This is a genomic window from Paenibacillus nanensis (genome assembly GCF_003583765.1).
In the GTDB taxonomy this organism is placed as follows: domain Bacteria; phylum Bacillota; class Bacilli; order Paenibacillales; family Paenibacillaceae; genus Pristimantibacillus; species Pristimantibacillus nanensis.
Genome location: NZ_QXQA01000017.1, coordinates 56,510 through 112,908, shown reverse-complemented (window position 1 = coordinate 112,908; position 56,399 = coordinate 56,510). Strand labels below are relative to the sequence as shown.

At 52.2% G+C, this 56,399-nt stretch carries 58 protein-coding genes (2 of these 58 running past the window's edge); 40 read left to right on the top strand and 18 right to left on the bottom strand.

Annotation, left to right across the window (positions count from 1 at the left end; all coding sequences use genetic code 11):
- The 5 genes from D3P08_RS22275 to D3P08_RS22255 all read left to right on the top strand — a co-directional run.
- A protein-coding gene (locus tag D3P08_RS22275) for an ABC transporter substrate-binding protein (protein ID WP_119602328.1) crosses the window boundary here: on the top strand, positions 1–726 show its 3' portion. It extends 327 nt beyond the left edge of the window; the window shows 726 of its 1,053 coding nt (coding positions 328–1,053); its start codon lies beyond the left edge, outside the window; its stop codon occupies positions 724–726.
- 75 nt (positions 727–801) lie between these two features.
- On the top strand, positions 802–2,319 hold the full coding sequence (locus tag D3P08_RS22270; protein WP_119602327.1) for a sugar ABC transporter ATP-binding protein: 1,518 nt from the start codon (positions 802–804) through the stop codon (positions 2,317–2,319).
- Positions 2,316–3,341, top strand: coding sequence for an ABC transporter permease (locus tag D3P08_RS22265; protein ID WP_119602326.1), 1,026 nt, complete (start codon positions 2,316–2,318; stop codon positions 3,339–3,341). The genes D3P08_RS22270 and D3P08_RS22265 overlap by 4 nt, the downstream gene beginning before the upstream one ends.
- Entirely contained in the window at positions 3,334–4,302 is a 969-nt protein-coding gene (gene yjfF / locus D3P08_RS22260) for a galactofuranose ABC transporter, permease protein YjfF (RefSeq protein ID WP_119602325.1), read from the top strand. Before D3P08_RS22265 ends, yjfF begins: the two co-directional genes overlap by 8 nt.
- A gap of 74 nt (positions 4,303–4,376) precedes the next feature.
- Positions 4,377–5,444, top strand: a complete 1,068-nt coding sequence (locus D3P08_RS22255) for an ABC transporter substrate-binding protein (RefSeq protein WP_119602324.1) — start codon at positions 4,377–4,379, stop codon at positions 5,442–5,444.
- Between the two features lie 47 nt (positions 5,445–5,491).
- Here the strand turns inward: D3P08_RS22255 and D3P08_RS22250 are convergent, their stop codons facing one another.
- The gene (locus D3P08_RS22250) at positions 5,492–7,564 is read right to left on the bottom strand and encodes a class I SAM-dependent methyltransferase (RefSeq protein ID WP_119602323.1); all 2,073 of its coding nucleotides are present in this window, start codon (positions 7,562–7,564) and stop codon (positions 5,492–5,494) included.
- A gap of 183 nt (positions 7,565–7,747) precedes the next feature.
- Between D3P08_RS22250 and D3P08_RS22245 the strand changes: the two genes are divergently transcribed.
- From D3P08_RS22245 to D3P08_RS22235, 3 genes are all read left to right on the top strand, one after another.
- Positions 7,748–8,197, top strand: coding sequence for a hypothetical protein (locus D3P08_RS22245; RefSeq protein ID WP_119602322.1), 450 nt, complete (start codon positions 7,748–7,750; stop codon positions 8,195–8,197).
- 139 nt (positions 8,198–8,336) lie between these two features.
- Positions 8,337–8,912 carry a sigma-70 family RNA polymerase sigma factor gene (locus D3P08_RS22240; protein ID WP_338068737.1) on the top strand — a complete coding sequence of 192 codons (576 nt, stop codon included), beginning with the start codon at positions 8,337–8,339 and terminating at the stop codon, positions 8,910–8,912.
- The gene (locus D3P08_RS22235; RefSeq protein WP_119602321.1) at positions 8,905–9,837 is read left to right on the top strand and encodes a DUF4871 domain-containing protein; all 933 of its coding nucleotides are present in this window, start codon (positions 8,905–8,907) and stop codon (positions 9,835–9,837) included. The genes D3P08_RS22240 and D3P08_RS22235 overlap by 8 nt, the downstream gene beginning before the upstream one ends.
- Before the next feature lie 37 nt (positions 9,838–9,874).
- Here D3P08_RS22235 and D3P08_RS22230 read toward each other — a convergent pair whose 3' ends face one another.
- Complete coding sequence (locus tag D3P08_RS22230; protein ID WP_119602320.1) at positions 9,875–10,285, bottom strand: DUF6157 family protein; 411 nt, start codon at positions 10,283–10,285, stop codon at positions 9,875–9,877.
- Positions 10,286–10,525: 240 nt separating this feature from the next.
- Here D3P08_RS22230 and D3P08_RS22225 point away from each other — a divergent pair, with 240 nt between their 5' ends.
- Complete coding sequence (locus tag D3P08_RS22225; RefSeq protein WP_119602319.1) at positions 10,526–11,401, top strand: aminoglycoside phosphotransferase family protein; 876 nt, start codon at positions 10,526–10,528, stop codon at positions 11,399–11,401.
- Positions 11,402–11,477: 76 nt separating this feature from the next.
- On the opposite strand, the gene D3P08_RS22220 is transcribed toward D3P08_RS22225, so the two are convergent.
- On the bottom strand, positions 11,478–11,783 hold the full coding sequence (locus D3P08_RS22220) for a hypothetical protein (protein ID WP_119602318.1): 306 nt from the start codon (positions 11,781–11,783) through the stop codon (positions 11,478–11,480).
- Between the two features lie 172 nt (positions 11,784–11,955).
- Here D3P08_RS22220 and D3P08_RS22215 point away from each other — a divergent pair, with 172 nt between their 5' ends.
- Entirely contained in the window at positions 11,956–12,567 is a 612-nt protein-coding gene (locus D3P08_RS22215; RefSeq protein ID WP_119602317.1) for a LysE/ArgO family amino acid transporter, read from the top strand.
- A 138-nt stretch (positions 12,568–12,705) separates the two neighbouring features.
- The gene (locus tag D3P08_RS22210; RefSeq protein ID WP_119602316.1) at positions 12,706–12,912 is read left to right on the top strand and encodes a hypothetical protein; all 207 of its coding nucleotides are present in this window, start codon (positions 12,706–12,708) and stop codon (positions 12,910–12,912) included.
- Positions 12,913–12,934: 22 nt separating this feature from the next.
- On the opposite strand, the gene D3P08_RS22205 is transcribed toward D3P08_RS22210, so the two are convergent.
- The gene (locus tag D3P08_RS22205; RefSeq protein ID WP_119602315.1) at positions 12,935–13,126 is read right to left on the bottom strand and encodes a DUF2524 domain-containing protein; all 192 of its coding nucleotides are present in this window, start codon (positions 13,124–13,126) and stop codon (positions 12,935–12,937) included.
- 154 nt (positions 13,127–13,280) lie between these two features.
- Between D3P08_RS22205 and D3P08_RS27420 the strand changes: the two genes are divergently transcribed.
- Positions 13,281–13,430 (top strand): hypothetical protein, encoded by a 150-nt coding sequence (locus D3P08_RS27420; protein ID WP_162848569.1) that lies wholly within the window; start codon positions 13,281–13,283, stop codon positions 13,428–13,430.
- 72 nt (positions 13,431–13,502) lie between these two features.
- Positions 13,503–13,787, top strand: a complete 285-nt coding sequence (locus D3P08_RS22200; protein ID WP_119602314.1) for a DUF3892 domain-containing protein — start codon at positions 13,503–13,505, stop codon at positions 13,785–13,787.
- Between the two features lie 59 nt (positions 13,788–13,846).
- On the opposite strand, the gene D3P08_RS22195 is transcribed toward D3P08_RS22200, so the two are convergent.
- Entirely contained in the window at positions 13,847–14,572 is a 726-nt protein-coding gene (locus D3P08_RS22195) for an MBL fold metallo-hydrolase (protein WP_119602313.1), read from the bottom strand.
- A gap of 143 nt (positions 14,573–14,715) precedes the next feature.
- On the opposite strand from D3P08_RS22195, the gene D3P08_RS22190 reads away from it, so the two are divergent.
- The 3 genes from D3P08_RS22190 to D3P08_RS22180 all read left to right on the top strand — a co-directional run bounded on the left by D3P08_RS22190 (position 14,716) and on the right by D3P08_RS22180 (position 16,117).
- Positions 14,716–14,931, top strand: a complete 216-nt coding sequence (locus D3P08_RS22190) for a hypothetical protein (protein ID WP_119602312.1) — start codon at positions 14,716–14,718, stop codon at positions 14,929–14,931.
- A gap of 171 nt (positions 14,932–15,102) precedes the next feature.
- A complete protein-coding gene (locus tag D3P08_RS22185; RefSeq protein WP_119602311.1) occupies positions 15,103–15,681 on the top strand; it encodes a stalk domain-containing protein in 579 nt (192 codons plus the stop codon).
- A gap of 118 nt (positions 15,682–15,799) precedes the next feature.
- A complete protein-coding gene (locus D3P08_RS22180) occupies positions 15,800–16,117 on the top strand; it encodes a DUF1292 domain-containing protein (RefSeq protein ID WP_119602310.1) in 318 nt (105 codons plus the stop codon).
- Positions 16,118–16,187: 70 nt separating this feature from the next.
- Here the strand turns inward: D3P08_RS22180 and D3P08_RS22175 are convergent, their stop codons facing one another.
- Complete coding sequence (locus D3P08_RS22175) at positions 16,188–16,604, bottom strand: DUF1885 family protein (protein WP_119602309.1); 417 nt, start codon at positions 16,602–16,604, stop codon at positions 16,188–16,190.
- Between the two features lie 63 nt (positions 16,605–16,667).
- A complete protein-coding gene (locus D3P08_RS22170; RefSeq protein WP_119602308.1) occupies positions 16,668–18,137 on the bottom strand; it encodes an aminotransferase class I/II-fold pyridoxal phosphate-dependent enzyme in 1,470 nt (489 codons plus the stop codon).
- 186 nt (positions 18,138–18,323) lie between these two features.
- Between D3P08_RS22170 and D3P08_RS22165 the strand changes: the two genes are divergently transcribed.
- Positions 18,324–19,517, top strand: coding sequence for an MFS transporter (locus tag D3P08_RS22165; protein ID WP_119602307.1), 1,194 nt, complete (start codon positions 18,324–18,326; stop codon positions 19,515–19,517).
- A 35-nt stretch (positions 19,518–19,552) separates the two neighbouring features.
- Here D3P08_RS22165 and D3P08_RS22160 read toward each other — a convergent pair whose 3' ends face one another.
- On the bottom strand, positions 19,553–20,119 hold the full coding sequence (locus D3P08_RS22160; RefSeq protein WP_119602306.1) for a GNAT family N-acetyltransferase: 567 nt from the start codon (positions 20,117–20,119) through the stop codon (positions 19,553–19,555).
- 224 nt (positions 20,120–20,343) lie between these two features.
- Here D3P08_RS22160 and D3P08_RS22155 point away from each other — a divergent pair, with 224 nt between their 5' ends.
- Entirely contained in the window at positions 20,344–23,370 is a 3,027-nt protein-coding gene (locus D3P08_RS22155; protein ID WP_119602305.1) for an efflux RND transporter permease subunit, read from the top strand.
- 58 nt (positions 23,371–23,428) lie between these two features.
- On the opposite strand, the gene D3P08_RS22150 is transcribed toward D3P08_RS22155, so the two are convergent.
- Positions 23,429–24,082, bottom strand: coding sequence for a DUF1054 domain-containing protein (locus D3P08_RS22150; protein ID WP_119602304.1), 654 nt, complete (start codon positions 24,080–24,082; stop codon positions 23,429–23,431).
- Between the two features lie 234 nt (positions 24,083–24,316).
- Between D3P08_RS22150 and D3P08_RS22145 the strand changes: the two genes are divergently transcribed.
- Together D3P08_RS22145 and gndA are read left to right on the top strand one after the other, a co-directional pair.
- Positions 24,317–24,913 (top strand): hypothetical protein, encoded by a 597-nt coding sequence (locus D3P08_RS22145; protein WP_119602303.1) that lies wholly within the window; start codon positions 24,317–24,319, stop codon positions 24,911–24,913.
- A 242-nt stretch (positions 24,914–25,155) separates the two neighbouring features.
- Positions 25,156–26,568, top strand: a complete 1,413-nt coding sequence (gene gndA / locus D3P08_RS22140; RefSeq protein WP_119602302.1) for an NADP-dependent phosphogluconate dehydrogenase — start codon at positions 25,156–25,158, stop codon at positions 26,566–26,568.
- A 9-nt stretch (positions 26,569–26,577) separates the two neighbouring features.
- Here gndA and D3P08_RS22135 read toward each other — a convergent pair whose 3' ends face one another.
- Complete coding sequence (locus D3P08_RS22135) at positions 26,578–26,883, bottom strand: hypothetical protein (RefSeq protein WP_119602301.1); 306 nt, start codon at positions 26,881–26,883, stop codon at positions 26,578–26,580.
- 150 nt (positions 26,884–27,033) lie between these two features.
- Between D3P08_RS22135 and D3P08_RS22130 the strand changes: the two genes are divergently transcribed.
- The 6 genes from D3P08_RS22130 to ptsP all read left to right on the top strand — a co-directional run bounded on the left by D3P08_RS22130 (position 27,034) and on the right by ptsP (position 33,857).
- A complete protein-coding gene (locus D3P08_RS22130) occupies positions 27,034–27,561 on the top strand; it encodes a shikimate kinase (protein WP_240647708.1) in 528 nt (175 codons plus the stop codon).
- A 35-nt stretch (positions 27,562–27,596) separates the two neighbouring features.
- Positions 27,597–28,898, top strand: a complete 1,302-nt coding sequence (aroA, locus tag D3P08_RS22125) for a 3-phosphoshikimate 1-carboxyvinyltransferase (protein WP_119602300.1) — start codon at positions 27,597–27,599, stop codon at positions 28,896–28,898.
- Between the two features lie 32 nt (positions 28,899–28,930).
- A complete protein-coding gene (locus D3P08_RS22120; RefSeq protein ID WP_119602299.1) occupies positions 28,931–29,368 on the top strand; it encodes a CoA-binding protein in 438 nt (145 codons plus the stop codon).
- A gap of 117 nt (positions 29,369–29,485) precedes the next feature.
- Entirely contained in the window at positions 29,486–30,064 is a 579-nt protein-coding gene (locus tag D3P08_RS22115; protein ID WP_119602298.1) for a hypothetical protein, read from the top strand.
- 167 nt (positions 30,065–30,231) lie between these two features.
- Complete coding sequence (locus D3P08_RS22110; protein WP_119602297.1) at positions 30,232–32,118, top strand: glucose PTS transporter subunit IIA; 1,887 nt, start codon at positions 30,232–30,234, stop codon at positions 32,116–32,118.
- Entirely contained in the window at positions 32,115–33,857 is a 1,743-nt protein-coding gene (gene ptsP / locus D3P08_RS22105) for a phosphoenolpyruvate--protein phosphotransferase (RefSeq protein ID WP_119602296.1), read from the top strand. Before D3P08_RS22110 ends, ptsP begins: the two co-directional genes overlap by 4 nt.
- Here the strand turns inward: ptsP and D3P08_RS22100 are convergent.
- Entirely contained in the window at positions 33,854–34,384 is a 531-nt protein-coding gene (locus tag D3P08_RS22100; RefSeq protein ID WP_119602295.1) for a type 1 glutamine amidotransferase domain-containing protein, read from the bottom strand. The genes ptsP and D3P08_RS22100 overlap by 4 nt on opposite strands.
- Before the next feature lie 67 nt (positions 34,385–34,451).
- Here D3P08_RS22100 and D3P08_RS22095 point away from each other — a divergent pair, with 67 nt between their 5' ends.
- From D3P08_RS22095 to D3P08_RS22080, 4 genes are all read left to right on the top strand, one after another.
- Positions 34,452–34,895 (top strand): VanZ family protein, encoded by a 444-nt coding sequence (locus D3P08_RS22095; RefSeq protein ID WP_240647707.1) that lies wholly within the window; start codon positions 34,452–34,454, stop codon positions 34,893–34,895.
- Positions 34,896–35,041: 146 nt separating this feature from the next.
- Positions 35,042–35,455 (top strand): hypothetical protein, encoded by a 414-nt coding sequence (locus D3P08_RS22090; RefSeq protein WP_119602294.1) that lies wholly within the window; start codon positions 35,042–35,044, stop codon positions 35,453–35,455.
- A gap of 220 nt (positions 35,456–35,675) precedes the next feature.
- The gene (ccpA, locus tag D3P08_RS22085; protein WP_119602293.1) at positions 35,676–36,686 is read left to right on the top strand and encodes a catabolite control protein A; all 1,011 of its coding nucleotides are present in this window, start codon (positions 35,676–35,678) and stop codon (positions 36,684–36,686) included.
- Entirely contained in the window at positions 36,686–37,384 is a 699-nt protein-coding gene (locus D3P08_RS22080) for a 5'-methylthioadenosine/adenosylhomocysteine nucleosidase (protein WP_119602292.1), read from the top strand. The genes ccpA and D3P08_RS22080 overlap by 1 nt, the downstream gene beginning before the upstream one ends.
- Before the next feature lie 85 nt (positions 37,385–37,469).
- On the opposite strand, the gene D3P08_RS22075 is transcribed toward D3P08_RS22080, so the two are convergent.
- Both D3P08_RS22075 and D3P08_RS22070 read right to left on the bottom strand, forming a co-directional pair.
- Entirely contained in the window at positions 37,470–38,648 is a 1,179-nt protein-coding gene (locus D3P08_RS22075) for an acetoin utilization protein AcuC (protein WP_119602291.1), read from the bottom strand.
- A 36-nt stretch (positions 38,649–38,684) separates the two neighbouring features.
- A complete protein-coding gene (locus D3P08_RS22070) occupies positions 38,685–39,320 on the bottom strand; it encodes a GNAT family N-acetyltransferase (RefSeq protein WP_119602290.1) in 636 nt (211 codons plus the stop codon).
- 211 nt (positions 39,321–39,531) lie between these two features.
- On the opposite strand from D3P08_RS22070, the gene acsA reads away from it, so the two are divergent.
- Positions 39,532–41,256 carry an acetate--CoA ligase gene (gene acsA / locus D3P08_RS22065; RefSeq protein ID WP_119602289.1) on the top strand — a complete coding sequence of 575 codons (1,725 nt, stop codon included), beginning with the start codon at positions 39,532–39,534 and terminating at the stop codon, positions 41,254–41,256.
- A 109-nt stretch (positions 41,257–41,365) separates the two neighbouring features.
- Here acsA and D3P08_RS22060 read toward each other — a convergent pair whose 3' ends face one another.
- Entirely contained in the window at positions 41,366–44,470 is a 3,105-nt protein-coding gene (locus D3P08_RS22060) for a transglycosylase domain-containing protein (protein ID WP_119602288.1), read from the bottom strand.
- Positions 44,471–44,717: 247 nt separating this feature from the next.
- Here D3P08_RS22060 and D3P08_RS22055 point away from each other — a divergent pair, with 247 nt between their 5' ends.
- Entirely contained in the window at positions 44,718–45,251 is a 534-nt protein-coding gene (locus tag D3P08_RS22055) for an NfeD family membrane protein (protein ID WP_119602287.1), read from the top strand.
- Positions 45,252–45,266: 15 nt separating this feature from the next.
- A complete protein-coding gene (locus D3P08_RS22050; RefSeq protein WP_240647706.1) occupies positions 45,267–46,796 on the top strand; it encodes a flotillin family protein in 1,530 nt (509 codons plus the stop codon).
- Between the two features lie 55 nt (positions 46,797–46,851).
- Here D3P08_RS22050 and rpsD read toward each other — a convergent pair whose 3' ends face one another.
- Positions 46,852–47,451, bottom strand: a complete 600-nt coding sequence (rpsD, locus tag D3P08_RS22045) for a 30S ribosomal protein S4 (RefSeq protein WP_119602286.1) — start codon at positions 47,449–47,451, stop codon at positions 46,852–46,854.
- 361 nt (positions 47,452–47,812) lie between these two features.
- On the opposite strand from rpsD, the gene D3P08_RS22040 reads away from it, so the two are divergent.
- The 6 genes from D3P08_RS22040 to D3P08_RS22015 all read left to right on the top strand — a co-directional run bounded on the left by D3P08_RS22040 (position 47,813) and on the right by D3P08_RS22015 (position 53,068).
- Positions 47,813–49,708, top strand: coding sequence for a sensor domain-containing diguanylate cyclase (locus D3P08_RS22040; protein WP_119602285.1), 1,896 nt, complete (start codon positions 47,813–47,815; stop codon positions 49,706–49,708).
- A 144-nt stretch (positions 49,709–49,852) separates the two neighbouring features.
- Entirely contained in the window at positions 49,853–50,572 is a 720-nt protein-coding gene (locus tag D3P08_RS22035; RefSeq protein WP_119602284.1) for a hypothetical protein, read from the top strand.
- Positions 50,573–50,664: 92 nt separating this feature from the next.
- Positions 50,665–51,780: an aminopeptidase gene (locus D3P08_RS22030; RefSeq protein WP_119602283.1), complete on the top strand. Its 1,116-nt coding sequence runs from the start codon at positions 50,665–50,667 to the stop codon at positions 51,778–51,780.
- A gap of 103 nt (positions 51,781–51,883) precedes the next feature.
- Entirely contained in the window at positions 51,884–52,126 is a 243-nt protein-coding gene (locus D3P08_RS22025) for an HPr family phosphocarrier protein (protein ID WP_119602282.1), read from the top strand.
- A gap of 132 nt (positions 52,127–52,258) precedes the next feature.
- Positions 52,259–52,552 carry an Fpa/YlaN family protein gene (locus D3P08_RS22020; protein ID WP_119602281.1) on the top strand — a complete coding sequence of 98 codons (294 nt, stop codon included), beginning with the start codon at positions 52,259–52,261 and terminating at the stop codon, positions 52,550–52,552.
- Between the two features lie 135 nt (positions 52,553–52,687).
- Positions 52,688–53,068 carry an Asp23/Gls24 family envelope stress response protein gene (locus tag D3P08_RS22015; RefSeq protein ID WP_119602280.1) on the top strand — a complete coding sequence of 127 codons (381 nt, stop codon included), beginning with the start codon at positions 52,688–52,690 and terminating at the stop codon, positions 53,066–53,068.
- 67 nt (positions 53,069–53,135) lie between these two features.
- On the opposite strand, the gene D3P08_RS22010 is transcribed toward D3P08_RS22015, so the two are convergent.
- Positions 53,136–54,308 (bottom strand): FtsW/RodA/SpoVE family cell cycle protein, encoded by a 1,173-nt coding sequence (locus tag D3P08_RS22010; protein WP_119602279.1) that lies wholly within the window; start codon positions 54,306–54,308, stop codon positions 53,136–53,138.
- A 15-nt stretch (positions 54,309–54,323) separates the two neighbouring features.
- Positions 54,324–54,668 (bottom strand): YugN family protein, encoded by a 345-nt coding sequence (locus tag D3P08_RS22005; protein WP_119602278.1) that lies wholly within the window; start codon positions 54,666–54,668, stop codon positions 54,324–54,326.
- A gap of 235 nt (positions 54,669–54,903) precedes the next feature.
- On the opposite strand from D3P08_RS22005, the gene D3P08_RS22000 reads away from it, so the two are divergent.
- Positions 54,904–56,091 (top strand): M20 metallopeptidase family protein, encoded by a 1,188-nt coding sequence (locus tag D3P08_RS22000; RefSeq protein WP_119602277.1) that lies wholly within the window; start codon positions 54,904–54,906, stop codon positions 56,089–56,091.
- Positions 56,092–56,123: 32 nt separating this feature from the next.
- Here D3P08_RS22000 and D3P08_RS21995 read toward each other — a convergent pair whose 3' ends face one another.
- Positions 56,124–56,399: the end of a thermonuclease family protein gene (locus tag D3P08_RS21995; RefSeq protein WP_162848568.1), read on the bottom strand. Its footprint extends 576 nt past the window's final position; the window shows 276 of its 852 coding nt (coding positions 577–852); the start codon falls outside the window, past its right edge; the stop codon is at positions 56,124–56,126.

Here is a 56,399-nt window from a genome sequence, read left to right as displayed (position 1 = left end):
CGTACGTTCATCCAGCAAAAAGTCGACGTGATCGCTTTCTCGCCGGTTGTGGAATCCGGTTGGGACACGGTGCTGAAGGAAGCGAAGGACGCCGGCATTCCGGTTATTTTGACGGACCGTGCGGTAGATTCCTCGGACACTTCACTCTATGAAACGTTTATCGGCTCCGACTTCGTTGAGGAGGGGCGCCGCGCTGGCACATGGCTGGTCGAGCAGTACAAGGACGCTAGCGAAGATATCAACATTGTCGAGCTGCAGGGCACGACAGGCTCCGCTCCGGCGAACGACCGTATGGCGGGCTTTGCCGAAGTGATCGCATCGAATCCGAAGCTCAAAATCATCGCTTCGCAAACCGGCGATTTCACGCGCGCCAAAGGCAAAGAGGTCATGCAGGCGTTCCTGAAAGCGCATGAGGACATCGACGTGTTGTACGCGCATAACGACGATATGGCGCTTGGCGCGATTCAGGCGATCGAAGCGGCGGGTCTCAAGCCGGGTGTAGACATTAAAATTATATCGGTCGACGGCGTGAAGGACGGCTTCATTGCGGCGAGCGAAGGCAAAATCAATTTTATCGTCGAGTGCAACCCACTTCTGGGGCCTCAGCTGATGCAAGCGGTTAAGGATGTCGTCGAAGGCAAAGAAATTCCGAAGCGGATCGTAACGGAGGAAGGCGTATTCACGTCCGAGGATGCGAAGCGCGAGCTGCCGAACCGCAAATATTAATCGCCGAATCTAAAAAAGCCGCATCCCGGCTCCGCGCCGGGACGGCTTTTCTTCAAAAGAGAGAGGAGCATTCCAATGGAAGAACGCCTGCCCATTCTGCAGATGAAAGACATCTATAAGCAATTTCCCGGTGTCAAAGCGTTGTCGGGCGTACAATTCCGCTTGTTTCCCGGCGAGGTTCACGCTTTGATGGGTGAGAACGGAGCCGGCAAATCGACGCTGATTAAAGTGTTAACTGGCGTCTATGCGATTGACCGCGGCTACGTGGAGCTGGAGCAGAAGCGAATCCAGATCCAAAGTCCACAGGATGCGCAAGCTGCGGGGATCAGTACGGTTTATCAGGAAGTGAACTTATGTCCGAATTTATCCGTAGCGGAAAATATATTTATCGGCAGGGAGCCGCGACGGCTCGGCCGTATTTTGTGGAAGGAATTGAACCGCGCCGCCGCCAAGCTGCTGGAGGAGCGCATGAATCTGTCCATCGACGTGTCGCAGCCGCTTCATTCGTACCCGATCGCCATTCAGCAATTGGTCGCAATCGCTAGAGCGCTTAATATTTCGGCGAAGGTGCTCATTCTCGACGAACCGACCTCCAGCCTCGACAGAGGTGAAGTGCGCCAGCTGTTCGACGTCATGAACAAGCTGAAGCGTGAAGGGCTTGCGATTCTTTTCGTCACGCACTTCCTTGATCAAGTTTATGAAATATCCGATCGAATAACCATTCTCCGGGGCGGAGAATTTGTAGGGGAGTATGCGGCCTCCGCGCTGCCCCGTATAGAACTCGTCTCCAAGATGATCGGCAAGGAGCTGGAGCTGCTTGAAGAGCTGCCGAAGCTGCAAGCGGAAGCAGGCGATGAAGGCGGCGAGATCGTGCTGGAAGCAAGGTCGCTTGGCCGTAAGGGAGCGGTTGAGCCGTTCGATCTGTCGATCCGCAAAGGCGAAATCGTTGGGCTCGCGGGCCTGCTCGGCTCCGGCAGAACGGAAACGGCCAGACTGCTCTTCGGAGCGGACCGCGCCGATCAAGGCACGCTGCGGATCGGAGATACCGGATCCGTGCATACGCCAAGACAAGCCATTGATCAAGGGATCGCTTTCTGTTCGGAGGACCGGAAGGGCGAGGGCATTATCGATGATTTGACGATCCGTGAAAATATTGTGCTGGCGCTCCAGGCTTCCCAAGGCTGGTTCCGAACCATATCGAAGAAGCGCCAATCGGAAATCGCGGAGCAATTCATTGAGGCGCTGAACATCAACCCGCCTAACCCGGATCAGCTGATCAAAAATTTAAGCGGCGGCAATCAACAGAAGGTGCTGCTGGCCAGATGGCTGCTGACCGATCCCAAGCTGCTTATCCTCGATGAACCGACAAGGGGCATCGATATCGGGGCTAAGGCGGAAATCCAGAAGCTGGTCATGTCTTTGTCCGAGAAAGGAATGTCCGTCTTGTTCATTTCATCGGAGCTTGAAGAAGTGCTCCGCGTCAGCGATCGCATCGCCGTTCTTCGCGACCGGAGAAAGGTGAAGGAAATGTCGGGCGATGAGATGAGCGAGCAGCTTGTGTTGAAGGCGATAGCCGGAGGAGGAGAAGGATGAAGCATCATTTGTTTTGGCCGCTGACGGTGCTGGCTTTGCTGCTGTTGTTTAATTTGCTATACGATCCGTCGTTTTTTTCGATCAAAATTAGGGACGGCCATCTTTACGGCACGTTGATCGATATTTTGAACTTCGGCGCGCCGCTCATGCTGGTTGCGATCGGCATGACGCTCGTCATTGCGACCAAAGGCATTGATCTGTCTGTCGGATCAATTGTGGCGATAACCGGCGCGATGGCTTGCTTGACGATAAGCAAAGGTGCGGATCAGAACGCCCTTGGCCTTGTGCTGACGGCTGTTGGCTTGTCCCTTGCGCTCTCTCTGGCGCTGGGGCTGTGGAATGGCTTTCTCGTTGCAGGCGTCGGCATTCAGCCGATTATCGCCACTTTAATTCTAATGGTTGCCGGACGCGGCATCGCGCAGCTGATTACGAGCGGTCAGATCATTACGGTGACCAGCGACCGCTATGAGTATATCGGAGCGGGCGCGCTGTTTACACTGCCGTTCTCGATCTTTATCGTCGCGGCGGTATTCGCGGCCGCATCGCTCTTGACGCGTAAGACGGCGATCGGCATGTTCATTGAAGCGGTCGGCAACAAGCCGGTGGCAAGCCGCTTAGCGGGCATCCGCTCGAGGTCGGTCGTCATCGCGGTGTATCTGTTCTGCGGGTTATGCGCGGGGATAGCAGGTCTTATCCTCAGCTCGAACGTTTCGAGCGCGGACGGAAACAACGCGGGCCTCTGGTATGAGCTGGACGCAATATTAGCGGTAGTCATCGGCGGTACTTCGCTGAACGGCGGCCGGTTTTATTTGGCGGGTACGGTGATCGGGGCGCTAATTATCCAGACGCTGACTACGACGATATATATGACCGGCGTGCCGCCGGAAATTACCCTTGTTGTGAAGGCGTTCGTCGTGCTTGTCGTCTGCCTGATTCAGTCCGAGTCGTTCCGGAAAACGCTTACTCACAGATGGAAGACCCGCCGATATCCAGCCGAAAAGGAGCTGACCCGTCATGCTTAAACGCCAGCACATGCCCATCGTTGTGACGGTCGCCTTGTTCATTCTTATCTTCATCGCCGGCTCCTTCCGCTACACCGGCTTTTTCTCGGCGCAGGTTCTGCTTAATTTGCTGATCGACAACGCCTTTCTGTTGATTGTCGCGATCGGCATGACATTTGTTATCGTATCTGGCGGCATCGACTTATCCGTTGGTTCCGTCATCGCTTTGACGACCATGATCTCTGCCACGCTGCTGCAGGACGGATGGCCGGCCGGGGTCGTCATTCCGCTCGTTCTCTTCATTGGTGCCGTGTTCGGCGCGGGGATGGGGGCAATCATTCATTATTTTAAAATCCAGCCTTTTATCGTGACGCTGGCGGGCATGTTCCTTGCGAGAGGGCTATGTTACGTAATCAGCACGAATACGATTACGATTACCGACCCCTTTTATACGTCAGTCGCGCAAACGAAGGTTTCGCTGCCCGGGGGAACCTTTATTTCGATCAGCGTGCTGATCGCGCTCCTTGTGTTCGCGGCGGCGTTCTATTTGGCGCACTATACGAGGTTTGGCCGCAATACGTATGCGCTTGGCGGCAGTGAGCAGTCCGCGGTGCTGATGGGATTGCCGGTCGCGCGCACAAAAGTCGGCGTTTATATGTTCAGCGGTTTCTGCTCTGCATTAGGCGGTGTCGTCTTTACGTTCTACATGCTCTCCGGATACGGCCTGCATGCGATCGGAATGGAGCTGGACGCGATCGCGGCGGTCGTTATCGGGGGCACGCTCCTGACAGGCGGCTTTGGCTATGTGGCCGGCACGTTGTTCGGCGTTTTGATTCAGGGCGTTATTCAGACGATCATCAGCTTCGAAGGGACGCTTAGCTCCTGGTGGACACGAATCGTAATCGGACTCCTCTTGTTCTTATTTATTGTGCTTCAGAAGCTGTTCAGCAGCAGGCAGCTGCTCCAAAAGCGTCGCGCATAGCGGAAAGAGGGAAACGGCGTAAGGACGTCGAATTCCCTCTTTCATCCATTTATTCGCGATTGGAAGGGGAACGCATGGGAAGAGCATTTGTCAATAACGAAGGCAGGGCGGCTGGATTTGTTGTTTTGGCGCTGCTGTTGCTGTTAAGCATCCTCGGCTGCGAGGCGTCACAATCGCCTGGTGCAGCAACAGTTGAAGCCGTAAGGCCGGAGCAGTCTTCGGCGGCCGTTATCCAGACGGGAGATACGGAACCGTTGAATCGGCAAGTGAAGCTGGGCTTCTCTCAGCTGGGTTCCGAAAGCGATTGGCGGCTGGCGAATACGAAGTCGATAGAGGAGGCTGCGAAGGAGGCGGGCATCGAGCTGCTGTTCAAAAATGCGGAGCAATCGCAGGAGAAGCAGTTCGAAGCTGTCCGTTCGTTTATAAAGGAGGGGGTTGATGTGATAGCCATCGCTCCGGTAGTCGAGACTGGCTGGGAGCCGATCCTGCGCGAGGTGCAGGAAGCGGGCATTCCGCTGCTTATCCTTGACCGGAAGATGGAGCTGACCGATCAATCGCTCTATGTCTCGTTCATAGGCTCCGACTTTTACGAGGAAGGGCGGATGGCGGGACGATTTTTACTGGATAAAATGCGGGACCAGCCCGGCGAGATCCGAATCGCGGAACTGCGGGGAACCGAAGGGGCTTCTCCATCCATCGATAGAGGAACGGGCTTTCGAGACGCCATCAAAGAAAGAGCCGAGCTAACGATCTATGCAAGCGAGCCGGCCGATTTCACGCAAGAAAGAGGCAAAGAGGTCATGAGGTCTTTCTTGCAATCATACGGTGACGAAATCGATGTTCTGTTTGCGCATAACGACGATATGGCGCTTGGTGCGATCGAAGCGGTCGAGGAGCACGGCCTTCGGCCGGGAAAGGATATCATAATTATTTCGGTAGACGGTACCCGGCAGGCCTTTGAAATGATGGTGGAAGGCAAAATTAACGCGGTGGTGGAGTGCAATCCGATGCTCGGCCCGAATGTGATGCAGGCGGTGCTGGAGCTGATGGAAGGACGCACGCTGCCGAAACGAATCATTACGCCGGAGCGGATTTATACGGAAGTGACAGCGGAGAGAGAAGTAGCGAATCGGAAATATTAACGAATTCCGATAGAAGAAGCCTGTTGAGATGTCTCAACAGGCTTCTTCTAGTTCTTCTCGACGACGAGCAGGCAAGTGCTGTCAGGCAGCGGCACTTCGGCTCCGTTATCATCCATGAAACGAATTTTTTCGGCCAGTGCTTCCGTGTAACCCGCTTGGAGATAAGCGCGGCTGACGACGATGCGCGCCTTGCCGCCGAATAGCTTTACGATGCAGTTCTCATAAGCGGAGAGCGTGAAGCAGCCGAACTGCTCCTGCACTTCATGCACGTACGCTTCCTCGCCCCAAGTGTACGTATAGAGAAACTCCATCGCGTCGTTGACCGGCATTTGCGCTTCCTGGTCGCTAAGCTTCTCGTATCGGATCGTCCGGCCTTTAAAGTCTCGGGCATAACGCTCCAGCCAGCTCATCCCGTCTTCGCGCAGGAAACGGATACGCCGCATGCCGTCCGGCTCCGTCATGACGCCGTCCCTGATCAGGATCCGGCCGCCTGGCTTCAAGATTTCGAAAGCGCTGACCAGAGCCGCTTCGATCGTTCTGACGTTGAACTTGGAACCCTCGAATGGGATATAGGAGTAAAGCTCGTGGAGGATGGAAGAAAAAATAACGGTATCTACGCTTTCCGGTCCGAGCAGCTCCTGCAAGCGGAGCGCATCCCCTTGCTTGACTTCCCAGCGCCTGTTCTCCAGCTGCTTCTTGCGGTTCAGCGCCTCAACTACGTTGGAGGCAATGTCGATGCCGATCGGCTCCGTCCCGGGGCGTTCCTCCTCCAGCAGATCAAGCAGCACGCCGCCGCCCGGCCCGATATCGACGACTTTAGTCCCGACAACGTAATCCAGCAGTACCCGCTTGTAATCGGCCGAGCTGTTCATATCAGCCAAGTAGTCGGCTTCGTTATGGAAGCGGTCGTAAGCGTCCCTGCGCAAATCAAACAGGTCGAACAGCATAAGAACCGCATGCTCGTATAACGCCGATTTTTCGGCTTCGACGCAGAATTCGATCAGCTTTTCGGCGGCCGGCGAAAAGACGAACTCGAAGAAGACGGTGTCCGAAGCCGGTTCGCCGGCCTCCAGCGCAACCCGAAGATGCTCGCCTTGCCGCAGCAACCAGCCTTCTTGCTGCTGCCATGACAGCTCGCGCAAATATTTTTCGATAATGCGCAGCTTGTAGACGTTTACCTTTTTGACGCCGCGGTAATCGTAATACATCGCTCTCATCAGCCTCTCGAAGCTGATGTGCCTAGCCTGCCGGATGATCGGATCGGTTGCGGTTAGAGCCATTATTTTCAGAAAATCTTCCAGCGCGAAATCCTGCGTAGCCGGCTCGGCGTACCAGAATGTCTTATGCTGCAGCGAATCGAACCGACCGCTGAGATTATTCTCTCTCGTAAGGGAATCGAACGTCTCGTCGAACGCTTCTCCTCGCGAGGCCGCGACGGCGCGCATCCGTCTGAACCGGTCGCAAAGCGTTTCCTCCTGCGCTCCACCTTGCTGCGCAATGGCCGAAATAATCGTTTGCGCCTCCGGCTTCACAGACTCCCACAGCTCATCGGATACGGCGCCGATGACACAATGATTGAGCGCGAGGAGCAGCCTCTCCAGCTCATCTGGCGTCAAGGCGCCCGTCCTGACAAGCTCGTACAGCATAATGCCATCCGAAGCGGGAACTTCGCCGCGGATTTGCTGGCCGACTAGGCCGTGCGCTTCGATCAGACAGCGAACGACGGCTTGCCTGCTGCCCGCCGCTCCAAGGCCATATGTCCGTTCATAAAGCTGAGCCGACCCGACGTTGTGAACGTGAACGTTGACGCCTTCGCCCTGCCAGCGGAGCCGTTCGCGCGCTGTTCCGCCTTTTGCCGCTTCCGACCAGCAGAGCACCTCCTCCAGAAGCTCCTTCATCCAAAACGATAGCCGCTGCGCATCCAATAACCGCAAGCTCCGTTCCACATAATCAAGCACCAGATTCGCGTCGGAAAGCTCCTTAAGCGATTTCATCCGCTCGACGTTTACGACACGCTCCTCAGCGCTGGTCAGGTAGAGAAGCCAAGGATGCTCGGACAGCGAGGCCGGCGACAACCGATTCATTCGATAGGCCTCAATTAATGCAAGGGTATGCAGCATAGTTGCCTCCTACTTTAATCAATAATTGCTAGATAACGGCGTTATCATTCTTCCATCACCCTATCACTTGGAAGGAGAAGGAGTCAACAAGTGCTCCCAAAAGGTTATTGGTCGTCCGGTCGTACCGAAACGAAACATTTTGGTCCTAAAAGGCGTCAAGTGTTGGTAAAAGGGGGAATGAACATGCGTATTATCGTGCTGATTGCCATTGCTTTTATGCTGTCTGCTTGCCAGGCGGAGTCGGAAATGCCGCCGGAGCCACCTATCCCTGCCGTCGAGGTAAACGGCGAAAAGATTCATGTGCTGCAGAGCTCCTATTGCTGGACTTCCAGCTGCGCGGATTATGCCGCGCCGGAAGAAAGATTGCGGGATGAACCAAAGGCGGTCGTACCGGCAGAAGCAGCCATACAATTTAGCTTCGATGGCAAACAGCCGGACGAGGTCACTGCGACTTCCTTCCATAATGGAAAGCGTTCACAGGCGGCCGTGTCGGGCCACGCTTTTTCGGCGCCTTCGGAAGAGGGGGTTTACTACTATAGTCTCTCAGCCGTATGGTGGGCAGATAAAGAGAACCGGATTACGAATGGCTCATCCTCTTACGTATTCGCGCTCGAGGTTACCGCTAAGGAGTAACACGAAGTCATAGGAGTTAGACGGACACTTCCGCGTCCACTGGCGCGAGGGTGTTCGTTTTTTATTTATACCTATAAAATAGTAGTAAAAAGGAACCAACCTGCCGCTTGCGGTGTCTACTTCATAGAGGTGAACAGTTGTGGAGGAGCAAAAAAAGCATTACCTGCATCACTTGTCTCCCGGCTTTGACCGGTCCGCCGTATTGGAGGATCTCATGTCGGTATATGGCAACGATGTGTGGCATTTCGCTTATGTGCTGACGCGCAGACGAGACGCTGCGGACGATATTGCACAGGACGTGTTCATAGCCGCTTTTAACCGAATGTACGGTTTCCGGGGAGAGGCTAGCGTGAAGAGCTGGCTGCTCGCCATCACACGCAATAAGTCGCTCAATTATTTGCGCAGCTCGTTTGTTCGCAAGGTCGTGCCATGGGATATATTCACTTTACGGGGCAAAAGTCAGGAAGCGGCCGTTTCAGCGGAGCAAGCTGCCATGGATAAAGCGGCGTCACGAAATCTATGGGACCAGGTCCTGTCGCTGCCGGTCAAGCATCGCGAAGTGCTCATTCTAGCCTACCACTACGAGCTGTCGGTCGAGGAAATAGCGGAAGCGCTGGGACTCTCATCCGGCACGGTCAAATCCAGGCTGTTCAGAGCGAGACAGAAAATGTCGGAGCTGCTTGAAGCAAGAGAAGGGAGGGATATCCATGCGTGATGACCGTATGGATTGGGAACACCGATTGAAGGAGCCGCCTTTCATGGAGCCGATGTTCACGGAGAAGCTGCGGACGAACGTGAGACGCAGGCTGACCGAGTCGCAACGCGGTCCCGCTCGCTCATTTCGCGGTATTCGCGGTGCAGGCGGCCTGCTGGCCGCATTCGTATGCCTTGGCCTCGTTATTTTTTGGTCGGCCTCGGCATTTCAGCCGGCCGCGCCAGTTCCAGAGCTCAGACCGTCGTATTATAAGGATGGGAACCTGCTGCTGCAGGTGTTCCCCGATCCGGAGCTGAAGGCAGGACGATCGTACGGTTATATTTTTTCGTTTGCGGAGTTGGGGTTCGAGGCGGTAAATAAAACAATGGCGATCGAGGCGGTGCATCTCGCGACGGGGCGGCGCGAAACGGTCGTGAAGCCGTATGTGCTGACACCGGAGGTGCTGGCGGGAATAAGCTTTGCCCGATACACGGCCTTTTCCGCAATGCCCCTTGAGGGGTATTGGCGGTATGAGGTGCTGCTCGACGGCGAGCTTTACGCGGATGTCATCCTTGATGTCGGCGAGCCTTCTTGGGAAGCGACCGGCACGTTCGATGCCGGAAGCTACAAGATGACCGGCATTGACGGGAAGGTCGGATTTATAGATCCCGGCTTTGTCGCCGGTCAGCCTAACAAATATATGTGGCACTTCTGGGGCAATGAGGAGGAGCTGGACGGCCGATTTGAGGTGCTGGCCGTGAAGCAGGGCAGTATGGAGCTAGTTCCAGTGTTCGAGGCTGACAGTCTGGGAGGAGAGAATAACGGGGCAAATCGGCATTTGCCAAGCAGTATGATACTCCCTGAGCCAGGGCACTGGAGGTTACTCCCTTATGTGAACGGAAAGCTGATCGACAGTATTGTGGTGGAAGTGGAAAAAGGCACCTGACAAAGGTGCCCTTTTCTTTTCTAATGAAAAGTCCACACTAGGCTTTGCTCGAGCGCATCGCTTTTACACGTTTAATGTTTGCGTCAGTCAGGAAAGCCTTGTACTCATCTGATTCCATAGCGTAAAGGGCAACCTTTCCGTTCTGATCGTGATGGATTCCCCACCCGTAACGCTTTCCCAGCGATGATGTGCGAAGACAAGCTTGTCCTTTAGAGAAAAAAGCTTCCCGCGACGCTTGTTTTTCCTGATCGGGGATATGATTGCGCGCAGCAAAAACTTCGAATAATACATCTTCTTGCGTATAGCGGTATGGATGGTTCGCGATCATCTCATATTGAAGAACCGGTACGGTTATCGACTCTCCTTTTGCTTTGGGGATTTCCGCCTTGGATACGGGACAGTCCTCGGCTACTTCAATAAATACGTTATAGTGGTTATGATCTTTCATCTTTCTCCCTCCCGATTATTTTTGATCATCGCTCAATCCAGCCCGATTTAGGCTTCAATTCTATTATTATACATAACCTAGCAGTTTTTTACACGCAGCTGCGCGGTTTTTCCGGTCACTCCGATGTCAAAGCGTCAAGGTTTTTTATAAGTGTTTAATCCTTTGATATGGCAGAAGCAGGTTGTTATGATTTTGTAAGGAGAAGTTCCATCCATTCTCTTTGCAGAAGGGGCGAAAGATATGGTTGAAATAACCGCAGAAGTGGTACGACAGTTAATCGACAGCCAATTTCCGGAGTGGAGGGGATTGGAGATTGTGCCTGTAGAAAAGAGCGGACACGATAACCGCACTTACCGGCTGGGAAGCGAACTTACGGTTCGTCTGCCGAGTCATGAACGATACGCTTCGGCTGTTGAGAAAGAACAGATCTGGCTCCCGATTTTTAAGCCGCTGCTGTCCTTGCCCATTCCGGTTCCGGTTGCAAAAGGCGAGCCGACGGGACAATATCCCTTGCCTTGGTCCGTCAACCGATGGATAGAAGGCGAAACCGTCACCCATGCCAATGTTCGCGATGTAAACGGATTTGCCGAAGACCTCGCGGGCTTTTTGAAGGAACTGCAAGCGATCGATGCAAGCAGCGGCATGCCGGCGGGCGTTCAAAACTTTCATCGCGGAGGAAGCTTAGCGGTATACGATCCGGATACAAGAGCTGTCATTGACAACATATCCGGCCTTTACGATAAAACGCTCTTAACGGAAATATGGGAGCTTGCCTTGTCGACGAACTTCCAATCGGCACCGCTGTGGCTGCACGGTGACGTGGCAGTAGGCAATCTGCTTGTGCGTAATGGGCGGTTATGCGGGGTCATTGACTTCGGAACGATGGGCGTCGGCGATCCTTCAAGCGACCTCGTTATGGCATGGAATTTTTTTGATGATGAAAGCCGCGGCATATTTCTGAACGGCATGAACGTTGACCAGGATACGGTAGATCGCGCGCGCGGCTGGGCCTTGTGGAAAGCGCTCATCACCTATGCGTGGAATGAACCGGGCTCGGAGCTTTCGAATTGGGGAAAGCGTGTTATCGATGTTATTATTCAAGACTATAAATCGTAATAATCCAGGGGAGGGACGGTATGAAGCGGTACGCAAGTAGACAGCTCAGCGGAATTGTGAAGGGAAAGCGTACGGACTAATCGCCGCCTCCGCCGTCTCCCCCGGAGCTGCCGCCGCTGTCACCGCCGAAGCCTCCGCCGTTGTCGCTGCTCCCGCTGTCATTATCTCCTCCGCCCCAATCGTCAGAACGGTGATGGCGATCATCGCTATCGTAATCTCTGTCTCTATGGTCGGAGCTGTGAGGATAGTGGCTGCTTCCGATAAAACCGCTGTCGGAGCCGCTCCCGTGCCGAGATTTGCCCGAAGGACCAGACTTTCCTATCAAGCTGGATAATAACCCGAAACCAACAATAACGATAAAGATCACAATAAAAGTTTCCATCTTCATTTTGCCTCCCATCTTTTTCCATCTTACTCGAGTAAACGAAAGCTGGCAATTGGAAAACAGTGGTAACCAACGAAGCATATTATTTTATTTTCAATAGGTTAGGTGAAACATCCATCTCATTTTCGTACAATGAAGAGAAATGTGTTGGGGAGAAGGAAGTGCGGAAATGCTATTTCTTAAAGGAATGCTGCTGGATTTGTCCATCGCGGCGCCTGTCGGTCCGATCGGATTATGGTGCATGAGACAAACACTTCGTTACGGCAAAAGATATGGATTTGTTTCGGGGTTAGGAGCAGCGGCGGCAGATGCGGCCTACGGCTTGACAGCGGCTCTGGGCTTGTCAATCGTAACGCAGTTTCTGCTTCGCCACTCAGCCTGGATTCAACTGACAGGCGCTATGTTTATAATCTACCTTGCATACAAAACGTTGAAGTCGCCTGTTCAAACGGATTGTTCGGATGGACCTGCAAAGCATGCAAGTCTTCCTCAAGCCTTTCTAACGACCTTCTTTCTTACCTTAACGAATCCAATGACGATTCTGTCATTCATCGCGATTTTTGCGGGAATGGGAGCAGGGTGGGCGGGCCAATCGCCGCTGTTGCTTGTGGTAGGGGTATTCGCGGGATCTGCGGTTTGGTGGCTGCTGCTAGCTTATTTGGTCGGATGGCTGAGAGAACGGCTTAACGCCAAATTGATGCGGTCTATTCAAATCGGTGCGGGATTGGTTTTGTTCGGTTTCGGAGCCTACAGCCTGCTAAACGTCATTTCACCATTATGATCTGCCGTTCAGTCCTTAAAGCGATTAAACATTAATAGGATAAATCGTTTAAGGCGCCCAATTGGTAAAATGCCCACTCCATTTCTGCCTAATTGAATAGACTGCTATCATCATAGAACGATGGGCAGGGAACGAAGGATGGCGAAATCCGGCGACGATAACGGCAAGTTTTTTTCCGCGGATGACCTGGCCTTGTTGGCTGCTGTTGTCGTAGTCATCGGCGATATACTCGCATTATGGGCCGTCATTGCGGCAAGACAAGAGGATGGGGAAGATGAGGAAGACGAATCATTGGCTGCCGTTCAAAGCTCGAGGGGGAAGCGCAGGAAGAAAAAGTCTTCGTAGCGCTTCCTTTAGATTCGAATAGCTATTCGGTGTCTTGCGTTAAATCGCATTTATTTTGTATAAATTTGATTTGATTCCGAAGATGATTGACTTGGTCCTGCCATTGCTTTGTTTTTTCCTGTGTCCCGTTTTCCAATGCTTCTAATTGGCTCATGAGCTCCGGCAAATCGGTTGAAGCGTTCGCGCAGTCGTACTGGCTGTTCAATTGCGTCATCCATTTCATCTCCTTATCCATAATCGCTAAGCCAGGGGTCAGATTACTCCGATACGTAGTGTTTGTAACGGGAAACAGAATATGCGCGCCATCGGATAGACTATTTTTTCCCTTTCCCGCATAGAAGGATAGAAAGGGCGGAGGAGGCGATCTAATGGCTGAGTATTATGCGTTCTTGGCAATCTGGGTTCTCGGCTTGTTCGGCTTAATTGGCGTTTGCGTCGGATTATTGGCGAAGCTCCTTACACATGATTCCAAGGCTTATGACGAAGCCTTTGTATGGATGCGCAAGATCAAAGATTAATGGAATAGAAGCGCAGGTCCCATGACATACTAAGCTTGGCTTTAATATTTTTGGGCCAAGGAGGGTATCAGCATGAATACATTCGACAATAGTCAGCTTGGTCAAACCGGAAACAACCTTCAGAACGGAGATACGAGAGAGCGAATCGTTGCGGTGCAAAAAAACGGGGACGGCGATTTAACCGCGTTCAAAACGTCTTCCGGCCGTGAGCTCGATTACACGACTGCGCTGCAGGAAGTGCAGGCGGGACGTATCGCCGGGGTTAACGCTTTCAAAGGCAGAGACGGAGAAACCTATATCCGAGGCGACGCGGATGGCGACCCGACCAATAATTTAGACAATTTGCCTATGTTCTAGGCAACATAACAAACCGGCACTTCAGCCTAAAAAGCTGAGCGTGCCGGTTTTTTTTGCGGTTAAATATCGTACCGCTTGCGCTGCTCGACGAAACGCATTCGGCCGGTTTTGCCTTTATATTGTTCCATCGCATCTCCGTAATGCATCAGCCAAGTCTTCTCTTGGATCGCTTCCGGCAGCGTCAGCAGCTGCTCCAGGCTCGCATGCACGACGCCGGGCGATTCCAACTGACAGTCGTGGTAGATCGTTTCGATTCCTTCATCCACTAACGCCTGCAGCAGATTACTATCAAATTTCATATCTGCGGAGTAAAAAAAACGCTCATTGAAAACAAAAGAGAAGCTCGCTTTTCCGGCAATATGTTTCGTCTGGATAAGCCGCACGTTTAGTCCTTTAGCCAGCTCGTAGGTCTCGCCGGCTTTCAGCGGCCGCACCTCGAAAAAGTCCGATAAGCTGTTTAAGCTCTCCTGCGTCAAGCCGCCGCGCAGCGTAGATTCCCAAATCGGCTGCACCAGCTCCTCCGCAATGTACAGCACCGGCTTGCGTTGGTAGCGGAACATCATCTGGAAAGCCAGCTCCTCAAGCCCCCCGACATGATCGCCGTGAATATGACTGATAAGTACAGCGTCGAGCTGAGCGAAATCGAGTCCGGCTTCATGCAGCGCTTTAGGCAATGTGATGCCGCAGTCCACCAGCAGGCGGAAGCCATTCGCTTCAATTAGAGCGTTATTGTTGTCATATCGCTTCGCGAACGCGCTCCCGGTTCCGATCATTGTAATTTGCATGTTGTCCCATCGCTCCTTCTGCATAGGGTTCGTTAAAACCAATGTAACAAAATTTTTGGTCGAAAGCGAATTTTAGAAGCACAATGGCCTATTCAGGCATACAATGTCACAGCTAAGCAGCAAGTGAAAAGGAGATGGCGGGCATGAGCAAAAGCAAAGGCGCAAAAGGGAAAGCGGCGAAAGGCAAGCAACAGCTTCCAAGCGAGCGGAAGCAAGCGTATTATAAGCTGGTGCTTTCGAGCACATGCGAGGTGTGTAAAACGCCATGCGCAAAAGGGATGCGCTACTATGCAAAGATGCAGGAGCCTGGCGCAGTAGGTAAAGGCGTACCTTGTCCTTTAACCAAATCGTACGGGTAATTGCCCGAAATCAGGTAAAACATTTCCCAGGCAAGCGCACATTTCAACAGCATTTGACAATCAGCCAATCATTTGATCTCAGCAAAAAATATTTTCCTGTCCAACGCAACTTTGTGAAGCAGCAGGAGTATAACCTTACATCCAGAATAACGGATGGGGGTTATTGCAGCTATGAAATTCAGGAAGGTAGCGATATGGCTGGTGCTGCTAAGCTTGTGCGGAGGCACGATCATATTTGCTAGTGACGCTGCTCAGAGAGTTAGGGTCATATTGAATGGCAGCAGCCTAGACGAAAGCGGCGTTATTATAGACGGTAAAACGTATTTGCCGCTTCGAGAGCTTGTGAGCTCGATGCATGCGATTGTCGATTGGGACAATGCCAATAAACGGGCGACGATCTATAAACCGAATGTACATATGTTCCTCTACAATAAAGGAAACAGTCCATTTGGCGTTGTCGAGAAGGGCTTCCAAGGAAAAATCAAGGTGTTCTCGCAGATCGATAATTTGCAGACCAAGATCGATTCGGTCAAAATCGCAATGGTCGATCCTTATGGCAAAGAAAAGACGATTCAGTCTAAAAATGTCGCTTCCGAAATGAAAGACAAAGATATTTTCTGGTTTGTATCCGAGGAATTCGATTATAAATTTGAATTCGCCGGTCAATATACGCTTCGCTTTTATTTAAAGATGGAAGGCTCGGACGAATGGTCGGTTGTATCCGAGAAGCAAATTCCGTCCAGAACTTAATCGCGTAAATGAAAAGACGGACCCCGATGAATAGCGGGGTCTTTCGTTTGACCGCAAATAGCCCGACATGGTACGATGGGCTCGTAGCATTTTAACTAATTGAAATGGGGTAACAAACATGAGCGAGCATAACCATGAGCACGGCGAGAATTGCGGTTGTGGACATGATCATGAGCATGAAGAGCATGTGTTTATCGTAACAAACGATGAAGGCGAAGAGCGCGAGATGGTAATGGTCTACACCTTCGAATCCGAAGATAATGTATATGCAGTCCTGCTTGATCGTCAGGATCCTGAGCAAGACGGCGTTATTTTCCGCATTGAAGAAGAGAACGAAGAAGCGTTCCTGGTCGGCATCGAGGACGACGAGGAATGGGACCGCGTAGCCGCGATCTACGAAGAAATCGCTCGCACGGAGAACGAAGGTAAAGAATAATCCCGTTTTTCATGTGACATGACGAGGGGCCCCCTGAACGGCAGCAATGCCGGACCGGGAGCCCCTTTTCTTATTTTCTCGGATTGTAGTAGACCGTTCTGCCGTTAAACATCGTGAGCTCAGCAAGCCATGACTTGGCGATGTACTTGCACAGCTCGTTCGCCTTAGATTTGTCGCCGTGCGTGGATTCGTCGGGAAGCACGACCTGGACGCATTTTGCGGGTTCCCCGCTTACGCTGGCCGTTTCACCGATTCCCATAATGATGTGTTTGTATTGCGACGTGATGCCTTTCAAGTAGAACCACCGCTCATCCCCTTTGGATTCGATCGTATAGGGGAACGCGGCTCTCTCGTAATCCCAGCCGAGCTGCTCGCCGGTTCGAGAGGTTTGTTCACGGTAACGGTGAAGCGCATCCTGGACGTCCTGAAGCGTTATATCTTGGTTTTTGGAGCCTGCAACCAGCTTAATATAAGCACTCTGACTCATCGCCAAACACCTCCAGCGTCATCTTAACATGGGCTGGAATTGTTTACAACTGATTGAGCGCATTTAGGAAATCGCCGATTCTTCCACGATTACTTTGACGAATTCGATGCTGCGGTCTTCAGGTCCCTTCACCGGAAGGCCGACCTCTACATGATCGACGATGTAATCGATATTTTTTTGCGAGATGACTTCGCCCGGGAGCAGGATCGGAATGCCCGGCGGATAAACATAAATAAACTCCGCGATAATGCGGCCTGCGGATTCCTTGAACGGGATAACCTCCGTTTCACCGTAAAAAGCGTCGCGCGGCGTAAGCGAAAGCTGAGGGATATCCGGAATTTTCACAACAAGCTCTCTCGATTCAGCGCCTTCATAGAAAGCCTCGGATAAGCCTTTCAGCGCCTCCACTAATTTTGCGACGGTGTCATAGGTATCGCCAGGCGTAACTAAGCAAAGAATGTTATACATGTCGCTTAGTTCGATTTCTACGTTATAATGCTCGCGGAGCCAATTCTCGGTTTCGTAGCCGGTAATGCCGAGATGGCGGACATGAACGGTAACTTTGGTCGGATCATAGTCGTAGGTCGCCTCGTCGCCGAGAATATCTTCGCCGAAGCAGTACAGACCCGGAATTTCATTAATTTGCTGCCGGGCGCTGTGCGCAAGCGCGATGGCTCTCTCCGCGATATCACGGCCGTTTAAGGCCAAATTGCGGCGGGAAGTATCCAGCGACGCAAGCAAGATATAAGAAGTGGACGTCGTCGTCAGCATGCTGATCACGGTTTGGACGCGCTGCGGATTAATAAGCCCTTTGCGGACGTTGAGCACAGAGCTTTGCGTCATCGAACCGCCAAGCTTATGCACGCTTGTCGCCGCCATATCGGCGCCGGCTTGCATCGCCGACATCGGCAGCTTGTCGTGGAAGTGAATAAGCACGCCATGCGCTTCGTCGACCAATACCGGTATATCGTAGCTGTGGACGAGATCTACGATTTCTTTCAAATTCGCGCAAATGCCGAAGTAAGTCGGGTTGATGACCAGCACCGCTTTCGCGTCCGGATGCTTCTCCAGCGCTTTGCGTACCGAGCGGGTCGTAATGCCGTGGTCAATGCCGAGCTTGTTATCGCGCGCCGGCGAGATGAAGACAGGTCTGGCGCCCGCGAAAATAATGGCGGACATGACCGATTTATGTACGTTGCGCGGAACGATAATTTTATCGCCGGGCACGCAAACCGACATGATCATGGTCATGATGGCGCCGCTGGTGCCTTGTACCGAGAAATACGTGTAATCGGAACCGAAAGCGTCCGCGGCAAGCTTCTGAGCTTCCTCGATTACGCCCGTCGGCTGATGCAGGTCATCAAGAGGCGCTATATTTATGAGATCGATCGACATCGCGTTGTCGCCGATAAATTCACGAAACTCGGAGTCGCTTCCTATGCCTTTCTTGTGTCCCGGGATGTGGAATTGAACGGGATTCTGCTCCGCGTGCTTGCGAAGCGCAGTGAAGAGCGGGGTTTTTGTATGGTCCATCGCTATCATCCCTGCCTTTCATGAGATGTACAAACAAAGTAGAGTATAACAAAAACAAGGGGGAATGCAAGCGGATTATTCGCCGCTTCGATAGGCGGCAAAGCCGCTTAAAGCATTTGTTCTTGAATTGTTCAAACATGGCTTGTTTCAACTTATGGTACGATAGTTTGGTGGAGGGATCTCAGCATGAAAGATACACGTCTTGCCATTGTTATGGCGATACTAATGATTACGTTTATAGGGTTCGGCATTATCATCCCGGTTATGCCGGAAATTATTCAAGAAGCGGATCCTAGCGGCGCGGAGCTGCACACGGGGAGGATGCTGGCGCTCTACTCGGCGATTTCCTTTATTCTGTCTCCGTTCTGGGGCACTTGGTCGGACAGGCTCGGCAGGAGACCGATTATTTTGACCGGACTTATCGGTTTCTCGGCGAGCTTCCTGCTATTCGGACTCGCGGGGGATAATCTGACGCTTATGTATTTGTCCCGCGCGCTAGGCGGATTATTTTCGGGAGCGGTCGCCTCCGTTATCGTCGCTTATGTCGCGGATATTACGCCGCCCGATCAGCGGACAAAGGGAATGGGGCTCGTCGGGATGTCCATCGGACTGGGCTTTACGTTAGGCCCTGGCTTCGGCGGCTTGCTCAGCGTCATATCGCTGCAGACGCCGTTCTATGCGGCTTCTGCGTTAGCCCTGATCACCTTTGCGCTTGCTTCTTGGAAGCTGAAGGAATCGCTTCCTCCGGAGAAGCGCAGAAAGACGAGCGAGAAGCGGGTTTCCCGCTGGACCGCTTTCCAAGGTCCGCTCAAATATTTGTACGTGCTCGCGTTTTTTGTAACGTTTACGCTTGCCGGCATGGAGGCGACGCTTCAGTTCTTCGGGATGAAACGGTTCGACGTAACGCCGCTTCAAGTCGGTCTGCTCTTTTTTGTATGCGGCTTAGTCGGGGCGCTAGTGCAAGGCGGCGTTGTCAGACGGAGAATTAAAAAAGGCGAGGAGACCAAGTACATCGTGATCGGATTGATCGTATCGGCGCTAGGATTTTTCCTGCTGCTGTTCGCGCATTCTTTATGGTGGGCGATCATGTCGCTTGCGATTTTCGGGATCGGCAACGCGCTCATCCGCCCTTGCGTCACTTCGCTCATTACGCAAAAAACAAAAGTCGGCCAGGGCGTCGCGTCGGGACTCAGCTCGTCGATGGACAGCCTGGGAAGAATCGCGGGGCCGCTGCTGGGATCGATGCTGTTTACGGTGCAGCTTGGATTGCCGTATTTGATCGGCGGCATCCTGTGCGTGGCGGCTCTGCTGCTCGTCCTGCAGTTCCGGCGGCTGGACGCAAAGGAGCAAGGGCAGCAGGCTCTAACGAACGAATCCTAATAGAAAGACGCGAAGCGGCCGGCTTCGCGTCTTTTTTAGCTGCGCTGCAGCATTCCGAGAAGGCGCCGCTCCGCTTCGGGCCACTCCTCGTCCAAGATGCTGTACACGACATAATCGAGCCCATTGTATTTTTTTCGCAGCACGCCTTCCTTTTTCGCCCCGAGACGTTCGATTGCGGCCTGCGACCTGCTATGCGTCGTCGTTGTAATCAATTCGACGCGGACTGCTTTCCATGTCTCGAACGCGTTTTTCAGAAGCAAATATTTGCACTCCGTATTGACCATCGTTCGCCACACGTCAGGCGTATACCAGGTCCACCCGATATTTAAATTCCGATTGGGCTTCGATATTCTTAAGTACCGGGTTGTCCCGACCAATCGATCCAGCTTCTTGTCATACACCGCATACGGAAACGACTCGCCGCTCTCTCTCGCGGTTAATGCCGCCTGTACAAAATCCCGCATTTCCGTCTCGTTATGAATGGTTAGAGGGAGGTTCTCCCATATAAGCGGCGATCTTGAACATTCGAATAATGCTTCAGCATGCTCGAGCTTAAGGGGCTGTAACCGCACACGTTCGCCTACCAAACTCGCAAAATCCATTTCGTCACCCCTGTCATTGATTGGTCGGCAGCTTAGACTCCTTCCCAATTCGACGTCCTCCTATGGTTTCCTTCTCCTTGGACGCTGCCCGTCTTAAGTCGTAGACGTCTTCCGCCTTGCGATGAGGTTGAAATACAGACCTCAGACGTTTTTCCGAGCTTCTTCCAGCCTTTATGATGGGATAGACAAAGAGACTAAGTGGATAAGGAGCTTGAGAGAAAGTGATGAACAAAGTGACAGAATGGTCATTCCGGAACAAAGCGGCCATCATCTTGCTGGTCGTAATGGCGCTCGCAATGGGCGCGATGAGTTATTTTAGGCTGCCGATGGAGTTTCTGCCTTCCGCGGATAATCCGCAGGTCGTCATTACCGCGATCGGCCAAGGCAGCAGCGCCGGCGCAATGGAGAAGCAGGTAACGAACCCGCTGGAGGAAGCGGTTATGTTCGTCAAAGGGAAAACGTCGATGTTCTCGACAACGGGAGACGGCTATTCGCAAGTCACCGTCAATTTCGATTCCAAGACAAATATGAAGGAAGCGAAAACGGAGATCGAAAGCGCGATTGCGGGAGTGCCGCTGCCTTCGAATGTGATGAAGCCGTTTGTGACGCAGCTAAATACGTCGATGATTCCGATCGGCTGGGTGTCCGTTTCATTGGAGGAAGAGCTAAGCAGACAGGAGAAGGAAGCGAAGCTCGATCTCATCGTGAGCGAACTGAAGGCGATCGAAGGCGCGGGTCAAATTTCCGTCTCCGGCCGTTCTGAGACAATCGTTACCGTGCAGCCTGACGCCGAAAAGCTTCAAACAGCTGGGGTGCCCGTTCAATCGTTAATGGGCGTGCTGCAAGGAAGAGGCGTCTCCGCCTCGCTTGGCGCGCAAATCGTTGACGGAGCAGCCGCCAATGTAAATCTGGTCGATGACATTACGGATATGGAGACGTTAAAATCGCTGCCTGTAGCGCCTGGCGTAACGCTGGCGGACGTAGCGGACGTGCAAGTGAGCAGCAATCAGGAAAGCGTAAGCCGAATGAACGGCAAAGACGCTGTCATGATGACGGTCTCCAAAGCTGCTGACGCAAACGCCGTCGCGGTCGGGGAGCGAATTGAAGAGAAGGTGGCTGAATTGAACGAAAGCGATTCGGCGGTTGAGGCGGATGTGCTGATCAGCACGTCGGAATCCGTCGTGCAATCCGTGAACAGCATGCTGCGCGAGGTGCTGCTTGGCGCGCTTTTCGCGACGATCGTCATTCTGCTCTTCATGCGGAATGTGAAAGCGACGCTTGTTACGATCGTGTCCATTCCGCTGTCGCTCGGCATTACGCTCTATCTGCTGCAGCTGTCCGGCGTATCGCTTAACATTATTACGCTCGGCGGCGTTGCGGTTGCCGTTGGACGTCTGGTCGACGATAGTATCGTCGTTATCGAAAATATATACCGCAGACTGCAGCGCGAATCGTTTTCGGTTAAGCTGGTGACGGACGCGACGAAGGAAGTGGCGTCTGCGATTACGTCCTCGACGATCGTTACGGTTGCCGTGTTCCTGCCGATGGGATTGCTGCGAGGCTCCCTTCAAGACTTCCTGCTGCCTTTCGCCTTGACGGTTACGTATTCGCTCCTAGCGTCGCTCGTCGTCGCCCTGACCGTCGTGCCGCTCCTAAGCGCCATCCTGCTGAAAGGAACGAAGGAAGCGGGGCACAAAGGCTCGCCACGCTTCTCGGCATTCGTTGCCTGGTGCTTGAAGCATAAATGGCTCCCGCTTACCCTCTCCGTTGTGCTGCTGATCGGTTCCGTCGGCGCTTACATCGCCATGCCGAAAGGCGCGCTTGATTCATCGAGCGCGGAGAATGTCAGCGTCGAGATGCAGTTCCCCAGCGACGCGCCATATGAGGAAGTGTTGAAGGGCGGAGAGACGCTCGAGCGCTTCATAACGGAACGTGATGACGTAGAGTGGGTCATGATGACGCTGGGCAACAGCTCGGAAAATGCGGAGTTCGGGTCGATCGTATCGCCTACTCTCGTGAGCTACATCGTCGATATGAAGGAAGGCGCGGACGCGGAAAGCTTCATGGAGGCGGTGCGCGGGCAAAAAGCTCAGTTCAGCGATGCGGACCTGCAGGCGAACGCCGTAGATTTGATGATGGGCGGAGGCTCTTCTACGATCTATATGGATGTTACGGGCGAGGATGAAGAAATGCTGTCGGAGGCGGCCCGGAAAGCCGCAGACGCGGTCTCGGGCATCGATGGCGTGCTGAAAGTAGAAAGCAATCAGGAAGAAATGAAGCCCGTCTACACGTTTGAGCTGGATCCGGAGCTGGCGAGAGGCGAAGAAGTCGCGATGCAATTGCATAGCTTATTGAATCCGATGCCGATCGGCCAGATCAAGGTGGAGGGCGAAGAGACGCCGGTTATGCTTCAGCCTGTCGCAAGTCCGGGCTCGGAAGCGGAGCTTGCCGGATTAACGGTCATGACGGACGCGGGTCCGAAAGCCGTCACGGATATTGCGAAGCTGACGAAAACGGAGCAAGCCGCGCTTGCTTATCATAAAGACGGGGAGACGTACATTCGCGTGACGGCGAGCGCCGATCCGAAAAAGCTGTCCGTTGTGGGAGACGAAATAACGAAAGCGATTGACGGCATCGAGCTTCCGGACGGAGTGGAAATTTTGGTAGGCGGGGCGTCTGCGGAGCAAATGGAGGATTTCGCGGATTTAGGAATGACCGCGCTTATTTCCATCGGCATTGTTTATCTGATCATGGTGCTCACGTTCAAAACATTACGAGCGCCGCTGGCCATCATGATTTCGCTTCCGCTGGCCGCAATCGGCGCGGTAACGGGTCTTCTCGTATCCGGCGTAACGCCCGACTTTACGGCGATGTTCGGCGCGCTCATGCTGATCGGCATCGTCGTAACGAACGCGATCGTGCTGATCGACCGCGTGAAGCAGAACGAACAGACGATGAGCGTGCGCGACGCGCTTGTCGAAGCGGCGGCAACCAGAATGCGGCCGATCGTGATGACGGCGCTGGCCACGATCTGCGCGATGCTTCCGCTCGTGTTCGGAAGCCATGAATCGGGCAGCATCGTCTCGCAAAGCCTTGCGATCGTAGTGATCGGCGGTCTGGCGGCTGCGACGCTCCTGACGCTGATTATCGTGCCGTGCGTCTATGAGCTGCTGTTCTTCCGCAAGTCGCGGAAGGAAAGAAAGGCGCAAATGACACAAGGCTCAGCTGAAGCTGCCGTTGCATTGGAGTAGAAAAGAGAAGGCCTTGCTCGCGGATTTGCGATCCGCGAACAAGGCCTTCGTTTTCGTGCTAATAGGAACATGCAAGCCTGTAGATCGGCATAAGCTGTTCGTAAGTCGCTGCCGCGAACTGAAGCAAAGCATCGCCATTGTGAAGCAGCGGATCGTCGGCCTTGATGTGGCGGCCGATCAGAAGCTCCGCCTTTTGCACGTCGCGGAACCGGATGAGAGCCGCTTCCCAGTCCGTATCCGACATGTCGCGGACGTTCGAGCAATCTTTTTTCATATGATCCATAGACAGCACATAATCTTGCGGTACGGCGGCGGTCAGCTCGTCCAGATTGTTCAGTAAGCCTGCGGCGATGTTCTTTTTGTTCGGCACCTCGTAGATGAGAGCAAGCCACAGGAACAGGTGGTCGTCGAACAAGCCCAACTGGAAATGGGGATACGCTTTATAGCCTCGCTTGTTATCGCAGATCGCAAGCCAAGTATCCTTGGGCGGATTCACCTTGCGGCGCGCGTGCCTGGCGATATGCAGAAACATCTCTTTGCCTGCCAGCGGCGCAAGCTCCGCTGTCAATCGTTCTCCAATCCCGCGGAATTTAGGCTGGATCAGCGTTTGAATGCCTTGCATGCGTTCCTCAAGTCCTTGCAGCTGGAATACTTCAAAATCCGCTGATGTAAAGCCCGCTAACGCGGACGGTGTAGTAGAAGTTATCGTCATCGGAATACTCCTTCGCCTAATCTTGATGAGAGGTAATATCAATTTAGAATGATTATAACATAGACGACCTGTTTTTGTTCACCCGTTTTTTAGGCGGGTTTAACAAAGGGCGGCAATCTCGGAAAATTAGTCAATAATCCAAGTTGCCAGAACATATGATGGAGTATAAGATATTGATAAGAACAAATTTTCAGAACATTTCGTCAACTGTTTACTATTAAGGGAGGGATTGCCGTGAACAAAAGCTATGAAGTCGAATATTGCAATTTGGAGCTGCGTTTTGAGCGCCGGCAAATCCAGAATCTCATCCGTGATCTTATTCAGGAAGGGTACTCCTTGTATTGGAGCGAAACGGAGGGGCAGTTTCTCGTATCGATTCGAACGGGGCGCAAGCTTGTAAAGCTGCATTTCCAACGCATGAACAACCGGTACAAAATTGTGGGCGATTATGTCATCAAGGATGAAAAGCTGTCTGAACTGCTGGAAAAGCTGATTAATGACACACGCGGACATGCGGTCGTAAAGCGGATCAAGGATCGTCAAATCGTCATTGAGAACATTATGTTCGGCGAGATTATACGACTTGTGGAGGTGTCAGGTATGGAGCATCGCATTATTTATCAGAAGAAACCTTTTGTCACGATAGAGGAAATGATCAAGGCGTTTCAGTCCAAACGCGCGGAGGAGCGAGCGGTCGTTCTTCGTTACGAGCTCGATTATGAGCTTTCCGTTCTGCATGAAGCTTTGGAGGCTAAAGACGAGGAAGCGGTTACATTGTCGAAGGAGCGGCTCATGGCGCTTCGATCCGAGATGCTGCAGCTGGAGCTGTAACGAATGAGCGAACCCCATCCTAGCGCCTTATAAAACGGCCTTATATCCGTGATGATCTTCGCGGAATATAGGGTCGTTTTCGTTGTGAAGCGGCCTGCTATAAGAAAAACTTTTGGATTCTGTTAGTAAAACTGATGCGGGACTGCGACATTTTTCCAAGCAAAGAGTTTTCATATCGAACCAAAAGGAGTAGAATATAGCTATTGTGATTAAATAAATTAGACGAAGGATGGAAGAACCAGATGTCAAAACAACAAATTGGCGTTATCGGAATGGCCGTCATGGGTAAAAATCTGGCCCTTAATATTGAAAGCAAAGGATTTACGGTTTCCGTATTCAACCGTTCCCGCGAGAAGACGGACGAGCTCATGAAGGAGGCTGCCGGCAAAAAACTGGTGCCTACATATACGATTGAGGAGTTTGTTCAATCGCTCGAGACACCTCGCAAAATTTTGATCATGGTGCAAGCCGGAGCAGGCACAGACGCAACAATCGACTCCTTGGTGCCGCATCTGGATCAAGGCGACATTATTATCGACGGGGGCAACGCATACTTCCCTGACACGCAGCGCCGCAGCAAGGAGCTGGAAGCGAAGGGCTTCCGTTTCATCGGCACTGGCGTCTCCGGCGGCGAAGAAGGCGCGCTGAAAGGGCCGTCCATCATGCCTGGCGGCCAGAAATCCGCATATGAGCTGGTTGAACCGATCTTAACGGCAATTTCCGCGAAAGTCGGCAACGACGCTTGCTGTACCTACATCGGACCGGACGGCGCCGGCCACTACGTGAAGATGGTTCACAACGGCATCGAATACGGCGATATGCAGCTGATCTGCGAAGCGTACGACCTGCTGAAGAACGTTCTGGGCGTAACAACCGAAGAATTGCATGAAATCTTTACAGAGTGGAACAAGGGCGAGCTTGACAGCTATCTGATCGAGATTACGCGCGATATTTTCTCCAAGTACGATCCGGAGACAGGCAAGCCAATGGTTGACGTCATTCTGGACTCCGCGGGCCAGAAGGGCACAGGTAAATGGACGAGCCAAAGCTCTCTTGATCTAGGCGTTCCATTGTCCATTATTACCGAATCCGTATTTACACGCTTCCTGTCCGCGATGAAGGAAGAGCGCGTAGCGGCAAGCAAAGTGCTGAAAGGCCCTGCGAAAGCGCCGTTCCAAGGCGATAAGGCAGCGTTTATCGAAGCGGTTCGCAAGGCGCTCTTCGCGAGCAAAATTTGCTCGTACGCGCAAGGCTTCGCGCAAATGCGCGCAGCGTCCGAAGAGTACGGCTGGGATCTTCGTTACGGCGATATCGCGATGATCTTCCGCGGCGGCTGCATTATCCGCGCCCGCTTCCTGCAGAATATCAAGGACGCGTACGACCGCGATCCAGAGCTGCGCAACCTGCTGCTTGACCCGTATTTCCAAAATATTGTGGAATCGTACCAAGGCGCATGGCGCGAGGTTGTCGCGACAGCCGTTACAAACGGCGTGCCGGTTCCGGCGTTTGCAAGCGCGCTGGCTTACTTCGACAGCTACCGCACAGAGCGTTTGCCGGCCAACCTGCTGCAAGCGCAGCGCGACTATTTCGGCGCTCATACGTTCAAACGCGTCGACAAAGAAGGCACGTTCCACTTCAACTGGCTGCAATCCTAAGAGGTGCGCCTAGCTTTCGGGAATTAACCCGTGAGCCGCTTGTTTCAGCCAAAGCCGCAGCCGATCGGCCTCCTGTTCGCAGTATGCCCTGCGCTGGATGAGCGCCATCGCGGCTTCGGCAAAGTATAGAAAGTTTTGCATCAAGCGTGGCTGCGACAGACCCATTAACGATGGATCTTCGTCAGCCACCTTTTTTTTGATGTAACCCAGCATCCAAATGACATCGTCTCGGCAAAGCGGATGCTCCGGGTCCAATATTTTTTTGATTCGCAGGTTAGTGGGATGCGGCGGGCTCGAAAAAGCTTCGCTGGGCATGGCAGTCACTCCGTTCATAAATAGGCATCAAAGCGTATCATTATCATCCATACGGCTTATTCCACTTTTTTATACCTCGCGCCGGCAAAAAAATGATATGATAGGGAAAATATTGCCCCCGGACAGGTTCAAGAGTAAGGAGGTTCGAAGGTGGCTCAGCTCAAATCAGATCGAAAGCTGATCTTAATCGGTTTTATGGGAACGGGGAAATCCAGCGTCAGCCGATTGCTGGCGGATAAACTCGGATGGCCGAGAATCGATTCGGATGAAGAAATCGAACAGGCCGAAAACCGAAAGATTTCTGAAATATTCGAAAGCGACGGCGAAGACGGGTTCAGGCAAATCGAAACGCAGGTGTTAAATAAACTGCTGACTTCTGCCGAGCCCGCTGTTATCGCGACTGGCGGAGGAGCCGTTCTGCGCGAGCACAATCGCCGCATGATGCTGGAGAACGGGTTTGTGGCAGCTCTGCACGCAAGTCCGGAGCAGATTATTGCGAGAGTGGAGGCGGACACCGCAAGACCGCTCCTGCAAGGAGATCTGCACCAACGTGTTCATATGCTATTGGAGAAGAGAAGAGGCGTTTACGACTTCGCTCATTTGTCTGTGGATACGACAAAGCTGACGGTGGATGAAGTGGTAGACCGAATTTTGAAAGCATGGAATCAATTTTCCTAATACAATCAATCCTATACTAAAGGAGACCGACGAAGATGGATGTAATCGTAACGCCGACACCCCGGCTGATGGGTAGAATCGAGGCGCTGTCCTCCAAAAACTACACGACGCGCTACCTGCTGGTAGCCGCGCTTGCGGAAGGAACAAGCACGATTTATTATCCCGCCCACAGCGAGGACAGTGACGCAATGCGCCGCTGCATCCGCGATTTAGGCGCAGTTGTAGAGGAAGACGACGAAAAAATCGTAATTACGGGCTTTGGCCGGAACCCGAAGCCGGTTGAGACGCTTGACGTTGGCAACGCCGGCGCCGTCCTGCGTTTCTTAATGGCGATTGCGGCTCTATGTCCGGACGTTACCTTCATTAACCGTTATCCGGATTCTCTCGGCAAGCGGCCTCATCATGATTTAATTGAATCGCTCATCAGCATGGGCGTTACGATTGAGCATAACGAAGGCAAGCTCCCGATTACGATCAAGGGCGGCCAGCCGCGCGGCGGACATATTCAAGTATCCGGCAATATCAGCTCGCAGTTTTTGAGCGCGCTGCTGTTCTTAACGCCGCTCTTGGAGGAAGACAGCGAAATCGAAGTGCTGCATGATTTGAAGTCTAAGGTCGTTGTTGGCCAAACGCTTGAAGTGCTGGAGCAAGCCGGCATCGTCATCCATGCCGATGAGGACTATATGCGCTTCCGCGTACCGGGACGCCAGCGTTACGAGGCGAAAACCTACTATGTGCAAGGCGATTATCCAGGCTCCGCCGCCATTCTAGCGGCTGCAGCCGTTACGGATTCGGACGTCACCGTGAACCGTCTCATGGAGAACAGCAAGCAGGGGGAACGCGCGGTTGTTGACGTGCTCCGCATGATGGACGTACCGCTTACGCATGAGAACGGCGTAGTGCACGTACAAGGCAACGGCAAGCTGAAGGCTGTGGAATTCGACGGCGATCACGCGACGGACGCGGTGCTTGCCATGGTGGCGGCAGCTGTGTTCGCGGAAGGAACGTCTCGGTTCTATAATGTAGAGAACCTGCGTTATAAGGAATGCGACCGCATCACGGACTATTTGAACGAGCTGCGCAAAGCAGGGGCTAACGTGGAAGAACGTCAGAGCGAAATTATTGTGCATGGACGTCCGGAAGGCGTAGAGGGCGGGGTTGACATCAATGCTCACTATGACCACCGCGTCATTATGGCGCTTACGGTCGTCGGTTTGCGCGCGAAGCAGCCGATTCGGATTCATGACGCGCACCATGTCGCGAAGTCGTATCCGATCTACTTCGACCATTTGAAGGCGCTTGGCGCAAATGTAGAATGGGTGGAAAGCGAAGCATAGAAATTTATTATACGGAAACAGAGGTGTAGCAAATGGCATTTCAAAATCCGGAAAGAGATCAAATCAGGGAAATATTGCGCGGCAGCGATACGATTGCCGTCGTAGGTTTATCCGATAATCCGGAGCGTGTCTCCTACATGGTATCCGAAGCGATGCAGAAGAAGGGCTACACCATTATTCCGGTCAATCCGAACGCGGACACGATTCTCGGTCAGAAAAGCTACGCAAAGCTTAGCGATATTCCCGTGCCTGTCGATATCGTGAATGTGTTCAGGCGCAGCGAGCATACCCCTCCTGTCGCGAAGGAAGCGGCTGATATTGGAGCCAAAGTATTATGGCTGCAGCTTGGCATCGAAAATGACGAGGCGGCTGAAATCGCTGAAGCGGGCGGTTTAACCGTCATTATGGACCGATGCATTAAGGTTGAGGACTCCATTCTCCTGCCTGAAGGAAAATCATCCAAAACCTGACGGTAATAAGAAAGCCGTCTATTCTCCACAATAAGAAAGGCTTCAATAGAGCAATCGGGCAGCGAATACTGCCTTGTTCTTTGAAGACTTACGCTTATTAATCGAGGAGGACATGACGTGAACCAATTTTCGCAATTCCAGGGCGGGCAGCAAGGCTTCCAAAACCAATTCCAGAACCAATCTCAATTCCAACCTTCCGGCTTTGTACAATCTCATTACCAAGGTCAATTGAGCCAACCGACTTTCGGCCGCCAAACGCAATCGATCGTCGGCGGTATTGGTTCCCAAAATAATCAACAATTTGGTTTCCAACAACAAACACCGGCATTCCAATCCTTTACGAACCAAGCTTTCACGTCGGGTCAGCAGGTACAAAGCCAGGCGAGCTCCCCAGCGACAGCGTTCGGCGATTTTGGTCCGGTAATCTCCCGCGTTGGCTTCCAAGCCGGCCGCGACGCTAGCCAAAACCAAATCGGCCAACAGTTCCAATCGACTGCGGGCTTTAACTCTTTCGGCAATGCTGGCTTTGCCGGCGGTTTCCAAAGCAACGCATCGCAAGGCTTTGGTCCGTCCCAAGTTCAGTCCTTTACACAGCAAAACCCTGTGTATAAGGCGACAAATGCCTACCAGCAAGATGGTCCGGTTATTGCCCAACTGGGATACCAAGCGAACAACTCCACTACGAGCTTCCGTTAATCGCGGAAACGTCTGAACCGAAAAGAATCATCAACGAGGGCGGGCCGATCGGCCCGTCTTTTATTTTGACAAATAGAAGACGAGAGCTTAACATCGTATTAGACAAACTGCGAGACAGCGCTTTCGCGGCGCTTTCAATTTCGGTCGAACATCGATGGAGGTCTGCCATGTCATTTATAGGAAATTTGCAGCAGTTAGGCAGAGCCTTTATGCTGCCTATGATTGTGCTGCCCGGCGCGGCGTTGTTTTTAAGCTTAAGCCAGCTGCCGTGGGATGTGCTCGGCTTACCCGGCATGTCCGATTATTTGCGGGCGGCCAGCGACACGATTTTTACGTATTTACCGTTTATTTTTGCGCTCGGCGTCGCATTGGGGTTAACCGGAAATGCCCTGGCGGCGGGTATGGCGGCGCTGGTGGGCATGATTATTTATACCGGCATTATTCGTTCTTCCGTTCCCGAGATCGAGCCCACCGTTCTAATCGGTGCTGTAATCGGCATTATATCCGGTTTCAGCCATGAACGATTTAAGGATTTGAAGCTGCCCGAATACATACAATTTTTTGGCGGGCCGCGATTTGTCCCTTTATTTGTAAGCTTTATTTCGCTGTTATTCGCCATAGGTATGGTAAATATAGCGCCTGAGCTGCAAGCGTTGCTCCTGGAGCTGGGCGATACGGTTGCATCCACAGGCGGCTTCGGCGTCTTTCTATACGGATTTATTCACCGTATTCTAACCGTATTCGGCCTTCACCATTTGGTGAGCCACGTGTTCTGGTTTCAAGTCGGGGGCTATGAGACGGAGTCAGGCCATGTGGTGTATGGCGATCTGCCGCGGTTCTTCGCAGGCGATCCGACGGCAGGAAGCTTTATGGCGGGCTTGTATCCCACGATGATGTTTGCGCTGCCTGCGATCGCGTTCGCGATTATCCATGAAGCGCGGGAAGATTTGAAGCCCAAAATTCAAAAAACATTTTTATACGCGGCGCTGGCATCGTTCCTTACTGGCGTTACAGAGCCTGTAGAATTTGCGTTTTTATTCGTTGCGCCATATTTGTACGTCGTACATGCGCTGCTAAGCGGCATCATCATGTGGGTGACCTACGAGCTTGGCATCTTGCACGGCTTCTCTTTTTCGGCTGGGGCCATCGATTTTGTCATTAATGAGCATCTGGCGACGAGAGGCTGGCTGCTGATCCCGATCGGCATTGTGACGGGCATCGTCTATTACTTCTTGTTCAGATGGGCGATCCGCAGGTTTCAAATCCCGACACCCGGACGCGAGGAAGGCTCGCAGCTGGATGAATGGGCGGGCGACATCCCTTACCGGGCGCCTCTCATCCTGCAAGCGATCGGCGGCAAACAAAATATCGTGCAGATGGAATCCTGCATTACCCGTCTGCGTTTGAAGGTTTCGAATGAGAAAGCGCTGGACATTAACGCGCTGCGCAATTTAGGCGCGGCTGGCGTCATCCGGCTTGGCGGCGGGCATGTGCAGGTTGTATTCGGCACGTTCTCCGAACTCATCCGGGAAGAAATGCTTAAAGCGATTCACCGCGATCAGCAGCAGGTGCTGTTCCACTCGCCGATGCAAGGACGTATGATACCGCTAGAGGAAGTGCCGGATCCCATCTTCGCCGGCAAGCTGGTCGGCCAAGGCGTTGCCTTCATCCCGGACAGAGGCGAGCTTGTGTCGCCTGTACAAGGTAAAGTTATTCACATCTATCCGACTATGCACGCCATCGGCATCAAAACCCCGGAAGGGCTTGAGGTGCTGCTGCATATCGGTATCGATACTTCTCGTTTAGCCGGGAAGCAGTATTTCCAGGCATTCGTGAAAGAAGGCGATGACGTGACGCCTGGCATGCTGCTTATCCGGTTTAACCTTCAGAAGGTGCGAAAGGAAAGCAAGTCGTTAGCAACGCCAATGGTCATCACCAATTCCGATCGGGTCCATTCCTGGCGTTACGCGCCGTTCAAAGCGGTGAAGAAAGGACAGTCATCGGTTATGTCAGTCGTACTTAAAGAGAGCAATGGTGGAGGGGAAACATCATGATTCAAGGGATAGGCGCCTCGTCAGGCATCGCGATCGGAAAGGCTTTTGTGCTGCCGAATTGGGAGTGGGAGGTACCCGATCAAAAAATAGACGTGTCGGACTTCGCGCGCGAATTCGAAAGAGTATACGAAGGCATCCGCACTTCCAAGCATGAGATCGAACAGATAAAAGATGAGCTGCGCGAAGTTGTCGGTTCGGAGGAGACGCATATTTTCGACGCGCATATTGCGATTCTGGACGACCCTGTCTTCATGAATGAGATTCAAGGGATTATTCAGCGCCAGTACAAAGCTGCCGAAGTCGCGGTGAAGGAAGCGATCGATCATTTCGTCACGATGTTTGACCTGCTCGACGATGACTACATGAAGGAGCGGGCACTTGATATCAAGGATGTCGGCAACCGCTTGCTGAAGCATTTGCTCGGCGTCCCGGAGGTCACGCTGCCGTCGGATACACAGCCTTTTATCCTTATCGCGAAGGAGCTGTCGCCTTCGCAGCTTGCCCATATCAATCCCGAGCATGTGCTTGGCATCGTAACGCTGGCCGGGAGCACGACGTCTCATTCCTCCATCATGGCAAGAGCGCTTGGCATTCCGCTTGTTGTCGGTGTCGAGCCGAAATTGAAGGAGCCGATTATTACCGGCCAAACGATTGTTGTGGACGGCGGTGCCGGTCATGTGTTTATCGATCCGGACGAAGCGGTGATTAAGCGGTATAACGACCTGCATGACAAGCTGGCAGAGGAAAAGAAGAAGCTCCAGCATATTGCGGACCGGCTTTCCGTCACACCGGACGGGAAGGCTCTGCGTCTTGAGGCGAATATCAGCTCGATCAAGGAGCTGGAAATTGCGCTGGCGAGCGGCGCGAACGGCGTGGGGCTGTTCCGGACCGAATTTCTGTATATGGATCGGAACCGGTTCCCGAAGGAAGAGGAGCAGTACGAAGTATACCGCAGCGTAGCGGAGAAGCTGTCCGGGGAACCGCTTGTTATTCGCACGCTGGATATCGGCGGCGATAAGCAGCTGGATTATTTCGAGCTGCCGGAGGAGGACAATCCGTTTCTCGGGTACCGGGCCATCCGCATATCGCTGGATCGAAAGGATTTGTTCAAAACGCAGCTGCGCGCCATATTAAGGGCAAGCGTGTTCGGGCAGGTCAAGCTCATGTATCCGCTTATCTCATCGGTTAACGAAGTGCAGGCCGCTAATGCGGTTTTGAAGGAAGCGATGGAGGAGCTAGAGCGCGAGGGGATTCCGTACGACAGAGGAATTAAGGTCGGCATCATGATCGAAGTGCCCGCAGCCGTCATGATCGCGGATCTGCTGGCGCAGGAGGTTGATTTCTTCAGCATCGGAACAAATGACTTGGTGCAATTTACGCTTGCTGTGGATCGGATGAATGAGGAGATTTCGCATCTATACGACCCTTTCCATCCCGCATTGATGCGCATGCTGATCCAAACGGTGGAGGCGGCAAAAAAATACGGGATAACAGTTGGCGTCTGTGGAGAGCTGGCTGGCGACTTGCGCGCGCTGCCCATTTGGCTTGGGCTCGATGTGGATGAAATCAGCATGTCGGCGCATTCGATCCTGCTGGTGAAGGAACGTCTGCTTGGCACGCACCAGAAGGAGAGTCGATTGCTGCTGCAGGAGCTGAAGGCCTGCCGGACGAGCGCGCAAGTGATTGAAAAGCTAGAGGCCTTTAAAAATGCGTTAGACACGAGAACAGCGAATGGTTAACCCATTCGCTGTTCTAATGCGTCTACAAATGCTTTTGCATAAGGCGGCAAATCCGGCGGTCTGCGCGCTGAAATGAGATTGCCGTCGACGACAACCGGTTCGTCGAACCAGATCGCGCCCGCGTTCTCCATATCGTCACGGATGCCAGGCGTGCTGGTCACCTTGCGCCCCGAAAGGATCTTGGCGGAGATCAGCACCCAGCCGGCATGGCAGATTTGTCCGATCGGCTTGCCCGCATCGTTCATCTCCCGAACGAGCTGAAGCACCTTCGGATAACGCCTGATTTTATCCGGGGCCCAGCCGCCCGGCACAAGCAGGCCATGAATCGTTTCGCTGCTTACCTCTTCGTAGGAAAGATCGGCTACAGCCGGAACGCCGTATTTGCCGATATAGGTCTTGCCCTTCTCCGGCGCGGCGAACAATACCGTTGCGCCTGCCTCCCGCGTGCGATAGACGGGATACCATAGTTCCAAATCTTCAAATTCATCATCCAGCAGGCAGACAACCGTCTGATTCTGCAGTGTCATGACGTTCCCCTCCATCCTATGAAATCCGTGAAAAAATATACATTCATATTGTAACGAAGGAGTATACATGAAGCAAATGGGTACTAGAAACGGAAAACAAGCAACAGATAAGCTTCGCATCATCCGCTTTATCCCCGCCATCGTATGGATGGCCGTTATTTTTGCCTTATCCTCGCGTACTGGCGACGAGCTGAACACCGTCCTTCCTTTATTTCAAAAGCTGTTTCCCGGCATGACTGATTTTAACTGGGGGCATTTCATCGCCTATTTCCTGCTTGCCGCAGCGTTCGATTACGGCTTTGGCGCGAGGGCTGACCGATTTGTCATGAAGCTTGTGCTTATTTTGCTGTGCGGCATTTACGGTGTAACGGATGAAATTCATCAATCTTATGTAGGCGGCCGGATGATGGATATGATGGATGTGCGCAATGATATGATCGGAGCCGCCATTTGGACGATCATGATTTCCATTCCATTTGTTCGGAAAAAGTGGAGAAGATGGACGGCTTAATCGTATTTTTTTAGTGTGTAGTAAAAATTACAAACCCGCATGAGCAGGATTTTTGCCAAAAAAGGTCGAATAATTTTAGCAATCAAAAAGTGACTTGGTAGGAATGATAGCGGCTTCCCCGCCGTTATGAGAAGGAGTTGACCCTCTTGCGGAAAAAATGCACTTGCGGTGATATGATGACAATGAAGCTGCGTACGGTCATTTATTCGGGAAAAGTGGAGATCGATAACGTGCCGATCTTTTCATGTACATCCTGCAGCAGAAGCGAAGTCATACCTGAAGTGAAGCCCGACTTGACCGGATTGATCGCCAAGCTAGGCGCAGATCCTCACAAGGGAAGTTTTTTGTTTAACGAATGCAATGAATGGGCAGATTTGTTAGTAGAAGCAAAAGCAAATAAACAGCAGCCCGAGGCGCATGAGGTGGAAGCGCTTATCGAGCAGCGCGTGAACATGCTGCTTGATTTGTATTTGCTTGCGCAATCGCTGAACGATGAAGCTTGGATCGCGGATATTAATAAGCGACTAAATCAGATCAGCAGACGAACCTTGCATACATAACGCCCTCTATTATTGCTTTTCTTCATAGGAGCGGCGATATTGACCATTGTAAGCAGTCCGTCTAGCTTTCGTTATCGTTACAGTCATCAGGATTTTTCGCATCCGTTTTCTGCGGCCGATAGGCGTGAACATTGCGGAAAGTAATATTTTGTCGTATTATTAACGTTAATATGCGGCGTACGAATGAAAGAAAAATTCTGAGCAAATGGAGAGAGAATCCGTGACGGTAACCATTTATGATGTAGCAAGAGAAGCAGGTGTATCCATGGCTACGGTTTCCCGGGTCGTTAACAACAACCCGAACGTGAAACCGGCAACAAGAAAGAAGGTTTATGAGGCGATTGAACGTTTGGGCTACCGTCCTAATGCGGTCGCTCGCGGCTTAGCAAGTAAGAAAACGACGACAGTTGGCGTCGTTATCCCGGATATTTCCAATGCTATTTTTGCGGAAGTAGCGCGCGGCATCGAAGATATCGCCAATATGTATCATTATAATATTATTCTTTGTAATGCCGACAAGAAGAAGGATAAAGAGATTCGAGTCATCAATACGCTTCTGGAGAAGCAGGTGGACGGCTTGCTCTTTATGGGCGGCGCGGTAACGGAGGATCATCTGGTCGCGTTCCGTACAGCCAATGTGCCTATCGTTCTTTGCGCGACCAGCGACGAGAATGATCAAATCCCTTCGGTCGACATTAATCATGAGGAAGCCGCTTATGATGCGGTCATGAAGCTCATTTCGCAAGGTCATCGCCGTATCGCCATGATCAGCGGCACGCTTCAGGATCCGGCCAACGGCTTTGCGAGATTCCAAGGCTACAAACGCGCGCTTGAGCAAGCGGGTATTACATATGACGATACTTTGGTTCGTATAGGCAACTACCGTTATGAATCCGGAGTAGAAGCGATGAAGTATTTTATCGAGCTGCCGGAGCGTCCGACCGCCGTTTTTTCGGCGACCGACGAAATGGCGATCGGCGCGATTCATTGTATTCAAGACTCCGGCCTAACCGTGCCTGGCGATTTTTCCGTGATCAGCGTAGACAACAGCCGCATGGCTTCGATGGTTAGACCTCAGCTAACGGCAGTAGCTCAGCCGATGTACGATATCGGAGCCGTTTCGATGCGCCTTCTTACGAAGCTGATGAAGAAAGAGAATGTCGAACAATCCAAGGTTTTATTGCCGCATGAGATCGTTGTTCGCCAGTCCGTTGGAGGCGTTCAAGCATAATGGCTTATTCGAAGATTGGCATCATCGGCGCGATGGCCGAAGAGATTGAGCTCCTGCATAAGCAAGTCGAGGTAGCGTCCGAGTTTACGAAGGCCGGCATCACCTATTATGAAGGAACCTTTCATGGGAAAACGGTTATTTTCTGCAAATCCGGAGTAGGGAAAGTGAATGCGGCGGTATGCACACAGCTGCTGCTCGATGCAGGCGCGTCTTGCGTTTTGTTCACTGGCGTAGCAGGCGCACTGGATCCAAGCCTCAATATCGGCGATATTGTCGTATCGACAAGCTGCGTGCAGCATGATATGGACGTGACGCCGCTCGGCTTTGCCAAAGGCGTCATACCCTTCCATCCGAACTCCGACTTTCAAGCGGATAGTCAGCTGGTTCAGCTTGCATTCGAGGCAAGCGAGAGGCTGTTCCCTGGCCGCAGCCTGAAGGGGAAAGTCTTATCGGGCGACCAATTTATTGCAAGCCGAGAGACCGTTGAAATGCTGCATCAGACGCTTGGCGGCGCTTGCGCGGAAATGGAAGGCGCGGCAGTGGCGCAAGTATGCGACATGAACAACATTCCGTTTGTTGTGATCCGGTCCATGTCGGACAAGGCGGACGGCTCCGCGCATGTGAACTTTGCCGAATTTACGGTCGAAGCTTCGACTAACTCATTTCGTATTATTGATGAAATTGTTAAGCATATGTAGTTCGAACCTCAAAAAAAGCTGCCGCTTGTATCAATGCAAGCGGCAGCTTTTTTTGCTTAGGTGGTGCAATGTGATCGGTAACCGGTTATAAGTCCTGGATAACAATCGCCTGCGTCAGACGGTTTTGTTCCGTAATGATGCCGCGCCTTGGAATAACAGGGATGGCCGATAAGTCGTCCTGCCAATTCTCGGGAAGCGGGGCATCGCTTTGGGCTTGCCAGCGCTCGCGCCACGCCCGCGGAAGAGGAGAACGCTTATTGTCCCTGATGGCAGCGGCAAGCGGATGATCCGTCATTTCGAGCCAAATCAGCGACCAAGCCCGCGGGACAACCCGCCAAATATCGTAGCCGCCGCCGCCGAGCGCAATCCACCGCCCGCCGGTATAAGCATGCGCGAGTTCATGCAGAATCGCGGGAATTTCTTGATAAATCCGCATACTGCAATGAATATGCGACAGCGGGTCAAACGCATGGGCATCGCAGCCATGTTGGCTGATGATTACATCCGGCTTAAAGGAGTCAATGACTCTGCGAATGGTCACATTAAAGCTTTCCAGCCACGAATCGTCTTCCGTAAATGGCTCAAGCGGCATGTTGAAGCATGCTCCATAGCCTTTGTCTACCCCTTTTTCGAATGCGAAGCCGGTGCCAGGAAACAGGTATTTGCCGGTTTCGTGGATCGAATACGTACAGACGTCAGGGTCGTCATAGAATGACCATTGAACGCCGTCGCCATGATGAACATCCGTATCTACATACAATACGCGGGCGCCATATTTTTGCCGGATATGCTTGATCGCGATAGAAGCGTCGTTGTAAACGCAGAACCCGGAGGCGCGGTCAGGAAACGCGTGATGCAGGCCGCCTGCCAAATGGAACGCGTGCAGCGCCTTCCCGCTCATCACAGCTTCCGCCGCCTCTAATGAGCCTGTGGCGATGGCGGAGGCCGCTTTATGAAGGCCTGCAAAAAAAGGCGTATCCTCCGTTTGAAGTCCGAATTGCTCCGCAAGTACGGCTTTCCTCCGCGGGTCATCTTCATCATCCAGTTGCTTCACCGCTTGCACGTAATCGGCGCGATGTACCAGATGAATAACAGCTTCATCAAGTATATAATCGGGTGATAGGATATCATCGTCCGCTAGCGCGCCGGCTTCCTTCAACAAATCTATCGTAAGCGTCTGCCGTATAGGATCGAATGGATGGTCGTCATGAAATTTATAGCCGGTTGAATCGGAATGATGGATGAATAGTGCGTTAGATACCATTCGGCTTTCATTTCCTTTCCCTGAAATGTGTGCGGCTTAATACATGAATCGATTGCGGAATCGCACCGTATCAAACTTCTCGATCGAAGAGAGCGGCACTTCCTTGCCGATACGCACCATTAAGCAATTAGCGGGGTGCGAGCAGATTTCCGGATCGTCCGTTGCGTACCAGATCATGCCCGCCGATTTCATCAGCTGCTCCATCATCTTGCGGTAATCCCATATGCTCAGCCCGGTTCCGTCGAGATCCCAGTGCCAATAATATTCCGTCGTATAGACGATCATGTTCTCGAGCTGTTCTTCCGCGAAGGCAAGCGCGATAAGCCGTTTGCCAAGTCCGTAGGAGCGGTATTCATTCGCTACTTCGATCGCGCCAAGCTCGATTAAATCCTTCATTCCGCCTTCGGACCACCGTTCCATTTCATCCGGATAATGGAAGGTGACATAACCGACGATTTGCTCCTCCTCGCGGGCGATAATAATACGTCCTTCTTCCAGTCCGGCGATCTCGATGAGGGCCTCGTGCTGGTCCGCCGGGCGCCTGAAGGCGTCCAGCTTAGGGTGCATCGTATAAGCTGCCAGTTGATCGGGGGGGACAGGACCTTCCAGCACGATCTCGCGATTGTCGCGCGTGAGCATCACGTCTCGCTGCATCCGTTTGCGGTGCTCCATTCATATGCTCCTTTCGTCAAAGCTGTCGGAATTATTTTTAAAGATGATCGATTCTTGCTATAAAATGATTGATTCTTCCTATTCTTTATAACAAATAATCAAAAAAATGAAAAGCGTAGTCGAATGGAAAAGGGTTGTGTTATAATGATAGAGATGAATTGAAAGCGCATACCTAAACCAGGTTTTACAGATTTGATGGGAGAGTGATAGTATGATCAACTTGCATCAAGAGCGAGTACCGGCAACAGCGGCAAATCCGAATTTGAAAAATTACGAAGAAGCGGCGGCATCCCATTCATGGGAGCAAGTCGAGCAGCAATTCAGCTGGTATGAGACGGGGAAGGTGAATATGGCTTATGAAGCCATCGATCGCCATCTCGAGCTAGGGAAAGGTAATAAAATCGCGCTACACTACAGTGACAGTGAACGGGATGAATCGTATACATTCGAGCAGCTCAGCAAGCAGTCGAACCGTTTCGCCAATGTGCTCCGTAAGCTCGGAATCGGGAAGGGCGAACGCGTCTTCATCTTTATGCCACGCACTCCCGAGCTTTATGTAAGCGTTCTTGGGACGCTGAAGATCGGAGCGGTGGTCGGCCCGCTGTTTGAGGCGTTTATGGAAACTGCGGTTAAGGACCGGCTGCAGGACAGCGAGGCTGTCGCTATCGTAACAACGCCGGCGCTGCTGCACCGGATCAAGCGTGACGAGCTTCCTGCGCTCAAGCATATTATCGTTTTCGGCGATAACGTTTCTAACGAGGAAGGAATCGTCAATTACAAGGAAGAGGTGAGCCAAGCTTCGGAAGAAGCGGAAATCGAATGGCTCGATCGGGAAGACGGACTTATTTTACATTATACATCGGGTTCGACTGGAAAACCAAAGGGCGTTTTCCATGCGCAGAACGCGATGATTCAGCATAAGTATACCGGGCAGATCGTCCTCGATTTGAAGGAAGACGATATTTACTGGTGTACGGCCGACCCGGGCTGGGTTACGGGCACGTCGTACGGTATTTTTGCGCCATGGCTCAACGGCGCGACGAACGTTGTGCGCGGCGGCCGTTTCAGTCCGAGCGATTGGTATTCTGTCATCCAGAAGTATGGCGTTACCGTATGGTACAGCGCGCCTACCGCCTTCCGCATGCTGATGGGGGCCGGCGACGATTTGACGAAGCAATTCGACCTGTCCAGTCTGCGCCATGTGCTTAGCGTAGGCGAACCGCTAAATCCGGAGGTTGTAAGATGGGGAATGAAGGTTTACAACCAGCGCATTCACGATACCTGGTGGATGACAGAGACGGGCGGGCAGCTTATCTGTAATTACCCTAGCATGGACATCAAGCCCGGCTCGATGGGCAAGCCGATTCCAGGCGTCCAAGCTGCAATAATCGACGATAACGGGAACGAGGTTCCTCCGTACCGGATGGGCAATCTAGCCGTACGCGTGCCGTGGCCGTCGATGATGCGCAAAATTTGGAACAACCCTGCTAAATATGAGGAGTACTTCCGTTTGCAGGGCTGGTATGTGTCGGGAGACTCCGCTTATATGGACGAAGACGGGTATTTCTGGTTCCAAGGCCGTATCGACGATGTGATTAACACCGCCGGAGAGCGCGTCGGACCGTTCGAGGTGGAGAGCAAGCTCGTTGAACATCCTGCAGTAGCGGAAGCGGGGGTTATCGGCAAGCCGGACCCAATGCGGGGCGAAATTATTAAAGCGTTTATCGCGCTCCGCGAGGGCTTCGAGCCGTCGGAGGAGCTGAAAACGGAAATCGCTCAATTCGTGAAGGTCGGCTTGTCTGCGCATGCTGCCCCAAGAGAAATCGAGTTCAAAGATAAGCTGCCGAAAACGCGCAGCGGCAAGATCATGAGAAGGGTGCTGAAGGCATGGGAGCTTAACCTGCCGACAGGTGACCTTTCCACAATCGAAGACTAACTGAGTGTTAGCCGTCATGTGTTCATCGAATGGACCATGACGGCTTTCCCTTTTGGTAAACAAAGAAGCTTACCCGAAATTATTTCGGATAAGCTTATTTTTGTTGCCTTTATTCGACTGTGATTACTTCGGAAGGCAAGGACACGCCGACGCTATTCTCGGCCGTTACTTGATAGCTGCCCTTTGCCATTGGAGCCAAATGCTCGTAGCTCGTTTGCGAAGTCGTCGCGATCTTCTCATAGTTGCCGTCGTTGGCAGCGCTGTAGTAAACATGGTACTGCGTAACTTGATCCGATACCGGGTTAGCCGCCCAGCTGAGCAGCACACTGATGACGGTGCTTTCGGCTTGCAGCCCTGTAGGCGCGGACGGTGTCGCAGTCGCGCTGCCTTCGCTGCTGCCGTTTTGATTGCCCTGACCGTCGCCTGATCCGCCGCCAGGCTGTCCCGGCATACCTGGCAATCCTGGAAGCGTGGAAGGATTGCCATAGTTGACAAGCGCGCTTTGCGGAGACTCTTGGCCGATGACATCAACAGCGGCGACATAATAGGACGCGGCTTCATTAGCGGCCGCTTTGAAGCTGAACTTATATTCGTCACCGAAGTGGATGGACTCGCCGAACTTGACATAAGCGCCTTGATTCACCGATTTATACAAGCGGTACCCGACGATATCAGGCGATTTGCTGTCTGTAAAGGTAATCGTCACATCTCCGTTCGGAGTAGCGGCAAGCTTCACATCATTCGGCGGCGCCGGCAATGCTCCGTCATCGACGCGCGGGTCTGTCTTGGACGGCGCGTCGTTCTTTGCGTCTGCAGGCACATATATACTGAGCGGTCTTCTTTTGTCCGCGGGCAGCTTAGACTGCGCTGCTTTGATTTCATCCATCAACACATCAAGAGGCTTTTTGCGTTTTATGACAAGCTTCTCTTTCGTCATATCCTCCGGCGTTTGCGGATTCGGCACGTAGTTGATGCCTTCGTAGGTTACATATCGCATGTTGACCAAGGCATCGTCCGTCTTCTTCGGAATGTAATCCTTATTGAACCAGTCCGTTACAAGCATGCCGGCCGATTTCGTAAGATCCGAAGGAAGCAGGCCGCTTGCTTTGGATACGGTCGCTTTCACGACGCCTTCCGGCTGGGCGAAAGCATCCGTTACGAACAGTTCAGGCTTTTCTTCCGTCAGCCTGTTCATAATAAGCGTCCAGATGGAGCGCGCCCGCGTCCGTCCGTTATTGGACAAGGAGTTGATCTGCTCCTCGTAGCCCGCCCACACGCCTAGCGTCACATCAGGCGTGAAGCCCATGAACCATACGTCGCCGTAGCTTTGCGTAGTACCGGTTTTGCCTGCTACCGGAATTTTACCGTATTGGTTGAATTGCTTCGCTACGCTATGTCCGGAACCGTTCGGATCGGAGATGACGGTTCGCAGCATATCCGTCATCAAGAACGCCGTCTGCTCAGAGAAAACGCGTTTTGGCTGGCTTTTGTGCTCATAAATCACTTTGCCGTTCGCATCGGTAATCTTCTCGATCATATAGGCGTCTTCGAATACACCTTGATTCGGGATTGTGCCGTATGCGTTGGTTAACTCCTCGACCGATACGCCGACGCTTAAGCCGCCGATAACGCCGGTTTGCGCATATGAATCCTCCGGCTGCAACGTCGTAATGCCGAGACTTCTTACAAATTCCCAAGCCGCGTCGATCGTTACGTCGTCATTAAAGATCTTTAACGCCGGAAGGTTCAATGAGCGGTTCAATGCTTCGCGGGCCGTTACGAGACCCATAAATTTGTTCGTCACGTTCATCGGGATATGAAAGCCCTTCTGTCCGTCCTTCATCACGATAGGGGCATCGTCGACAATGCTCGCCGGCTGGATGATCCCTTTCTCAATCGCAGGCAGGTATGCCGCGATCGTCTTCATCGTAGAGCCTGGCTGACGGATCATTTGGGTGGCGAAGTTCATCTGCTCCTCGTAGAAGTCCCGGCCTTCCAGCATGCCGATGATCGCGCCCGTCTTATGATCGATCATAACGCCCGCAATTTGCTCCAAACCCTTCTCCTCGCTGTAAGGCGTGAAGTTTTCTTCGTTGCTGGCAATTTCCCGCATAATCGTGTATACGTCTTTGTCGATCGTCGTGTAGACGTGATAGCCGCCGCGAAGCAGCTGCTCACGCGCTTCTTCAATGAGAGGCGCATTTTCTTTCTTCCGCAGATCGGCTTTCGTCAGCGTCGGATCCTCCTGCATCAGCAGCACTTCCGCTGCTTGGCGTTCGGCCTCCAGCATCAGATAGGGGTATGTCGTATACGCCTTTTCGCTTGGCGGAGCGAGGGATGAGCGAATATCGAATTTGACCGCTTCATCATATTCCTGCTGCGTGATGCGTCCTGTATCCAGCATACGGCTTAGCACGAATTGCTGGCGCTTCATCGCGCGTTCGAAGCCGTCCTCGTTGAAGTCGCCGGAACCGTTAAATGCGTTGTACAACGAAGGCAGCTGCGGCAACCCGGCGAGGTAAGCGGACTGCGCGATATTTAGCTTGCTTAGGTCCGTAATGCCGAAAATGCCTTTGGCGGCCGCTTTAATGCCGAATACTTGATACCCGTTAGAGCCGTTGCCGAACGGCATTTTATTCAAATACGCCGCCAGTATCTCTTCCTTCGTCAAATAGCGTTCCATCCGAAGGGAAAGGAATATTTCCTTGATTTTACGGCTATCCGTCCGGTCCAAGCTGAGGAATACGCGCCGCGCGAGCTGCTGAGTCAGCGTGCTTCCGCCCGTTTGCGTATCTTCATTGAAAAGCTTTTGCTTGACCGCGCGGCCAAGACCGTTGATGTCAACGCCTTCATGCTCGAAGAAATTATTATCTTCCGTCGCAAGCAGCGCGTTAATGACGGATTCCGGAATTTCTTCGTATGTAACGACAATCCGGTCTTCATCGGTCCGGAGCTGGCCAACGAGGGAGTCGTCCTTGAAATAAACGTAGCCCGTCTCGGAATATTCTCCGACTTTGTTCTGGATAACGGTTTGAGGCCTAATCTCCTCATCCTTCACCAGCGCGGCAACGTAACCGGTAACCGCTCCTCCTGCCAACAGTCCAAAAAATATGCCGAAATAAACCATCCATTTCAACGTTATTAATGATATCAGTCCGAATAATCGCCATTTGCTGTAGGTTTTTGATGACGACGGTTGTTGCTCCTCTTGCATCCTATAACTCCTCCTCCAAAATAGCATTTATATTATAGCATAAAACCCCGAGTGGTACATGTGTCCTGACTTCAGGGGGATTCGAGAAAGAATAGGTCTTTCATTCTAGACGCAAAATGGCTAAAAAATGTTCTGCACGCATAAAGGATTCGAGAATGGCTTGAGTTTTCGGAACGTTTTGCGAAAATTGGCGTATAACCTTTCGTGTTGGTATACAGGATATGGCTGAAAAGAGAGGAGGAGGAAAATGGAGACGGTTTATATGACATGTCTGATCGGCGGAGTTTTGTACGCGATTGTCAGCGTTATTTTTGGAGACTGGATCAGTCAAGCGCTTGACGGCATGTTTGATTTCCTGTCGCTTGACGGCCCTTCCTTTCTGCAGCCGATGACGCTTGTAGGCGGGATTACCATTTTCGGCGGAGCGGGACTTTTGTTGGAACGCTACAGCGGGTTGTCCTGGACGATAATCGCGCTGCTTGCGTTGCTGATCGCCATAGCGGGAGCGGTAGCTGTTTTCTTCTTATACGTACGGCCGATGGAAAACAGTGAAAATTCGATCGCCTTTACGCTTGGCTCGCTCGCCGGTTCGCTAGGCGAAGTCATCGTCCCGATACCGGAGCAGGGCTGCGGCGAGGTGTTGGTGAAGGTCGGCGCGGGGAATACAAACCAGATTGCCGCCAGCTACGAGGAGAAGGCGATTCCGTCTGGGTCCCGAGTCGTGGTCGTTGAGGTCCGGGAAGGCGTCCTGTATGTTTCAGAGGTTAACTTAGACATGTAGAGAGGAGAAATGAGAATGCAAGAAGTATTGATGGTTCCATTGATTGTGGTTGGCGTGCTGGTTGTACTGGGGCTCGCCTTCTGGGCGCGCTACAAAACTGTCAGCCCCGACGAGGCGATGCTGGTCACGGGCTCGTTCTTAGGCAGCCGGAATACGATGGTTGACGAGTCCGGCCGGAAAGTGAAAATTATTCGAGGCGGCGGCGCGTTTATCCTTCCCGTATTCCAGAAGGCGGAGTTTCTATCGCTGCTGTCGCATAAGCTCGACGTTTCGACGCCGGAAGTATACACCGAGCAGGGCGTGCCGGTGATGGCGGACGGTGTCGCAATTATTAAGATCGGCGGCGCGGTAGAAGACGTCGCGACGGCAGCGGAGCAATTCCTCGGCAAGCCGACGGAAGCGCTCAAGGGCGAAGCCCAGGAAGTGCTGGAAGGTCACCTGCGTGCTATCTTGGGTACGATGACGGTCGAAGAGGTTTACCGGAACCGGGATAAGTTCGCCCAGGAGGTACAAGGCGTAGCGGCTAAGGACCTTAAGAAAATGGGTCTGCAAATCGTTTCCTTCACGATTAAGGATTTGCGCGACAAACACGGTTATTTGGACGCCTTAGGTAAGCCTCGTATCGCAGCGGTGAAACGAGATGCCGAAATCGCGGAAGCGGAAGCGGTGCGGGATGCGAGAATCCAGAAGGCCCTTGCCGCTGAGGCGGGGATGAAGGCCGAGCTGCTGCGTGATACGAATATCGCCGAAGCGGAGAAGGATAAAGAAATGAAGGTAGCCTCCTTCAAGCGGGATCAGGACACGGCCAAAGCCGAAGCCGATCAGGCGTATGCCATTCAAGAAGCTAGAGCAAAGCAAAGCGTCGTGGAGGAGCAAATGAAGGTCGAGCTCGTGCGCAAGGAACGTGAAATCGATCTGGAAGCGAAGGAAATTCTCCGCCGCGAGAAGCAGTATGACGCGGAGGTGAAGAAAAAGGCCGACGCGGACCGCTATGCCGTCGAGCAGGCGGCGGAAGCCGACAAGGCGAAACGTCTGCGCGAGGCGGATGCGCTGCAATACCGCATCGAGGCCGAAGCGAAGGCGCAAGCTTCGCAGAAGCGGCTTGAAGGTCTTGCTGTAGCCGAAGCCGAACGCGCCAAAGGTACGGCAGAAGCCGAGGTCATCCGTTTGCGCGGTCTCGCTGAAGCGGAAGCGAAAGAGAAGCTGGCAGAAGCCTTCTCCAAGTTCGGAGAAGCGGCCGTTCTCGATATTATTGTCAAGATGCTGCCTGAGCTTGCGGGCAAGGTAGCCGAGCCGATCAGCTCTATCGACAAGTTGACGGTCGTTGACACCGGGAACGGTGAGGGAGCGGCAAGACTTAGCAATTATGTGACATCCTTAATGGCCACGGCTCCTGAAATGCTGAAAAGCGTTTCCGGAATCGATGTGAACGCGCTCGTCAAAGGTTTAACAAGCAAAGCGGTCGCGCCGCATGTCAAGGCTTCCGAGCTTCCCTCAATCAACGCGGGCAACGAGAAGATAACGGCTATTCAACCAGGCGAATGAGAGGAAAGAAAAAAGCCTTGAACCATACGGTTCAAGGCTTTTGCCGTTAAGCGGATTAACGGCTGTAGAATTCGACGATTTGTCTTTCGTCGATCTCTTGGCTGAGCTCGGAACGGTCAGGCAGGCGAACGTACTTGCCTTCCATTGCTTGCTCGCTGAATTCCAGGTAGTTCGGAAGGTGATGACGGCCTTCCAGCGCTTCCTTAATGGATTTCAGACCGCGGCTGCGCTCGCGCAGACCGATTACGTCGCCAACAGCTACTGTGTAAGAAGCGATGTCGACTTTCTTGCCGTTTACAGTCACGTGACCATGCGCAACCAGCTGACGAGCGCCAGCGCGGGAGTTCGCGAATGCAAGACGGTAAACGAGGTTGTCCAGGCGGCTTTCAAGCAGAGCCATAAAGTTCTCGCCGGCTTTACCTTTCATTTTAGCAGCTCTGTCGTACAGGTTGCGGAATTGCTTCTCGTTCAAACCGTACATGTGACGAAGCTTTTGCTTCTCTTGCAATTGAACGCCGTAGCCGCTCAGCTTTCTGCGTTGGTTAGGGCCGTGCTGTCCCGGAGGGAAAGGGCGCTTCAAGTCTTTGCCAGTTCCGCTCAAGGAAATGCCCAGGCGGCGGCTCAATTTAAATTTAGGTCCTGTATAACGTGCCATGTGTCGTATAAACTCCTTCATCAAATGTTATTTTGAGAATGGGGTTGTATTGCGCGGAAAAACGCTCTGCAGATGAATCAACATCTCTGTCAAGCACTTCAGCCGCTGGCCTGACAGTGAACGTTATCCTGAGGGTGACACAAAACCGTACGCCCATGTTTTCAACAATTAATATTATAGGAGTTACAGACGAAAAGTCAAGAAAAATGCTCGCGAATACAGCATCTGGATGCAAATTGCTCAAAAAGCGTCTAAAGTCCTATAAAATGGATGAACGCTAGTGCAAAATCCTTAAAAATAAAGTATGATAATAGAAACAAATGTTGTCCCTTGCGAAAGATAGGAAAGGGTTTGATGCTGCATGGTTAATGAATGGAAGGCGGAACATCCCATATGGTTTGCCAATGAAGATATTCATGATGCGGACGAGCCTTACCTCCCGGCGCTGTTGGAAGAAGGATTTGCTTTATGGTCTCGTGAGGCAGGCGGGCTGGACTCTTTTTGCACGGGACATTACGGCATTTATACGAAAGACGCGGCTTGCTGCGGAGCGACAGGTCGTGAAAGCCTTCGTGATGACGATGAAATCGGCCAGGCGGCTCGTTCGGCTGCGCTGTCAGCCGTCGAGAACGATGCGTTCAGCAAGTACAGCTCCGAACGCTTTGAAGCGATCGCCGTTCCTGTTCGCCGCCGTTCCGATCATATCATATTCGCAGTATTCGTCTATATCACAGCGATAAGCAGCGTCTCGAACAGGCAAGAGCTAGAAGCGGCAGCGCTCCATTTCAGAAGCTGCTTCTATCGCGCTTTCGAGCAGATGTATGTGAAGGATCTAATTATAACGCAGCAGCGCGCGGATAGGGAAGCGAGCCGCAGGGACGCGCTGTTCCTTGCAGCAAGGCGGCTGTACGACCAGACCGACGTCACCTCGATTTTGGAGGAGATGCTGCGAAGCCTGGCAAGCCTTTATCCTAGCTCCGAGGTTCATCTCTATCTTTCTCAGGATTATGTCGAAGGAGATCCGCGGATCAAGCCGCTCGTATTCAAAAATACGGCGCATGACATCGTGGCGCAAGCCTTTTTGGACGGCAAGCCTGCTACGGAGCATGACCGCGACGGCCAGATCCGTCTCGCTGTGCCGATGACGGGGAAGCAAGCCGCATACGGCGTGCTTTGCATTACGATCTGTCGCGAGAAATGGGATGAATCCGATATTCCCGCTTTTCTGCTGATAGCCGGCACGGCGGGCACAGCGTTCGAAAACGCGAAGCTGTACGAGCAGTCGAATCTATTAATTAACGAGCTTCGGCTTATTAATGAAATGACGAAACGGTTGAATCAGTCGCTGCGGTTGAAAGAGATATTCAAATTCGCGACGAAGGAGCTGCTTTCGATTTTCGAAGCAGACTATTGCTGCGTGCTTCAGCTCGATAAGTCCACTAATCATTTTGTCGTAAAATCCAGCAACATTCCCGATATGGCAAGCGAGCAATTTTCTCCGGAATACGGTTTCTGCGGCATCATCTACCGGACGAAGGAGCCGCTCATTATATCCGATTATTGGAACACTCGGGTTGTGACGTCCAAGCTGATGGACAATACGGGCTCGAGATCTCTGATTGCAGCGCCGATTTTCGGGGATGGCGAGGTAGTCGGGGTTATTCTGGTTACGCATAAAATTCCGAATTTTTTCTCCTACGAGAACTACAAACTGCTTCAAGTCATGAGCACTCATATTGGTCTTGCTGTTACGAATGCTTCGCTGCACGCGGAAGTGCGCCGAATGGTGATTACCGATAATTTGACGGGGCTGCACGCAAGGCATTATCTGGACGAACAAATTCAGAGCAGGCAAAGGAAGGATTTGTTCGGATCCCTTATTTTAGTTGATATTGATTTCTTCAAACGCATTAACGACACGTACGGACACCAAGTGGGCGACCGGATTCTAATTCAAGTGAGCCAAATTATCTCTTCATCTATTAGGCATGGAGATATCGCGGCAAGATGGGGCGGCGAAGAGCTGGCGATTTATTTGCCGGGCATCCGGACGGAGCAAGCGCTTCGTATCGCGGAGCGGATCCGCAAACAGGTGGCGGATGAAACGGATCCCTCGGTCACTGTCTCCTGCGGCGTTTCCGAGTGGACGTTCGACAATGACAAAATCAGCGTGGAATCGTTATTCTATCGCGCGGATATGGCCCTCTACGAGGCGAAAAACAAAGGCCGAAACTGCATTATCGTAGGTGAACACTAAAGCTGACGAAGGCGCCCGCCAGGGGCGCCTTTTTTTGTTTAAATAACGGATTGGCAGTATAAACCCTGTTGCGAATAGAGACGATAGAGGCATAGGCTTTTCAAGTTCGTATGGCTTCGCAAAACATTTGAGGAGGGAATAAACATGCGCGGTATACGCCATGCCGTGAAGCTTACCCTCACCATGGCAGGGTTGGCTGTTATGATGGGCTGCACAGGAGCTGCGCCGAATCGATCGCCGGAGGAATGGCTTAGTTTGTCTTATTCGGGACTGGCGGCGATGGATCAATATTCCTTTGCAGGCTCGATGCAAATCGGAATGGGAGAAGGGGTCATGCTGCGGCCGAAAATGTTCGAGGGAAACGTTGTCAATCATCATCAACTGACGATTCAATCGGAGCATCAGGATCCTCTTTATTGGAATCCGGTAGAGGTGTTGAAAGCGTTAAATCAATCCTATGAAACGGTCGAAATGCTGCCGCTGAATGAGGGCGAAGCAAGCAATAAAGAGATCATTGCGATTCGGGTCAAGGAGAAAGAGGCTGCCTCCAAAAAACGTTGGTCAAGTGCGCTTCGCCGCGAAATGGAGCAGTTAACGGGCGGAATCGAGCAGGGGAATCACCCGAGCATGACGAAGCGCATGGAGCTTCTCGCGCAGGCCAATAAGGAATTGGATGATATGCTGAGCACTCTAAACGTCGTGACCGAATACGACATTACAATCGACAGGCAGAGAATGCTCCCGCTCAAGATGGAGGAACGCACATTATTTGATTATACCCGAAAAAACCGGCCGATTAGGGAGAATAGACAAACCACGGTGCGCTTTGAAGCATTTGACGGCGCCTCTGTGCCTGTCCAATAAGTGCAAACTGCTTACATTCATGATACGATGGGAAAGCATAGGCAAATCATGCTAACCACTTAGAATCATAAGACAGAAGGAGAAGATTCACGATGCGTGATCCAAGACTGAAAAAGCTGGCGCAAAACCTGGTGCAGTATTCGATTGATGTACAGCCGGGCGAAAACGTCCTGATCAATATGATCGGCGAAGAAAAAGAACTCGTAAAATGTTTAATCGAAGAAGTTGCGAATCGCGGAGGACGTCCGTTTGTGGAAACGAGCGACCGTTCCGTTCTCCGTACGATGCTTATGCATGCGACTCAGGAGCAAATCGAATTGTGGGCTTCGCTAGATTTGGAAAGAATGAAGCAGATGCACGGCTACATCGGCGTAAGATCGGGAGATAACGTCAATGAGCTGTCGGATGTGCCCAAAGATAAAATGCGGCTCTATGAGAGGCTGTACAGCAATCCCGTACATAGCGAGCAGCGCGTGAAAAAAACAAAATGGGTAGTTCTCCGTTACCCGACGCCGTCTATGGCTCAGCTTGCGAATATGAGCACGGAAGCGTTCGAAGATTTTTATTTCGATGTTTGCAATTTGGATTACGCCAAGATGGAGCGCGCGATGGATCCGCTTAAAGCGCTGATGGATCGTACGGACAAAGTGCGAATCGTCTCGCCGGGAACGGACATCACGTTCTCCATCAAAGGCATCGGGTCCAAAAAATGCTGCGGCCACCGCAACATCCCCGACGGCGAAGTATTCTCCGCGCCGGTGCGCGATTCGGTTAACGGCACAATCACCTACAATGCGCCAAGCGTATATTCCGGCGTGACTTTCCAGAACATCGCCTTAACGTTCGAGAACGGCAAGATTGTAAAAGCGGAAAGCAACGATACGGAGCGCTTGAACGAAATTTTAGATACGGACGAAGGCGCGAGATACATCGGCGAATTCGCAATCGGATTTAACCCGTATATCTTGCACCCTATGAACGACATTTTATTTGATGAAAAAATTGCAGGCAGCCTGCATTTTACGCCGGGTCAAGCGTATGAAGACACCGACAACGGCAACCGTTCCGCCGTTCACTGGGACTTGGTGCTGATCCAGCGGCCGGAATACGGCGGCGGAGAAATCTATTTCGACGACGTGCTCATTCGTAAAGATGGTATATTCGTGCTTCCGGAGCTAGAGGGGCTAAACCCCGATCACTTGAAATAATTACAAATGAAGCGTTTTTTTCTCCAAACCTCTTGAACGATGTTAGGTTTCGGGTTATCATGATGACAGGAAAGCTTTACTAATTTATCTGGAGGGATTCCCCATGTCCAATAACGCAGCAATTGTTGAAATTTCCCAAGCGGCAAGCCAATTTACTTCGTCTATCGTACTTCAAGCAGATAACAAATATATCGATGTTAAGAGTATCCTTGGACTGTTCACGACACTGGTTGGCGGCCACTCCTATGAGCTGCATGTACATGGCCCGGATGCGGAAGAAGCGAAGAAGAAGATGTCCGAAGTATTCGCGAAGCATAACCTGAACGTAAATGTTATTTCTGAATAATAAGAAGATTCAATAAGCGCTTCTTCCCGCCGGGAAGGAGCGCTTTTCAGTTTTGTCCTTGTGTATTCCTTTTTTTTCGTCTAATATAAAAGGGATAGGAAGATGGCGGTTACGCGCACAGGGGGGAGAAGAATGTCTGCACCGGAAATCACCGATCTATTGCAAGAGCGAGCGCTTCGACTTCTTCAAGAGGACGCGAGTAAGATAGAGAAGTTGATTGAAGTACAGATGGAGAATTTGACGACGCGTCAATGTCCGCTGTATGAAGAGGTTTTGGACACACAAATGTACGGCTTTTCGCGCGAGGTTGATTTTGCGGTACGTGCGGGCTTGCTCTCGGAATCGGCGGGGAAAGACATCGTCAGCCGATTGGAACGCAATTTGGCCGTTTTATATGAAGCTTTGGATCGCAAAGCGCAAGGGTAGTCTCTTTTCAAAGGAGGCTGCTTTTTTTTATTTAAAAAGAAGGATTCCGCGGTCATTCAACAGCTTGGGTATTCTTGCTTCGCGCACTCCGTTCTATTACAATAAGCATATATGGCAAATTGAGGAGTGGATGACATGACCGAAGACCTTCAAACCGGCATTATCCGTATTTCAGACGACGTAGTTGCAACCATAGCGGGACTTGCGGCACTCGAGACGCCAGGCATAGCGGCAATGTCAGGCGGCATCTCAGAAGGACTTGCCAAACGGCTCAGCGGTAAAAACGTACAAAAAGGTGTATCGGTCGAAGTCGGTCAAGTGGAAGCGGCGATCGATCTGCGCATTATCGTTCATTACGGCATTCCGATTCAAGAGGTGTGCCGCCAGCTGCAGCTCAATGTTCGCGAATCCGTCGAGAATATGACCGGACTGCAAGTGGTTGAAGTTAATGTGAAAGTGGAAGGCGTCGCGTTCAAAGAAGATGAACCGGAAGAGACGCAGTACCGATTGAAGTAAGCTTCTACAAAGAGATGCACATGAAAAATACGGCATTTCTCCAAAGGGAGAGATGCCGTATTTTAATTTAATGGCGGTTTTTCGAGTTTTTGGGCTTGTCCGTCCGGTTGTACTCCCTAGATAAGCTAAGTAAGATGCCCATACACATTAAGCAGACAAGAATCGAGGAACCGCCGTAGCTGACGAAGGGCAGCGTTACACCGGTTAACGGAATGGCGCCGGTGACGCCCCCGATGTTAATAAAGGTCTGCATCGCGAACAATCCGACGATTCCAGTGCCGACGACCGTTCCGTAAATATCTGGACAGCGCAGAGCAACGATTAGTCCGCGCCACAGGAACAAGAGTAAAAACACCAAAAAAATAAAACAGCCGATAAATCCTAATTCCTCGGCAATGATCGCAAAAATAAAATCATTGTACGGATAGTCAAGATAATGCAGCTTCTGTACGCTTCCGCCGAAGCCGGCGCCGGTCAACCCGCCATGACTCAATGCTTGGAGGGAGGAGACCAGCTGATAGGAGCTTTCCCGGAAATTGCCGATTGGGTCCATGAATGCGGTAAACCTAGCAATCCGATACTGCCAGGACGTCGGATTGATTGCCATGGATATGGAGACAACAACCGCTACGAAAACCGACAGCCCCGCACCCGTCACAAACACTTGCTTCAAATTAGCGCCGCCGGCTACTATCATCACTATTGCGCAAGTGACCAGCACGAGACAGGAGCCCAGATCCGGCTGGAGCATAATGAGTCCGCACAGAAAGCCTACGATAATGACGACCGGCACAAGCCCTCTTTTGAAGTCCCGGAACTTTTCGCCTTTCTTCGTTATAAGCGCTCCCAAGTAAAGAATCATGGCCAGCTTTGCCGGCTCCGTAGGCTGAATACCTAACGAGCCGATACCGAACCAGCTTCGCGCGCCGTTGATTTCTTCGCTGGTGAACGGCACCAGGATGAGCATAATAAGTACGGGAATAAAGAAAAGCATAAATCCCTTTTTAAACACGTGATAGCGGATATTCATGATGATGAACATGCCGAATATCCCAAGACAAGCAAAAATCACTTGGCGCTTTGTGAAGTAAAAAGAGTCATTCCCAAACTGTGGGGAAACAGCCGCTACACCTGAGCTGGCGCTGAATACCATGACGATTCCGAAGCCGACGAGCAGAAGCGTCATGATCAGGAGCAGAAAGTCCGGCCGTCCCCGACTGCCGTTCTCCGAGGCTTTCATATGGGCCTCGCTTCGTTAGACAAGCTGTTGCTTCAGCTGCTCAAGCCGTTGCGTAGCCGTTTCCATAATATGTTTCGGAATCGGTGATTCGTAATCAAGGCCATGAGGGAAAGTAGCTCGCCCGATGTATACAGCTTCGATGTTAAGCACCGCATGCGGGTTCTCCAGCTTGCCTTCGACCGCTCGGGTATTGATGCGGAGGAAATATTCGCTGCCGCTCGTGCGGTCAGTCAGCTTCAAATCATATGTAGCGCGATAATATTCCCACTGCCAGCGCACGAATCCAAGCTTCTCGCCCGCGTCGTCCAAGTGGTGAAGTTCGCTTTGAACACCGATTAATCCGGAGTTTTCAATAATCATTTCAGTTCCTCCCAAATTCACAAGACATAGTTGTACATTCTTTACTCATGATAGTATGTTTCCCCAGTCTGCGCAAGCCTTACTCCTGATGGTCAACGCATAGTTCGTGACATTTTTAAGAACGTTTCAGTGGCTAGCCTATATTGTTTCTTGCACTTCCATTACGGCTGACGCATCTGCTAAACTAAACAAAACAGGCTTTATCACTACATGGCAAGATAGGAGGTTTTGCGAGATGCGGCTGGAAACCATAGCTGAACAATGGCTTCGTGATCGTTACCCGGACATGGTCCGCTGGCGCAGATATCTCCACCAATACCCAGAGCTCTCTTTTCAAGAGGAGAAAACTTCCCGCTGGATTGGCGACAAATTGCTTGAAATGGGCTGCGAGATAAAAACGGGAGTAGGCGGCAATGGGATAATCGCAACGATTCAGGGAAAGCTTCCTGGGCCGGTCGTTGCGCTGAGGGCAGATATTGACGCGCTTCCGATTCAAGACGAGAAGACATGCGAATATGCATCCAAAGTGCCCGGCGTTATGCATGCTTGCGGCCATGACGGGCATACTGCCGCATTGCTTGCTGTCGCGGACTTCTACAACGCCAATAAGGACAAGATAGCCGGAGAACGCAGGCTGCTGTTCCAGCCGGCGGAAGAGGTTACGCCCGGGGGCGCGATTCGGATGGTCGAGGAAGGCGCGCTGGACGGCGCCGACGTCATTTATGGCGTGCATCTATGGTCGCCAATTCCGTATGGATACGCTTCTTCCAAGGCGGGGGATTTCATGAGCGCGGCGGACGAATTCGTGATTGATATCGAAGGAAAGGGCGGCCACGGGGGGCTTCCTCATAACGCGGTTGACGCTGTGATGGTTGGGGCCGCGCTTGTGCAAGGCGTACAGACGATTGTCAGCCGAAGCGTCAATCCGCTGCATCCGGCTGTCGTCACGATCGGATCTTTCCAAGCGGGGACGACGAATAATATAATCGCGGAGCGATGCCAGCTTAAGGGGACGGTGCGGGCATTTGACGAAACGACCCGGTTTATGATTCATGATAAGCTGGAAGCGTTTGTCCGTCATACTTGCGAAATGCATGGAGCGTCGTATTCCTACCATATGCGCGTAGGGTACCCGCCTGTAGTCAACGATGCGGCGGAGGCATCGAGATTTTTCGCCGTAGCGGAAGCCTTATTCGGCCCTGAAGGTGTCATTGAGGCGGAACCGATTACCGTCGCGGAGGATTTCTCTTACTACTTGCAGAAGAAGCCGGGCTGCTTCATGTTTGTCGGAGCAGGCAATCCGGACTGCGGAGCGGTCTACTCCCATCATCACCCGAAGTTCGACATCGACGAACGGGCAATGGAGAAATCGGCCAGCCTTCTTATCGGACTGGCGGAGCATTACGCGAGGCAGCATAGCTAAAAAATGAGCTTGCGCTTTGGAGCGGGAGGACGTTATTTGTCCTCCCACAAAGCGACAAGCTCACTTTTTTCATTATAGAGTTCTGCGGGATCGGATTCTTGATTATTCCATACATTATCGATTTCCCATTCCAGATGTAAGGCGCCATTGGCGGTTACTTCCGCTTGGCTTGAAGTAATATACAGCTTGCCTTGTCCGGGCAGCTCGACGGAATCGAACGTATACGTCTGGTTGCCTCGCACGCTGACGAGCTTCCAGTCATCCATATCGATGGATTCATACGTTGTATTCGTAATCGTAACGACCTC

Bases quoted from the DNA above. Each gene is read 5' to 3' on its own strand.
- D3P08_RS22270 (WP_119602327.1), top strand. From the start codon at position 802: ATGGAAGAACGCCTGCCCATTCTGCAGATGAAAGACATCTATAAGCAA.
- D3P08_RS22265 (WP_119602326.1), top strand. From the start codon at position 2,316: ATGAAGCATCATTTGTTTTGGCCGCTGACGGTGCTGGCTTTGCTGCTG.
- yjfF (WP_119602325.1), top strand. From the start codon at position 3,334: ATGCTTAAACGCCAGCACATGCCCATCGTTGTGACGGTCGCCTTGTTC.
- D3P08_RS22255 (WP_119602324.1), top strand. From the start codon at position 4,377: ATGGGAAGAGCATTTGTCAATAACGAAGGCAGGGCGGCTGGATTTGTT.
- D3P08_RS22250 (WP_119602323.1), bottom strand. From the start codon at position 7,564: ATGCTGCATACCCTTGCATTAATTGAGGCCTATCGAATGAATCGGTTG.
- D3P08_RS22245 (WP_119602322.1), top strand. From the start codon at position 7,748: ATGCGTATTATCGTGCTGATTGCCATTGCTTTTATGCTGTCTGCTTGC.
- D3P08_RS22235 (WP_119602321.1), top strand. From the start codon at position 8,905: ATGCGTGATGACCGTATGGATTGGGAACACCGATTGAAGGAGCCGCCT.
- D3P08_RS22230 (WP_119602320.1), bottom strand. From the start codon at position 10,285: ATGAAAGATCATAACCACTATAACGTATTTATTGAAGTAGCCGAGGAC.
- D3P08_RS22225 (WP_119602319.1), top strand. From the start codon at position 10,526: ATGGTTGAAATAACCGCAGAAGTGGTACGACAGTTAATCGACAGCCAA.
- D3P08_RS22220 (WP_119602318.1), bottom strand. From the start codon at position 11,783: ATGGAAACTTTTATTGTGATCTTTATCGTTATTGTTGGTTTCGGGTTA.
- D3P08_RS22215 (WP_119602317.1), top strand. From the start codon at position 11,956: ATGCTATTTCTTAAAGGAATGCTGCTGGATTTGTCCATCGCGGCGCCT.
- D3P08_RS22210 (WP_119602316.1), top strand. From the start codon at position 12,706: ATGGCGAAATCCGGCGACGATAACGGCAAGTTTTTTTCCGCGGATGAC.
- D3P08_RS22205 (WP_119602315.1), bottom strand. From the start codon at position 13,126: ATGACGCAATTGAACAGCCAGTACGACTGCGCGAACGCTTCAACCGAT.
- D3P08_RS27420 (WP_162848569.1), top strand. From the start codon at position 13,281: ATGGCTGAGTATTATGCGTTCTTGGCAATCTGGGTTCTCGGCTTGTTC.
- D3P08_RS22200 (WP_119602314.1), top strand. From the start codon at position 13,503: ATGAATACATTCGACAATAGTCAGCTTGGTCAAACCGGAAACAACCTT.
- D3P08_RS22195 (WP_119602313.1), bottom strand. From the start codon at position 14,572: ATGCAAATTACAATGATCGGAACCGGGAGCGCGTTCGCGAAGCGATAT.
- D3P08_RS22190 (WP_119602312.1), top strand. From the start codon at position 14,716: ATGAGCAAAAGCAAAGGCGCAAAAGGGAAAGCGGCGAAAGGCAAGCAA.
- D3P08_RS22185 (WP_119602311.1), top strand. From the start codon at position 15,103: ATGAAATTCAGGAAGGTAGCGATATGGCTGGTGCTGCTAAGCTTGTGC.
- D3P08_RS22180 (WP_119602310.1), top strand. From the start codon at position 15,800: ATGAGCGAGCATAACCATGAGCACGGCGAGAATTGCGGTTGTGGACAT.
- D3P08_RS22175 (WP_119602309.1), bottom strand. From the start codon at position 16,604: ATGAGTCAGAGTGCTTATATTAAGCTGGTTGCAGGCTCCAAAAACCAA.
- D3P08_RS22170 (WP_119602308.1), bottom strand. From the start codon at position 18,137: ATGGACCATACAAAAACCCCGCTCTTCACTGCGCTTCGCAAGCACGCG.
- D3P08_RS22165 (WP_119602307.1), top strand. From the start codon at position 18,324: ATGAAAGATACACGTCTTGCCATTGTTATGGCGATACTAATGATTACG.
- D3P08_RS22160 (WP_119602306.1), bottom strand. From the start codon at position 20,119: ATGGATTTTGCGAGTTTGGTAGGCGAACGTGTGCGGTTACAGCCCCTT.
- D3P08_RS22155 (WP_119602305.1), top strand. From the start codon at position 20,344: ATGAACAAAGTGACAGAATGGTCATTCCGGAACAAAGCGGCCATCATC.
- D3P08_RS22150 (WP_119602304.1), bottom strand. From the start codon at position 24,082: ATGACGATAACTTCTACTACACCGTCCGCGTTAGCGGGCTTTACATCA.
- gndA (WP_119602302.1), top strand. From the start codon at position 25,156: ATGTCAAAACAACAAATTGGCGTTATCGGAATGGCCGTCATGGGTAAA.
- D3P08_RS22135 (WP_119602301.1), bottom strand. From the start codon at position 26,883: ATGCCCAGCGAAGCTTTTTCGAGCCCGCCGCATCCCACTAACCTGCGA.
- aroA (WP_119602300.1), top strand. From the start codon at position 27,597: ATGGATGTAATCGTAACGCCGACACCCCGGCTGATGGGTAGAATCGAG.
- D3P08_RS22120 (WP_119602299.1), top strand. From the start codon at position 28,931: ATGGCATTTCAAAATCCGGAAAGAGATCAAATCAGGGAAATATTGCGC.
- D3P08_RS22110 (WP_119602297.1), top strand. From the start codon at position 30,232: ATGTCATTTATAGGAAATTTGCAGCAGTTAGGCAGAGCCTTTATGCTG.
- ptsP (WP_119602296.1), top strand. From the start codon at position 32,115: ATGATTCAAGGGATAGGCGCCTCGTCAGGCATCGCGATCGGAAAGGCT.
- D3P08_RS22100 (WP_119602295.1), bottom strand. From the start codon at position 34,384: ATGACACTGCAGAATCAGACGGTTGTCTGCCTGCTGGATGATGAATTT.
- D3P08_RS22095 (WP_240647707.1), top strand. From the start codon at position 34,452: ATGAAGCAAATGGGTACTAGAAACGGAAAACAAGCAACAGATAAGCTT.
- D3P08_RS22080 (WP_119602292.1), top strand. From the start codon at position 36,686: ATGGCTTATTCGAAGATTGGCATCATCGGCGCGATGGCCGAAGAGATT.
- D3P08_RS22075 (WP_119602291.1), bottom strand. From the start codon at position 38,648: ATGGTATCTAACGCACTATTCATCCATCATTCCGATTCAACCGGCTAT.
- D3P08_RS22070 (WP_119602290.1), bottom strand. From the start codon at position 39,320: ATGGAGCACCGCAAACGGATGCAGCGAGACGTGATGCTCACGCGCGAC.
- acsA (WP_119602289.1), top strand. From the start codon at position 39,532: ATGATCAACTTGCATCAAGAGCGAGTACCGGCAACAGCGGCAAATCCG.
- D3P08_RS22060 (WP_119602288.1), bottom strand. From the start codon at position 44,470: ATGCAAGAGGAGCAACAACCGTCGTCATCAAAAACCTACAGCAAATGG.
- D3P08_RS22055 (WP_119602287.1), top strand. From the start codon at position 44,718: ATGGAGACGGTTTATATGACATGTCTGATCGGCGGAGTTTTGTACGCG.
- D3P08_RS22050 (WP_240647706.1), top strand. From the start codon at position 45,267: ATGCAAGAAGTATTGATGGTTCCATTGATTGTGGTTGGCGTGCTGGTT.
- rpsD (WP_119602286.1), bottom strand. From the start codon at position 47,451: ATGGCACGTTATACAGGACCTAAATTTAAATTGAGCCGCCGCCTGGGC.
- D3P08_RS22040 (WP_119602285.1), top strand. From the start codon at position 47,813: ATGGTTAATGAATGGAAGGCGGAACATCCCATATGGTTTGCCAATGAA.
- D3P08_RS22035 (WP_119602284.1), top strand. From the start codon at position 49,853: ATGCGCGGTATACGCCATGCCGTGAAGCTTACCCTCACCATGGCAGGG.
- D3P08_RS22030 (WP_119602283.1), top strand. From the start codon at position 50,665: ATGCGTGATCCAAGACTGAAAAAGCTGGCGCAAAACCTGGTGCAGTAT.
- D3P08_RS22025 (WP_119602282.1), top strand. From the start codon at position 51,884: ATGTCCAATAACGCAGCAATTGTTGAAATTTCCCAAGCGGCAAGCCAA.
- D3P08_RS22020 (WP_119602281.1), top strand. From the start codon at position 52,259: ATGTCTGCACCGGAAATCACCGATCTATTGCAAGAGCGAGCGCTTCGA.
- D3P08_RS22015 (WP_119602280.1), top strand. From the start codon at position 52,688: ATGACCGAAGACCTTCAAACCGGCATTATCCGTATTTCAGACGACGTA.
- D3P08_RS22010 (WP_119602279.1), bottom strand. From the start codon at position 54,308: ATGAAAGCCTCGGAGAACGGCAGTCGGGGACGGCCGGACTTTCTGCTC.
- D3P08_RS22005 (WP_119602278.1), bottom strand. From the start codon at position 54,668: ATGATTATTGAAAACTCCGGATTAATCGGTGTTCAAAGCGAACTTCAC.
- D3P08_RS22000 (WP_119602277.1), top strand. From the start codon at position 54,904: ATGCGGCTGGAAACCATAGCTGAACAATGGCTTCGTGATCGTTACCCG.